Annotated in this window: 58 protein-coding genes and 1 pseudogene (2 of these 59 cut by a window edge); 14 read left to right on the top strand and 45 right to left on the bottom strand. The window is 66.2% G+C overall.

Going from position 1 to position 53,747, the window contains the following annotated elements:
- The 5 genes from ruvB to aspS form a co-directional block, all read right to left on the bottom strand.
- Positions 1-998, bottom strand: the 5' portion of a protein-coding gene (gene ruvB / locus QKY98_RS17720) for a Holliday junction branch migration DNA helicase RuvB (RefSeq protein ID WP_007160334.1). Its footprint begins 55 nt before the window's first position; the window shows 998 of its 1,053 coding nt (coding positions 1-998); the start codon lies at positions 996-998; the stop codon falls past the left edge of the window.
- 4 nt (positions 999-1,002) lie between these two features.
- Entirely contained in the window at positions 1,003-1,605 is a 603-nt protein-coding gene (gene ruvA / locus QKY98_RS17715) for a Holliday junction branch migration protein RuvA (protein ID WP_007160335.1), read from the bottom strand.
- 46 nt (positions 1,606-1,651) lie between these two features.
- Positions 1,652-2,212: a crossover junction endodeoxyribonuclease RuvC gene (gene ruvC, locus QKY98_RS17710; RefSeq protein WP_007160336.1), complete on the bottom strand. Its 561-nt coding sequence runs from the start codon at positions 2,210-2,212 to the stop codon at positions 1,652-1,654.
- Positions 2,212-2,958, bottom strand: coding sequence for a YebC/PmpR family DNA-binding transcriptional regulator (locus QKY98_RS17705; protein WP_284671328.1), 747 nt, complete (start codon positions 2,956-2,958; stop codon positions 2,212-2,214). The genes ruvC and QKY98_RS17705 overlap by 1 nt, the downstream gene beginning before the upstream one ends.
- Before the next feature lie 104 nt (positions 2,959-3,062).
- Positions 3,063-4,838, bottom strand: coding sequence for an aspartate--tRNA ligase (gene aspS, locus QKY98_RS17700; protein ID WP_042133032.1), 1,776 nt, complete (start codon positions 4,836-4,838; stop codon positions 3,063-3,065).
- A 211-nt stretch (positions 4,839-5,049) separates the two neighbouring features.
- Here aspS and QKY98_RS17695 point away from each other — a divergent pair, with 211 nt between their 5' ends.
- The 3 genes and pseudogenes from QKY98_RS17695 to QKY98_RS17685 all read left to right on the top strand — a co-directional run bounded on the left by QKY98_RS17695 (position 5,050) and on the right by QKY98_RS17685 (position 6,331).
- Positions 5,050-5,520, top strand: a complete 471-nt coding sequence (locus QKY98_RS17695; protein WP_007160339.1) for a Dps family protein — start codon at positions 5,050-5,052, stop codon at positions 5,518-5,520.
- 166 nt (positions 5,521-5,686) lie between these two features.
- Positions 5,687-5,995 (top strand): annotated as a pseudogene (locus tag QKY98_RS17690) (cold shock domain-containing protein membrane protein); the annotation flags it as partial.
- 81 nt (positions 5,996-6,076) lie between these two features.
- Complete coding sequence (locus QKY98_RS17685) at positions 6,077-6,331, top strand: cold shock domain-containing protein (protein ID WP_181902067.1); 255 nt, start codon at positions 6,077-6,079, stop codon at positions 6,329-6,331.
- Positions 6,332-6,389: 58 nt separating this feature from the next.
- Here the strand turns inward: QKY98_RS17685 and QKY98_RS17680 are convergent, their stop codons facing one another.
- Positions 6,390-8,480 (bottom strand): LTA synthase family protein, encoded by a 2,091-nt coding sequence (locus tag QKY98_RS17680; RefSeq protein ID WP_144959440.1) that lies wholly within the window; start codon positions 8,478-8,480, stop codon positions 6,390-6,392.
- Positions 8,481-8,797: 317 nt separating this feature from the next.
- Between QKY98_RS17680 and QKY98_RS17675 the strand changes: the two genes are divergently transcribed.
- Genes QKY98_RS17675 through QKY98_RS17650 form a run of 6 tightly spaced genes read left to right on the top strand, consistent with a single transcriptional unit; the run spans position 8,798 to position 15,426 of the window.
- Entirely contained in the window at positions 8,798-9,757 is a 960-nt protein-coding gene (locus QKY98_RS17675; RefSeq protein ID WP_007160342.1) for an AAA family ATPase, read from the top strand.
- Position 9,758: 1 nt separating this feature from the next.
- Positions 9,759-10,697: a DUF58 domain-containing protein gene (locus QKY98_RS17670; RefSeq protein ID WP_007160343.1), complete on the top strand. Its 939-nt coding sequence runs from the start codon at positions 9,759-9,761 to the stop codon at positions 10,695-10,697.
- Positions 10,694-11,188, top strand: a complete 495-nt coding sequence (locus QKY98_RS17665; protein ID WP_007160344.1) for a DUF4381 domain-containing protein — start codon at positions 10,694-10,696, stop codon at positions 11,186-11,188. Before QKY98_RS17670 ends, QKY98_RS17665 begins: the two co-directional genes overlap by 4 nt.
- A complete protein-coding gene (locus tag QKY98_RS17660; protein ID WP_284671327.1) occupies positions 11,181-12,179 on the top strand; it encodes a VWA domain-containing protein in 999 nt (332 codons plus the stop codon). Before QKY98_RS17665 ends, QKY98_RS17660 begins: the two co-directional genes overlap by 8 nt.
- Positions 12,176-13,849, top strand: coding sequence for a tetratricopeptide repeat protein (locus tag QKY98_RS17655; RefSeq protein ID WP_284671326.1), 1,674 nt, complete (start codon positions 12,176-12,178; stop codon positions 13,847-13,849). The genes QKY98_RS17660 and QKY98_RS17655 overlap by 4 nt, the downstream gene beginning before the upstream one ends.
- The gene (locus QKY98_RS17650) at positions 13,846-15,426 is read left to right on the top strand and encodes a BatD family protein (RefSeq protein WP_007160347.1); all 1,581 of its coding nucleotides are present in this window, start codon (positions 13,846-13,848) and stop codon (positions 15,424-15,426) included. The genes QKY98_RS17655 and QKY98_RS17650 overlap by 4 nt, the downstream gene beginning before the upstream one ends.
- On the opposite strand, the gene QKY98_RS17645 is transcribed toward QKY98_RS17650, so the two are convergent.
- Together QKY98_RS17645 and yedA are read right to left on the bottom strand one after the other, a co-directional pair.
- Entirely contained in the window at positions 15,414-16,079 is a 666-nt protein-coding gene (locus QKY98_RS17645) for a YceH family protein (protein ID WP_108581155.1), read from the bottom strand. The genes QKY98_RS17650 and QKY98_RS17645 overlap by 13 nt on opposite strands.
- A gap of 199 nt (positions 16,080-16,278) precedes the next feature.
- Positions 16,279-17,184, bottom strand: a complete 906-nt coding sequence (gene yedA, locus QKY98_RS17640; protein ID WP_284671325.1) for a drug/metabolite exporter YedA — start codon at positions 17,182-17,184, stop codon at positions 16,279-16,281.
- A gap of 149 nt (positions 17,185-17,333) precedes the next feature.
- Here yedA and QKY98_RS17635 point away from each other — a divergent pair, with 149 nt between their 5' ends.
- Complete coding sequence (locus QKY98_RS17635; RefSeq protein ID WP_042133020.1) at positions 17,334-17,771, top strand: Lrp/AsnC family transcriptional regulator; 438 nt, start codon at positions 17,334-17,336, stop codon at positions 17,769-17,771.
- A 60-nt stretch (positions 17,772-17,831) separates the two neighbouring features.
- On the opposite strand, the gene QKY98_RS17630 is transcribed toward QKY98_RS17635, so the two are convergent.
- Positions 17,832-18,617: a DUF2076 domain-containing protein gene (locus tag QKY98_RS17630; protein ID WP_027597958.1), complete on the bottom strand. Its 786-nt coding sequence runs from the start codon at positions 18,615-18,617 to the stop codon at positions 17,832-17,834.
- A 275-nt stretch (positions 18,618-18,892) separates the two neighbouring features.
- Between QKY98_RS17630 and QKY98_RS17625 the strand changes: the two genes are divergently transcribed.
- Together QKY98_RS17625 and QKY98_RS17620 are read left to right on the top strand one after the other, a co-directional pair.
- A complete protein-coding gene (locus QKY98_RS17625) occupies positions 18,893-19,459 on the top strand; it encodes a cysteine hydrolase family protein (protein WP_042133016.1) in 567 nt (188 codons plus the stop codon).
- Positions 19,460-19,489: 30 nt separating this feature from the next.
- Positions 19,490-20,134: a YciC family protein gene (locus QKY98_RS17620; RefSeq protein ID WP_027597960.1), complete on the top strand. Its 645-nt coding sequence runs from the start codon at positions 19,490-19,492 to the stop codon at positions 20,132-20,134.
- A gap of 9 nt (positions 20,135-20,143) precedes the next feature.
- Here the strand turns inward: QKY98_RS17620 and QKY98_RS17615 are convergent, their stop codons facing one another.
- On the bottom strand, positions 20,144-20,683 hold the full coding sequence (locus QKY98_RS17615; RefSeq protein WP_007160354.1) for a DUF2058 domain-containing protein: 540 nt from the start codon (positions 20,681-20,683) through the stop codon (positions 20,144-20,146).
- 170 nt (positions 20,684-20,853) lie between these two features.
- Between QKY98_RS17615 and QKY98_RS17610 the strand changes: the two genes are divergently transcribed.
- Positions 20,854-21,777, top strand: a complete 924-nt coding sequence (locus QKY98_RS17610) for an aspartyl/asparaginyl beta-hydroxylase domain-containing protein (protein ID WP_284671324.1) — start codon at positions 20,854-20,856, stop codon at positions 21,775-21,777.
- A gap of 34 nt (positions 21,778-21,811) precedes the next feature.
- Here QKY98_RS17610 and QKY98_RS17605 read toward each other — a convergent pair whose 3' ends face one another.
- The 14 genes from QKY98_RS17605 to flhA form a co-directional block, all read right to left on the bottom strand.
- On the bottom strand, positions 21,812-22,228 hold the full coding sequence (locus QKY98_RS17605) for a DUF2802 domain-containing protein (RefSeq protein WP_007160356.1): 417 nt from the start codon (positions 22,226-22,228) through the stop codon (positions 21,812-21,814).
- On the bottom strand, positions 22,228-22,707 hold the full coding sequence (locus QKY98_RS17600) for a chemotaxis protein CheW (protein ID WP_007160357.1): 480 nt from the start codon (positions 22,705-22,707) through the stop codon (positions 22,228-22,230). The genes QKY98_RS17605 and QKY98_RS17600 overlap by 1 nt, the downstream gene beginning before the upstream one ends.
- 73 nt (positions 22,708-22,780) lie before the next feature.
- Entirely contained in the window at positions 22,781-23,701 is a 921-nt protein-coding gene (locus tag QKY98_RS17595) for a chemotaxis protein CheW (RefSeq protein WP_027601695.1), read from the bottom strand.
- Positions 23,702-23,758: 57 nt separating this feature from the next.
- A complete protein-coding gene (locus QKY98_RS17590; protein WP_027597964.1) occupies positions 23,759-24,547 on the bottom strand; it encodes a ParA family protein in 789 nt (262 codons plus the stop codon).
- 35 nt (positions 24,548-24,582) lie between these two features.
- On the bottom strand, positions 24,583-25,446 hold the full coding sequence (motD, locus tag QKY98_RS17585; RefSeq protein ID WP_077172427.1) for a flagellar motor protein MotD: 864 nt from the start codon (positions 25,444-25,446) through the stop codon (positions 24,583-24,585).
- Between the two features lie 11 nt (positions 25,447-25,457).
- Positions 25,458-26,198 carry a flagellar motor protein gene (locus QKY98_RS17580; RefSeq protein ID WP_108581215.1) on the bottom strand — a complete coding sequence of 247 codons (741 nt, stop codon included), beginning with the start codon at positions 26,196-26,198 and terminating at the stop codon, positions 25,458-25,460.
- Between the two features lie 34 nt (positions 26,199-26,232).
- Positions 26,233-27,351, bottom strand: coding sequence for a protein-glutamate methylesterase/protein-glutamine glutaminase (locus QKY98_RS17575; protein ID WP_027597966.1), 1,119 nt, complete (start codon positions 27,349-27,351; stop codon positions 26,233-26,235).
- Between the two features lie 82 nt (positions 27,352-27,433).
- Positions 27,434-29,677, bottom strand: coding sequence for a chemotaxis protein CheA (locus QKY98_RS17570; RefSeq protein WP_042133010.1), 2,244 nt, complete (start codon positions 29,675-29,677; stop codon positions 27,434-27,436).
- A 26-nt stretch (positions 29,678-29,703) separates the two neighbouring features.
- A complete protein-coding gene (locus QKY98_RS17565; RefSeq protein WP_007160364.1) occupies positions 29,704-30,492 on the bottom strand; it encodes a protein phosphatase CheZ in 789 nt (262 codons plus the stop codon).
- A gap of 19 nt (positions 30,493-30,511) precedes the next feature.
- Positions 30,512-30,886: a chemotaxis response regulator CheY gene (locus tag QKY98_RS17560; protein ID WP_169853335.1), complete on the bottom strand. Its 375-nt coding sequence runs from the start codon at positions 30,884-30,886 to the stop codon at positions 30,512-30,514.
- A gap of 87 nt (positions 30,887-30,973) precedes the next feature.
- Positions 30,974-31,714, bottom strand: coding sequence for an RNA polymerase sigma factor FliA (fliA, locus tag QKY98_RS17555; RefSeq protein ID WP_027597968.1), 741 nt, complete (start codon positions 31,712-31,714; stop codon positions 30,974-30,976).
- Positions 31,711-32,541 (bottom strand): flagellar synthesis regulator FleN, encoded by an 831-nt coding sequence (fleN, locus tag QKY98_RS17550; protein WP_017642087.1) that lies wholly within the window; start codon positions 32,539-32,541, stop codon positions 31,711-31,713. The genes fliA and fleN overlap by 4 nt, the downstream gene beginning before the upstream one ends.
- A gap of 92 nt (positions 32,542-32,633) precedes the next feature.
- Positions 32,634-33,962, bottom strand: coding sequence for a flagellar biosynthesis GTPase FlhF (flhF, locus tag QKY98_RS17545; RefSeq protein WP_027597969.1), 1,329 nt, complete (start codon positions 33,960-33,962; stop codon positions 32,634-32,636).
- A 10-nt stretch (positions 33,963-33,972) separates the two neighbouring features.
- On the bottom strand, positions 33,973-36,099 hold the full coding sequence (gene flhA, locus QKY98_RS17540) for a flagellar biosynthesis protein FlhA (RefSeq protein ID WP_027601690.1): 2,127 nt from the start codon (positions 36,097-36,099) through the stop codon (positions 33,973-33,975).
- Between the two features lie 225 nt (positions 36,100-36,324).
- Between flhA and sodC the strand changes: the two genes are divergently transcribed.
- A complete protein-coding gene (gene sodC, locus QKY98_RS17535; protein ID WP_007160370.1) occupies positions 36,325-36,852 on the top strand; it encodes a superoxide dismutase family protein in 528 nt (175 codons plus the stop codon).
- Here sodC and flhB read toward each other — a convergent pair.
- The 21 genes from flhB to rfbB all read right to left on the bottom strand — a co-directional run.
- Positions 36,845-37,993 (bottom strand): flagellar biosynthesis protein FlhB, encoded by a 1,149-nt coding sequence (flhB, locus tag QKY98_RS17530; protein WP_007160371.1) that lies wholly within the window; start codon positions 37,991-37,993, stop codon positions 36,845-36,847. The two genes, sodC and flhB, sit on opposite strands and share 8 nt — an antisense overlap.
- A gap of 12 nt (positions 37,994-38,005) precedes the next feature.
- A complete protein-coding gene (gene fliR / locus QKY98_RS17525; RefSeq protein WP_027597971.1) occupies positions 38,006-38,782 on the bottom strand; it encodes a flagellar biosynthetic protein FliR in 777 nt (258 codons plus the stop codon).
- Between the two features lie 3 nt (positions 38,783-38,785).
- Positions 38,786-39,055: a flagellar biosynthesis protein FliQ gene (gene fliQ / locus QKY98_RS17520; RefSeq protein ID WP_027597972.1), complete on the bottom strand. Its 270-nt coding sequence runs from the start codon at positions 39,053-39,055 to the stop codon at positions 38,786-38,788.
- A 28-nt stretch (positions 39,056-39,083) separates the two neighbouring features.
- Positions 39,084-39,881: a flagellar type III secretion system pore protein FliP gene (fliP, locus tag QKY98_RS17515; protein ID WP_007160374.1), complete on the bottom strand. Its 798-nt coding sequence runs from the start codon at positions 39,879-39,881 to the stop codon at positions 39,084-39,086.
- The gene (fliO, locus tag QKY98_RS17510) at positions 39,878-40,291 is read right to left on the bottom strand and encodes a flagellar biosynthetic protein FliO (RefSeq protein WP_027597974.1); all 414 of its coding nucleotides are present in this window, start codon (positions 40,289-40,291) and stop codon (positions 39,878-39,880) included. The genes fliP and fliO overlap by 4 nt, the downstream gene beginning before the upstream one ends.
- A 3-nt stretch (positions 40,292-40,294) precedes the next feature.
- Positions 40,295-40,750 carry a flagellar motor switch protein FliN gene (gene fliN / locus QKY98_RS17505; protein ID WP_007160376.1) on the bottom strand — a complete coding sequence of 152 codons (456 nt, stop codon included), beginning with the start codon at positions 40,748-40,750 and terminating at the stop codon, positions 40,295-40,297.
- Positions 40,751-40,806: 56 nt separating this feature from the next.
- The gene (gene fliM, locus QKY98_RS17500; RefSeq protein WP_007160377.1) at positions 40,807-41,778 is read right to left on the bottom strand and encodes a flagellar motor switch protein FliM; all 972 of its coding nucleotides are present in this window, start codon (positions 41,776-41,778) and stop codon (positions 40,807-40,809) included.
- 8 nt (positions 41,779-41,786) lie between these two features.
- Positions 41,787-42,308, bottom strand: a complete 522-nt coding sequence (gene fliL, locus QKY98_RS17495; protein WP_027597975.1) for a flagellar basal body-associated protein FliL — start codon at positions 42,306-42,308, stop codon at positions 41,787-41,789.
- A gap of 119 nt (positions 42,309-42,427) precedes the next feature.
- Entirely contained in the window at positions 42,428-43,831 is a 1,404-nt protein-coding gene (locus QKY98_RS17490) for a flagellar hook-length control protein FliK (protein WP_169853531.1), read from the bottom strand.
- An 88-nt stretch (positions 43,832-43,919) separates the two neighbouring features.
- Complete coding sequence (locus tag QKY98_RS17485) at positions 43,920-44,276, bottom strand: Hpt domain-containing protein (protein WP_042133002.1); 357 nt, start codon at positions 44,274-44,276, stop codon at positions 43,920-43,922.
- 46 nt (positions 44,277-44,322) lie between these two features.
- Positions 44,323-44,766, bottom strand: coding sequence for a flagellar export protein FliJ (gene fliJ / locus QKY98_RS17480; RefSeq protein ID WP_027597978.1), 444 nt, complete (start codon positions 44,764-44,766; stop codon positions 44,323-44,325).
- Positions 44,767-44,772: 6 nt separating this feature from the next.
- A complete protein-coding gene (fliI, locus tag QKY98_RS17475; protein WP_027601688.1) occupies positions 44,773-46,119 on the bottom strand; it encodes a flagellar protein export ATPase FliI in 1,347 nt (448 codons plus the stop codon).
- Entirely contained in the window at positions 46,109-46,888 is a 780-nt protein-coding gene (fliH, locus tag QKY98_RS17470; RefSeq protein WP_027597980.1) for a flagellar assembly protein FliH, read from the bottom strand. The genes fliI and fliH overlap by 11 nt, the downstream gene beginning before the upstream one ends.
- A 67-nt stretch (positions 46,889-46,955) precedes the next feature.
- Entirely contained in the window at positions 46,956-47,966 is a 1,011-nt protein-coding gene (fliG, locus tag QKY98_RS17465; protein ID WP_007160384.1) for a flagellar motor switch protein FliG, read from the bottom strand.
- Positions 47,953-49,761: a flagellar basal-body MS-ring/collar protein FliF gene (gene fliF / locus QKY98_RS17460; RefSeq protein ID WP_027601686.1), complete on the bottom strand. Its 1,809-nt coding sequence runs from the start codon at positions 49,759-49,761 to the stop codon at positions 47,953-47,955. Before fliF ends, fliG begins: the two co-directional genes overlap by 14 nt.
- A gap of 14 nt (positions 49,762-49,775) precedes the next feature.
- Complete coding sequence (fliE, locus tag QKY98_RS17455) at positions 49,776-50,117, bottom strand: flagellar hook-basal body complex protein FliE (protein ID WP_007160386.1); 342 nt, start codon at positions 50,115-50,117, stop codon at positions 49,776-49,778.
- A gap of 144 nt (positions 50,118-50,261) precedes the next feature.
- Positions 50,262-50,564 (bottom strand): ComEA family DNA-binding protein, encoded by a 303-nt coding sequence (locus QKY98_RS17450; protein WP_042132997.1) that lies wholly within the window; start codon positions 50,562-50,564, stop codon positions 50,262-50,264.
- A gap of 59 nt (positions 50,565-50,623) precedes the next feature.
- On the bottom strand, positions 50,624-51,538 hold the full coding sequence (gene rfbD / locus QKY98_RS17445; RefSeq protein WP_042132995.1) for a dTDP-4-dehydrorhamnose reductase: 915 nt from the start codon (positions 51,536-51,538) through the stop codon (positions 50,624-50,626).
- The gene (rfbC, locus tag QKY98_RS17440; protein WP_007160389.1) at positions 51,535-52,071 is read right to left on the bottom strand and encodes a dTDP-4-dehydrorhamnose 3,5-epimerase; all 537 of its coding nucleotides are present in this window, start codon (positions 52,069-52,071) and stop codon (positions 51,535-51,537) included. The genes rfbD and rfbC overlap by 4 nt, the downstream gene beginning before the upstream one ends.
- On the bottom strand, positions 52,071-52,952 hold the full coding sequence (gene rfbA / locus QKY98_RS17435; protein ID WP_007160390.1) for a glucose-1-phosphate thymidylyltransferase RfbA: 882 nt from the start codon (positions 52,950-52,952) through the stop codon (positions 52,071-52,073). The genes rfbC and rfbA overlap by 1 nt, the downstream gene beginning before the upstream one ends.
- Positions 52,953-53,024: 72 nt before the next feature.
- Positions 53,025-53,747, bottom strand: partial view of a dTDP-glucose 4,6-dehydratase gene (rfbB, locus tag QKY98_RS17430; protein WP_027597984.1) — the 3' portion only. The gene runs 342 nt beyond the window's last position; 723 of the gene's 1,065 nt are visible here — the last part of the coding sequence; its start codon lies beyond the right edge, outside the window; it ends in the stop codon at positions 53,025-53,027.

Raw genomic sequence — 53,747 nt, 5'->3', positions numbered from 1 at the left:
GGCAGGTTGAGTCCGAAGTGCAGATAGGCATGCCGGGTCACCACCCGCCCGCGCGGCGTGCGCATGATATAGCCTTGCTGGATCAAATAGGGTTCCAGCACGTCTTCGATGGTGTGACGCTCTTCGCTGATGGCCGCCGCCAGGCTGTCCACACCCACCGGACCGCCGTCGAACTTGTCGATCATGGTCAGCAGCAGCCGGCGATCCTGGTGATCGAAGCCCTGGGCATCCACGTCCAGCAGGTCGAGGGCGCGACTGGCGATGTCGTGGCTGATATGGCCCTGCCCACGCACCTCGGCGAAGTCGCGCACCCGCCGCAGCAGGCGATTGGCGATCCGCGGCGTGCCCCGTGCGCGGCGGGCGATTTCCATCGCGCCCTCGGCTTCGATGGCGAGGCCGAGGATGCCGGCGGAGCGGGTGACGATGGTGGCCAGGTCCGCGGTGCCGTAGAACTCCAGGCGCTGGACGATCCCGAAGCGGTCGCGCAGCGGATTGGTCAGCATGCCGGCACGGGTGGTCGCGCCGACCAGGGTGAAGGGCGGCAGATCCAGCTTGATGGAGCGCGCCGCCGGCCCTTCGCCGATCATGATGTCGAGCTGGTAGTCCTCCATCGCCGGATAGAGGACCTCCTCGACGATGGGCGAGAGGCGATGGATCTCGTCGATGAAGAGCACATCGCCGGCTTCCAGGTTGGTCAGCAGCGCGGCGAGATCGCCCGGGCGTTCCAGTACCGGACCGGAGGTGCTCTTCAGGGACACCCGCATTTCCTGGGCGATGATGTTGGCCAGGGTGGTCTTGCCCAGACCGGGCGGACCAAAGATCAGGGTGTGGTCGAGGGCCTCGCCCCTGCCCTTGGCCGCCTGGATGAACAGGCCCATCTGGTCGCGCACCACCGGCTGACCGATGTAGTCCGCCAGCCGCACCGGGCGAATGGCGCGATCCTGGACTTCTTCGCGGTCGCGACCGCCGGCCGAGATGAGACGATCGGTTTCTATCATGGGATCAGACCATGCCCTTCAGGGCGCGACGGATGAGTTCCTCGCTGGAAAGGTCTTCCCCTTCCACGGCGGCGACGGCGCGGCTGGCTTCCTGGGGCTTGAAGCCCAGGGCGACCAGGGCGCTGACCGCGTCGGCCTCGGCGCTGGCCGCGACGGCGGCCTGGTTCGGCAGGACCAGGGGGGCGATGGCGGGCAGATTTTCCCAGGCCTTGAATCTGTCCTTGAGCTCGACCAGCAGACGCTCGGCGGTCTTCTTGCCCACCCCGGGCACCTTGACCAGGGCGGCCGTGTCCTGGGCTTGCACACAGCGAACCAATTCATCCACCTCGAGACTGGACATCAACGCCAGGGCCAGCTTGGGGCCGACACCATTGAGTCGGATCAACTCGCGAAACAGCTCTCGCTCGCGTTTTTCCCCGAACCCATAGAGCAGGTGCGCATCTTCCCGTACCACGAGGTGGGTATGCAATGTGACGACTTCGCCCTGGGCCGGCAGCCGATAAAGGGTCGTCATGGGCACTTCGACCTCGTAGCCGACTCCGCCCACGTCGAGCAGGAGATGGGGCGGCTGCTTTTCCGCCAGGGTGCCACGTAGACGACCGATCACTGGGATACCTTCCTAACGTTGGAGCGAGATGAGAGAGCGGATGGCGCTAGAGACGCAGGCGACCGCCACGGCGGCGGGTCGCCAGCAGGCCATGGGGAACCAGGCTCTGCCGGGTGTGGGCATGGCACAGGGCGATGGCCAGGGCGTCGGAGGCGTCGATCTGGGGTTTCTCGGTCAGGCGCAGCAGGTGCATGACCATCAGCATCACCTGCTGCTTGTCCGCCCCACCGTTGCCGACCACGGCCTGCTTGACCTGGCTCGCGGTGTATTCGGAAATCTCCAGACCACCTTCGGCGCCGGCGACGATGGCCGCTCCCCGGGCCTGACCCAGCTTGAGCGCCGAATCGGCGTTGCGCGCCATGAACACCTGCTCGATGCCCATGGTGACCGGTCCGTACTGGGCGATGACGTCGCGCACGCCGCGGTAGACGATCTGCAGCCGCTCCGGCAACGGACCGTTACCGGTCCGGATGCAGCCGGAGGCGACGTACTCGCAGCCGCGTCCGGTGTCGCGCACCACGCCAAAGCCGGTCAGCCGCGAACCCGGGTCGATGCCCAGCACCAGGGTGCCGGGCGCATCGGGCGGCAGGCGCTCGTAGAGGGACATCAGCCGAGCTGCGCCATGACATCCTCGGGGATGTCGGCGTTGGAGTAGACGTTCTGCACGTCGTCCAGGTCTTCGAGCATGTCGATCAGCTTGAGCACCTTCTGCGCGGTTTCCAGATCCAGGGTCGCGGAGGTCGAGGGGATCATGGTCACCTCGGCTTCGTCGGCCTTGTAGCCGGCGGCGGTCAGGGCTTCGTTGACGGCGATGAAGTCGGCAAAGCTGGTGAAGACGTCGATGGAGCCATCGTCGTTGGCGACCACGTCGTCGGCACCCGCTTCCAGGGCGGCTTCCATCAGGGCGTCCTCGTCCAGGCCGGAGGCGTAGCTGATCTGGCCCTTGCGCTCGAACAGATAGGCCACCGAACCGTCGGTGCCCAGGTTGCCACCGCACTTGTTGAAGGCGTGGCGGACTTCGGCCGCAGTGCGGTTGCGGTTGTCGGTCATGGCCTCGACGATGATGGCGACACCGCTCGGGGCGTAGCCTTCATAGGTCAGTTCCTCGACGTTCTCGCCTTCGCCGGCGCCCACGCCCCGGGCGATGGCCCGGTCGATGGTGTCGCGGGTCATGTTGGCGGTCAGCGCCTTGTCCACCGCCAGGCGCAGGCGGGGGTTGTCGGCCGGAACGCCGCCACCCTGGCGCGCGGCCACGGTCAGCTCACGGATGATCTTGGTGAAGATCTTGCCCTTCTTGGCATCCTGACGCTCTTTGCGATGCTTGATGTTGGCCCATTTGGAATGACCGGCCATAAGCTACTCCAATGTCTTGACGAAGACGGCGCCGCGGCGATGACCGCGGCGCACTGAAAAGGGAAACGGCGGGCACCCGTCCGGGCGCCCTCCTCCGATAAGGCTTATTCCGCCTTGGGCTGCTCGCGCAGGCGGATGTGCAGCTCGCGCAACGCCTTGGCGTCGACGGCGCCGGGCGCCTGGGTCATGACGTCGGCGGCGCTCTGGGTCTTCGGGAAGGCGATGACTTCACGAATGGACGAGGCGCCGGTCATCAGCATCACCAGGCGATCCAGGCCGAAGGCCAGGCCGCCATGGGGCGGAGCGCCGAACTTCAGGGCGTCCAGCAGGAAGCCGAACTTCTCTTCCTGTTCCTCAGCGCTGATCCCCAGCACCTCGAACACCGCCTGCTGCATCTTCTTGTCGTGGATGCGGATGGAACCGCCGCCCAGCTCGGTGCCGTTGAGCACCATGTCGTAGGCGCGCGACAGCGCCGCACCCGGGTTGGCCTTGAGCTCGTCCGGGCCGCACTTGGGCGAGGTGAAGGGGTGGTGCATGGCGGTCAGGCTGCCATCGTCGTTTTCCTCGAACATCGGGAAGTCGACCACCCACAGCGGCGCCCACTGGCAGGTCAGCAGATTGAGGTCGTGACCGAGCTTGATGCGCAGCGCGCCCAGGGCCTCGGAAACGATCTTGGTCTTGTCCGCGCCAAAGAACACGATGTCGCCATCCACCGCGCCGACGCGGTCGAGGATGACGTTGATGTTGTCCAGGGGGATGTTCTTGACGATGGGCGACTGCAGGCCCTCGACGCCGGCGGCGCGCTCGTTGACCTTGATGTAGGCCAGGCCCTTGGCACCGTAGATGCCGACGAATTTGGTGTAGTCGTCGATCTGCTTGCGCGGCATGCTCGCCCCGCCCGGTACGCGCAGGGCGGCGACGCGGCACTTGGGATCGTTGGCCGGACCGGCGAAGACCTTGAAGTCGACGTCCTTGAGCTGGTCTTCCACGTCCACCAGTTCCAGCGGGATGCGCAGGTCCGGCTTGTCGGAACCGAAGCGACGCATGGCCTCGGCCAGGGTCATGTGCGGCAGCTCGCCGAACTCGACGTCCAGGACTTCCTTGAACAGGTTGCGCACCATGGTCTCGGTGATGTCCATGATGTCTTTTTCATCGAGGAAGCTGGTCTCGATGTCGATCTGAGTGAATTCCGGCTGGCGGTCGGCCCGCAGGTCTTCGTCGCGGAAGCACTTGGCGATCTGGTAGTAGCGATCGAAGCCGGCGACCATCAGCAACTGCTTGAACAGCTGGGGCGACTGCGGCAGGGCGAAGAAGCTGCCGGGGTGGGTGCGGCTGGGCACCAGGTAGTCGCGGGCACCCTCGGGAGTGGCCCGGGTCAGGATCGGGGTTTCCACGTCGAGGAAACCGTTCTCGTCCAGGTAGCGGCGGATGCTGGAGGTGATGCGCGAACGCAGCTTCAGCTTCTCGGCCATCTCCGGACGGCGCAGATCGATGAAGCGATAGCGCAGGCGGGTCTCTTCGCCGACATCGGTGTATTCGTTGAGCGGGAACGGCGGGGTTTCCGCCTCGTTGAGCACTTCCAGCTCGTAGCCCAGCACCTCGATGGCGCCGGAGGCCATGTTGGCGTTGCGCGCGCCTTCGGGACGCAGGCGCACCTTGCCGGTGAGCTTGACGACATACTCGCTGCGCACGCGGTCGGCCTTGGCGAAGGTTTCGGCGCGATCCGGATCGAACACCACCTGGGCCAGGCCTTCGCGATCGCGGATGTCGAGGAAGATGACCCCGCCGTGGTCACGGCGGCGGTGGACCCAACCGCAGAGGGTGATTTCCTGGCCGTCCAGGCTCTCGTTCAACTGGCCGCAATAGTGGCTGCGCATCATGGTCGTGGTTTCGCTTCTCTAGAACAGGCTGAATGCGTGGAGGCGCCGGGCCGGCAAGACCGGGCGCTCGACTGAACGGGAGATTCTATATCATCCGTCACGATTTTACCGTAGCCGGGCACGCAGCTCGACGTGCGAACACTGGCTAAACGGCCAGCGGTTCTGTGATAGCCTCGGAGCCCTTCGCAACCGACGCACAGGAGCCGTCAGCATGGAAATCAACATCGGAATCGCCGAACAGGATCGTGCCCAGATCGCCGAGGGCCTGTCGCGCCTCCTGGCCGACACCTACACCCTGTATCTGAAGACCCACAACTTCCACTGGAACGTGACCGGGCCGATGTTCAACACCCTGCACCTGATGTTCGAGACCCAGTACACCGAGCTGGCCGTGGCGGTGGACGACATCGCCGAGCGCATCCGCGCCCTGGGCTTCCCGGCGCCGGGTACCTACGCCGCCTATGCCCGCCTGTCGAGCATCAAGGAAGAGGAAGGGGTGCCGGACGCCCAGGACATGATCCGCCTGCTGGTGCAGGGTCAGGAAGCCGTGGTGCGCACCGCGCGGGGCATCTTCCCGTTGCTGGACAAGGTCAGCGACGAGCCCACCGCCGATCTGCTGACCCAGCGCATGCAGACCCACGAGAAGACCGCCTGGATGCTGCGCAGCCTGCTCGCCGCCTAGCTCCGGCTGCCGTCGCGGGCCGCGGCCCGCGACGGTGCCACGATTGAGCGGCCCTCACCTTTTGGGTTAAATAAGGACGCGCTTTTCGCGCCGGGTCACTCCGCTGTCGGGCACCGCTCCGGCAGTTTCGGCAGACCCGTGTTCTCTATCCCAAGGTGATTTCACATTGAACACGTTATCTACTGTCCATGTCGTGGTGGGCGCTGCCGCGCTCCTGTTATCGGCAATTCCCGGACTGCAGTCCGACACCTCGTCCTTCGATCAACCCGAGTCCATCCATCTGGCCCTGCTGGGTCTTGCCACCCTCCTCTTCACGCCTTTCTCCCGCAGCCGCAGCAGCGGTGCCCAGAAACTCGCCAGCGCCCTGCTGGTGATCGCCGTGGTGGCCCAGACCTTTATCCTGCTGGCGCCCCTCGAGCAGATCGGCGGCCTGCCGGCCGAATTGCTGCCGCTGGGGCTGACCCTGGTCGCCGCCCTGGCCAGCCTGCCGGAAAAGTTTCGTGCCCCGGCGGGCAACGCCGCGGTGGCCGACAGCGAGGTTCGTCCGCGTCAGGCCATGCGTCCCGCCCCTGCCGCCGCCGCTCCGGCCCGTCCGCTGGCCGATGACCGCGAGCGCGGCACGGTGAAGTGGTTCAACACCTCCAAGGGCTTCGGCTTCATCTCCCGCGACACCGGCGACGACATCTTCGTGCACTTCCGCGCGATCCGTGGCGAAGGTCATCGGGTGCTGATGGAAGGCCAGCGCGTGGAATTCTCGGTGATCCAGCGCGACAAGGGCCTGCAGGCCGAAGACGTGGTCATCGCGGCCTGATCGCTGCCGGCAAAAAAGAAAGGCCGCCCTCGGGCGGCCTTTTTCATGGGCGACGAGACTACTGCCGCTGAGCCTCGGCGGCCTTGCTGTCAGTCATGCCGGTGGTATTACCCAGCAGGCTGGCGGTCGCGGTCTGGATGAAGGCCTCCAGGCGCTTCTGCAGCTCGGGCGCGCTGGCGTCGCCCTTGAGCACCTCGCCACCGGCCTGGGTGCCCAGGTGATAGCGATAGAGCACGGCGTCGCGGTCGCGCGGCTTGACCAGGATGCGATCGCCCGTGACCAGGGCCACGGTCTGGTCGCTGCCCGACGGCTTGATCACCGCCACGCCCGGATCGCCCTGGGGCAAACCCAGCAGATCACGGCCCCAGCACTGGTGCTGGGTCGGCTTGCCGAAGCGGGCCAGCACCGTGGGCACCACGTCGATCTGGCTACCCACGGTGTCACGACGGGCGCCAAAGGTTTCCTGCACGCCCGGACCGATCAGCAGGAGCGGTACGTTGAAGCGCGACAGGTCCATCTCGGTGATCTGCTCGTTGTTGCCGAAGCCGTGGTCACCGACGATGACGAACAGGGTGTCCTGGTACCAGGGCTCGTTCTTGACCTTGGCGAAGAACTGACCCAGCGACCAGTCGGCGTAGCGCATGGCGGTGAGGTGTTCGTCGAGCGAGCCGTGACCGGTGACCGGGGTGACCGGCAGGTCCTTGGGCAGCGCATAGGGGGTGTGGTTGGACAGGGTCTGCAGCAGCGCATAGAAGGGCTTGCCGTCCGGCGCCTTGGCCAGCTTGTCCAACTCCTGCACCGAGCGGTCGAACATGTCCTGGTCGGAAACGCCCCAGGTCGGATCCATGAACACCGGATTCACGAAGTCCTCGCGGCCGACGAAGCGGGTCATGCCCTGGTTGCTGAAGAAGCCGGACTGGTTGTCCCACTGGAAGTTGCCGTTGTAGACGTAGACGTCGTCGAAGCCGCGGGTGCTGAGCAGTTGCGGCAGACCGGAGAACTGGTGCGCGCCCTCGGGCATGCGCATCAGGTACTCGAAGGCCGGCAGGTTGGGGAAGCAGGCCATGGTGGCGAACATGCCCTGGTGGGTATGGGTGCCGTTGGAGAAGAAGCGGGTGAACAGCGTGCCCTGCTTGGCCAGGGCGTCGAAGTTCGGGGTGATGCCGTCTTCGTTGCCGAGGGCGCCGATATAGCGACCGGCCATGCTTTCCATGAGGATCACCACGACGTTGCGCACCTTGGGCAACTGGCCGTCGGTGGGCGGGGTGTAGATCCGGCGGATGGCGGCCTTGTCGGCGTCGATCAGCTCGTCACGCGGGGTCAGCAGCAGTTGCCGGGTGACCGCCAGGGCGTCGGCGGCCGGCATGGTGGCCTTCCAGCTGTTGTCGCGATGGTCGGAGAAGCTGTTCTCGGCGGCATTGATCAGGGTCAGGGTGCCGTTCAGACCGAGGTGGTTGGCGAACATGGAATCGGTGGTGTAGGCGTCGCCCCAGCGCAGCGGCGGCCCGGATCTCAGGGTGCCGCGGGCAGCGATGACGGCCACCACCAGGCAGAGCAGAAACACCGCGCCCCGGCGATACCAGGCGGCCGGTCGCGCCGCGGCATACCGGCGGGTGGCTCGCTCCACGCCAAAGAACACCAGGCCCAGCAGCAGGGTCGCCACGGCCCAGGCCAGGAGCAGCCGCAGCACCGGGAAGCCGTTCCAGATCATGCTGGTGACGGTGTGCAGGTCTTCCTGCATGTACTGGAACACCAGGCTGTTCAGGCGCTGGTGGAATTCACGGTAGAAGTTCAGCTCGCCGACGCCCAGCAGCAGGCAGAGGCTGGCGGCCAGGGTGAACCAGCCGGCCTGCAGGCGGCGGGCGGCCATGGCTCTGACGCTGAGCAGGCAGAGCAGCGAGGGCACGCAGATATAGACCACCAGGCGCAGGTCGAAGCGAGCGCCGTTGAAGAAGGCCTCGGCAAAGGTGGCGAAGGGCGAGTCGCCGATCAGATCGGTGTTGTAGCCCAGCAGCGCCAGGCGCAGCAGGGTGAACATGACCATCAGCGCCAGGGCGCAACCCAGCACGAAGCTGAGGTGGCTGCCCAGCGTCGGCAGCGGGCGGATGCCAGCGGCGCGCGGGGTGTGGGGGACTTCCGTTTGCGACATGAAAACACCTTGTCAAAAGCAGCAGGGATTCGCGGCGCGTGGCCAGCGGCTCGGGATCGGCCACGCAGAGGCCTCGGGCGCGGTCGGCAGGCGTGGGAGTTTAACCATCCGGCGCGATCGCGCCAGTCCTGGCCTGCGCGACGTGGGCGAAGCGAGACCTCCGCCGCGCCGACCAGCGCCCAGCCTGAGCAGGAGCTCGTCAAAATTTCGTCAAGGACTGCTCTGGATGCGACGTCAGCGCAGGCATGGGCGGCAGCCGCCGCTTGCAGTAAAATCCAGCACCCTCGACCGCTCCAGCGCCGTATTCAGGATGCCCCATGGCTCACCGTGACGCTCTGCAGGTGCTTCGCACCTACCTCACCAGCCAGATCCTTGGCCAGGAAACCCTGGTGGAGCGCCTGCTCATCGCGGTGCTGGCGGACGGTCACCTGCTGGTGGAAGGCGCCCCCGGGCTGGCCAAGACCAAGGCCATCAAGGACCTGGCGGAAGGCCTGGAAGCGGATTTCCACCGCATCCAGTTCACCCCCGACCTGCTGCCGGCCGACATCACCGGCACCGAGATCTATCGTCCCGACACGGCGACCTTCTCCTTCCAGCAGGGACCGATCTTCCACAACCTGGTGCTGGCCGACGAGATCAACCGGGCGCCGGCCAAGGTGCAATCCGCGCTGCTGGAAGCCATGGCCGAACGCCAGGTGAGCATCGGTCGCACCTCCTATGCCCTGCCCGACCTCTTCCTGGTGATGGCCACCCAGAATCCCATCGAGCAGGAAGGCACCTATCCCCTGCCCGAGGCCCAGCTCGACCGCTTCCTGATGCACGTAAAGATCGGCTACCCCGACGCCTCGGTGGAGCGGCGCATCCTCGCCCAAGCCCGTGGCGAAGCCCTGGACGGCGAGACCTTGCCGACCGAGCGGGTCACCCAGGCGGCCATCAACGCGGCCCGCCGCGAAGTACTCGGGCTGTACATGGCCGACGCCGTGGAGGAATACCTGGTCCAGCTGATCATGGCGACCCGCACCCCGGGGCGCTTCGACCAGGACCTGGCGCACTGGATCACCTACGGCGCCAGTCCGCGCGGCTCCATCGCCCTGGATCGCTGCGCCCGCGCCCACGCCTGGCTGGCCGGGCGGGATTTCGTCAGTCCGGAGGACATCCAGGCGGTGGTCTTCGACGTCCTGCGCCACCGCATCATCCTGTCCTTCGAGGCGGAAGCCGCCGGCATCGACCACGACCGGGTGGTGCAGCGCATCCTCGATCTGGTGGCCGTGGCCTGAGATGGCCGAGCGCAACGGCGTGACCCTGGGCCTGGCCGAGCTCATCGAGATGCGCCACCGGGTGGTCGAGGTGCAGCTGTTTTCCGCCGCCGGACGGCGCAGTCCGCTGATCGGCCTGCACCACTCGCGCCTGCGCGGGCGCGGCGTGGACTTCGACCAGGTGCGCGCCTACCAGCCCGGCGATGACGTGCGCGCCATCGACTGGCGTGTCACCGCCCGCACCCGCGAGCCCCATACCAAGCTGTTCCACGAAGAACGCGAGCGACCGGTCTATCTCCTGCTGGAGCAGAGTCCGCGCACCTTCTTCGGCACCCGCCAGCAATTCAAGTCGGTGCTGGCCGGGCGCCTGGCCGCGCTGATCGGCTGGGCGGTGCTGGAGCACAACGACCGCATCGGCGGCATGATCTTTGGCGGCGAACGCCTGCACGAGGTACGGCCAAGGCGCAGCAAGCAGAATCTGCTGCGTTTCTTCGATCACCTGATCAACGCCAATCGGGCGCTGCAGGATCCGGCCCTGGCCCAGGTGCCACGCATCACCTTCAATCAGGTCCTGCGCCGCGCCCGCGAGGTGCTGCGTCCCGGCAGCCTGGCCCTGGTGATCTGCGACGAGCGCAGTCTGGACGTGGCCACCGAGCAGCACCTCACGCTGCTTTCGCGGCACAGCGACCTGGTCCTGCTGCCGCTTTCCGATCCGCTGGATCACGAATTGCCCCAGGCCGGCCTGCTGCGCTTCACCAGCGGTCCGGCGGAAGTGGAACTGGACACCGACCGCGCCGACGTGCGCCAGGGCTATGCCGAACAGGCCGCGCAGCGCCGCGAGCGCTGGACCGAACTCAGCCTGCGCCTGGGCATTCCGCTGCTGCCGCTGTCCACGGCGGACGATCTGGTCGAGCAATTGCGGCACCTCCTGCGCCAGCACCGTCCGGGGTACACCTCGTGACCCCCGGCCTGCCGAATCTGGAGCCGCTGCGGTTGCCGCCGGAGCCGACCCTCTGGCCACCGGCGCCGGGCTGGTGGCTGTTGCTGCTGGTAGTGGTGGCGCTGGGCTTCTTTCTGCGCCATCGCCATGGCCGGCGGCCGCTGGTCAGCGCGCCCCTCGCCGAGGCGACCACCGAAGAGGATCTGCGCACCACCGCCCTGGCCGAACTGGCCCGCCTGCCGCGCCCCTATGGCGCGCCGGCCGGACCCTGGTTGCAGGCGCTGAACGCCCTGCTCAAGCGCCTCTGCCGCGCCAGCTATCCGGATCAGCTCAGCCAGACCCTGAGCGGCCGCGACTGGCTGGCCTTTCTCGATTCGCGCTGTCCGGCGGCCGGCCTGACGCGCTACATGATCCTGGTCGACGGCGGCTATCGCCCGGATTGCCGGCTGGATGACCGCGCCATCGACGGCCTGCAGGACGCCGTCGCCACCTGGATCCGCAAGCATGTTTGAATTCGCCTGGCCCTGGTTATGGCTGCTGCTGCCACTGCCCTGGGCGCTGCGCATGCTCCTGCCGGCGGCCGACAGCGGCCAGGCGGCCCTGCGGGTGGAATTCCTCGCTGAACTCGAACACCTGGGTGGACGCACTCGCCACACCGGCGGCCTGAGCGGCGCCCGCCGCCTGCTGCCCTTTCTGCTGGGCTGGCTGCTGATCCTGGCCGCCGCGGCGCGTCCGCAATGGGTGGGGCCACCCCAGCCGCTGGACGTGAGCGGGCGCGATCTGCTGCTGGCGGTGGATGTCTCCGGCTCGATGGACACCCCGGACATGCAACTGGGCGACGAGAACGTCAGTCGCCTGAGCCTGGTCAAGCAATTGCTCGGCCGCTTCATCGACAGTCGCCAGGGCGATCGCGTCGGCCTGATCCTGTTCGGTTCCCAGGCCTATCTGCAGGCACCGCTGACCGCCGACCGGCGCACCGTGCATGCGCTCCTGGAAGAAGCCCAGATCGGCCTGGCCGGGCGCAACACCGCGGTGGGCGACGCCGTGGGTCTGGCGGTCAAGCACCTGCGCAAGCGCCCGGACAACAGTCGCACTCTGATTCTGGTCACCGACGGCGCCAGCAACGGCGGCGTGGTGACGCCCGAGGTGGCGGCCAACCTGGCGGCCAGCGAGCGGGTCCGCGTCTATACCCTGGGTATCGGCGCCGACCCGGACACCCTGGGCGCCGGCGCGACGCCCAGCGATCTCGACGAACCCATGCTGCGCCACCTCGCCGAGGTCACCAACGGCGCCTATTTCCGGGTGAGGTCCAGCACCGAGCTGGCCGCCGTGTCGCGCCAGCTCGATCGTCTCGAACCCATCCGCCAGCAACCGGACCAGGCCCGCCCCACCCGCGAACTCTATGCCTGGCCGCTGGCCGGGGCACTGCTGCTCGGCTTGGCCCTGGCGCTTGGCCGCCTGCCGTGGCCGCCGCGCTGGCAGCGTGGAGGCAAGGTCCGATGAGCGACTGGCTGCCGCTGCTCCTGCGTCCCTGGTGGCTGCTGGCCCTGGTGCCGGTCGCCCTGGTGATCGGCTCGCTGCGTCGGCGCCGGCATCGCCACGGGCGCTGGCAGGCGCTGCTGCCCCCGGCGCTGCAACCCTGGCTGCTCAGCGACAGCGATCGCCAGCGCTCGCCCCTCGGGCTGGTGCTGCTGGGGCTGGCCGGGGTGCTGGCCTGTCTGGCCCTGGCCGGTCCCAGCTGGCAGCAGGGCGAAGCGCAGAACTTTCGGCGCAACGATCCGCTGGTGGTGGTCTTGGCGCTGACGCCCGATCTGCTCGCCACCGACGTCACCCCCAATCGCCTGCTGGCCGTGCAGCGCAAGCTGCAGGACCTGCTCAAGGCGCGCCAGGACGGCGAGACCGCCATCGTCGTCTATGCCGGCAGCGCCCATACCCTGGTGCCCCTGACCGACGACCTGCCGACCATGGACAACCTGCTCAAGGCGTTGCGGCCGTCGATCATGCCGGTGCCCGGCCAGCGCGCCGACCTGGGTATCGCCCAGGCCCTGGAGCTGCTCGGCCCGGCGCCCAGCGCCAGCGCCCGGCTGCTGCTCATCGCCAGCGACCTGGACGACCGCGAGCGGCTGGGCCTCGAGCGCCAGCTGCAGGGTCGGCTGCGCCAGCTGGCGATCCTCGGCCCGGGTACGCCCCAGGGTGCCCCGGTGGCCGCCGAGACCGGCAACTACCTGAGCGACGCCGCCGGCGGCATCCGCATCGCCCGCCTGGCCGAAGGCCGCCTGCAGGACGTCGCCCGCGAGCTGGGTGGCCGCTATCAGCGCCTGCAACGTGATGACAGCGACCTGCGTCGCCTCGGTCTGCTGGAGCGACCCGACGATGTGCGGGCCAGCGAGGGTCAGGGACCTTCCGACTGGCGCGACCAGGGTTACCTGCTGCTCCTGCCCCTGCTGGTCCTGGTCGCCTGTGGCGCACGCCGCGGCTGGCTGCTGTGCCTGCCCTTCTGCCTCTTGCTGACGCCGCCTCCGGCGCAGGCTGGCAGCTGGGACGATCTCTGGCTGCGCCGCGACCAGCAGGCCCTGCAGCTGCTGGCCGACGACCAGGCTGGCGCGGCCGCCGACCTCTTTACCGACGAGCGCTGGCGCGGCGTGGCGCTCTATCGCGCCGGCGACTTCAGCGGCGCCGCCGCGGCCTTCGCCCGGGATCCCTCGGCGGACGGCCACTACAATCGCGGCAATGCCCTGGCCATGGCCGGACGCCTGGACGAGGCCCTGCGCGCCTACCGGGCGGCGCTGGTGCTGCGTCCGGATCTCACCCCCGCCCTGCGCAATCGCAACCGCCTCGAACGCCTGCTCGCCCAGCGCGCCGCGGCCCAGGCCGAGGCCGCCGCCCGCAGTCGCCAGGACCAAAGCGCCAGTCAGAGCAGCGCCCAGGCGGACGAGCCGGCCAGCAGCAGTACCCCGCCGTCCACCGCGGCCGCTGCGGCCAGCCCGCAGCAGCAGGCCCAGGCCGGCGCGGACTGGCTCGTCAGTCCGTCCTACGCCGAAGATCCCCTGGCGGAGGAACAGCGTCAGGCGGCCGAACAGTGGCTGCGCGAGATTCCCGACAACCCGGCCGAGCTGCTGCGCCGCAAGTTCTGGTACCAGCAACAACAACGCGAGGAGAACGCGCTGCAATGAAGGCCTATCCCTTGCTGCTGCCCCTCGCGCTGCTCGCGCCCCTGGTGCAGGCGGCGGACCTCAGCGCCCGCCTGGAGCGCACTCAGCTCAGCCAGAACGAGACGCTCGAACTCATTCTCGAGACCACCGATCCCGCGCAGTTCGGCAAGCCCGATCTCGGCCCGCTGGAGCAGGACTTCCGGGTGCTCGGGGTCCGCCAGAACAGCCTGCCGCCCGGCGAGCGGGTGACCACCCGCTGGAACGTCACCCTGCAACCCAAGGCCAGCGGTGCCCTGACCATTCCCGCCCTGACCCTCGACGGCGCCCGCAGCCAGCCGCTGACCGTCACCGTGGAGGCCAGCGCCGCCAAACGCCAGGCCCGTGAGCCGGTCTATCTGGAAGCCTCGGTGGAGCGCACCCGGCTCTATGTGCAGGCGGAAACCATCCTGACCATTCGCCTCTACCACGCCGTGGCGCTCTATGACGATCATGTGCTCACCCCGCCCAATCCCAGCGAGGCCCGGGTGGATCTGCTCGGTACGCCGCAGGTCTACGAGCGTGACGTCGAGGGCGTACGCCATGGCGTGATCGAGTGGCGCTACGCCATCCATCCGTTGCAGAGCGGCACCCTGGTATTGCCGCCCCAGACCTTCAGCGCCACCCTGGCCGGCGGTCTCGACGACAGCTCCAGGGCCGGCCAGCCGATCCAGCTGCGCACGCCGGCCCTGACCCTGGACGTCCTGCCACAGCCCGCCAGCTATCCGCCACAGACGCCCTGGGTGCCGGCGCGCAACCTGACCCTGACGCAGCAATGGAATCCCGCACCGGCAGAGGCTCGCGAAGGCAGTGCCCTGACCCGCACCCTGCAGGTGCGTGCCGAAGGCCTGGCGCCTGGCCAGCTGCCCCCACTGGTGCTGCCCGAGACCGAGGGGGTGAAGCGCTATGCCGAACAGCCGCGGCTGTCCATGCAGACCCAGGCGCGTGGGCTGGTCGGGCAACGCGAAGAGCGTGTCGCCCTGATTCCCACCTCCACGGGGGACAAGGTCCTGCCGCCAGTGGAGGTGGTCTGGTGGAACACCGAGACCGACACCCTCGAACGCGCCACCCTGCCCGCCCAGACCCTGGTGGTCGCCGAGGATCCGACGCTGCAGCCGGTGGCGACCGCCGCGGCCAAGATAAGCGGCAATGACCGTGGCCTCTGGCGCTGGCAGCTGGCCACGGCCTTTTTCGCCCTGACCACCCTGCTCGGCTTCGGCCTCTGGTGGCGTGCCCGCCGGCAGCCGGCGGTCCTGCCGACGGTGCCCGATCTCGACAGCCGCCTGCAGCGCGAAGAGCTGCGCCGCGCCTGCCAGAGCAACGACCCCCACGCGACCCGTCACGCCCTGGACGCCTGGGCGCGACAGCAGCCGGAGACCCTGGCGGCCATGGGCGCGCGCTTCGAACCCCTGGCCGCGGCCCTCGATGACCTCAACGGCGCGCTCTACAGCGAAGCCGGTCAGCGCTGGCAGGGCGAGACGCTGTGGCAGGCGATCAATGCCCTGCCGCCGCTGACGCCCGCGGCCGTGCACGACACCCTGCCGCCGCTCTATCCGCGCTGAGCGCCTTCCTCCAGGCGCGCCAGCCGCTCTTCGAGCGCGGCGAGCCGGGCTTCCAGCGCCTCCAGCCGTCCTTCGCGTCCACCCGCGGGCGCACCGGCTTCGGCGGCGCTACCCAGTTGCGCGACCTGGGCATCGCGTTCCGCGGCGTTGCCGAATAGATGCAGATAGCGCTCTTCGCGCTGGCCGGGTTGCCGCCCCAGACCGGTGGCCAGGCCACGGGCGATCAACCGCTCCAGGTGGTGACGCACCTGCTCGGTGTCGTCGAAGGCATGCATCCGGCCGCTGCGGGCCAGCAATTCCCCCAGGGTCTGGGGTCCGCGCAGGAACAGCAGCGCGCAGAGCACCCACTGGGGTGGCGGAAGCTCCAGGGCCTTGTCCAGCCGCTGTTCCCAGCGATCCGCCCGACTACCCATCACCAGGCGCGCCAGACCGCGTTCTTCCAGGCGCCGCAGCCCCTGTCCCACCTCGCCCGGGGTCAGATTGAGCACCGGCTCGCGACTGGTCTTCTGGTTGCAGGCCAGCACCAGCGCATTGAGGGTCAGGGGATAGCTTTCCGGCGTGGTCAGCTGCTTTTCGATGAGGCTGCCGAGAACGCGGATCTCGTTGGCCTCCAGCGGCTCTTCGGCAAAGGCGGGGGTGACTGCTTGGCTCATGGCGGACTCCGCTTGGATGACGCGCCAGCCTAGCCTGCCCTCCGAGCCTGTTCAACGTCTCGCGAGCTAGAGCCAAGCAAGGCGAAAATGGCTGAGGAAGCGGAGTTTACGAGCGGTAAATGAGCATTCCGACGGGGCTGGCCTTCCAGGCCATTTTCAACGCAGTTTGGCCGACGCGCAGCAGACTTTGATCAGGCTCTCAGCGCCGTCGCCACTGCGGCAGCCCAATCAGCACCACGGCGCCGACGATGACCAGCATGGCCAGCATCTCCGCCGGCCCGATCCGTTCACCGACGAACAGGGTGCCCAGCAGCACCGCCACCACCGGATTGACGTAGGCATAGCTGGTAGCGGCCGCCGGTCGTACCCGCCCCAGCAGATAGAGATAGGCGCTGAAGGCGATCAGGGAACCAAAGACCACCAGATAGCCCAGCGCCAGCCAGCCGCCCAGGGCCGGCCAGTGCTGCAGGCGCTCACCGCTGAGGTAGCTGGCGCCGAGCAGCGCCGCACCGGCCACCAGCATCTCCACGGCGCTGGCCATGGCTCCGCGCGGCAACGGCAGGTAGCGACTCCAGATCGAGCCGAAGGCCCAAGCCGCCGCGGCGAGCAGGATCACCGCCGCACCCAGGGGCGTGGCGCTCATGGTATCGCCCAGGTTGAGCAGGGCTATCCCCAACAGACCTAGGGCGATGCCGGCCCATTCCAGCAGGGTATTGCGCTGTCCCCAGAGCAGGCCGAACAGCAGGGTGAACAGCGGCACCGTGGCGATCGACAAGGCCGCGATGCCGGAGGTCACGCCCCAGTGCTCGGCGAGGGTCACGCCGCCGTTGCCGATACCCAGCAGCAGGATGCCGATCACCGCGGCCGCGGCGGTCTCGCGCGCCGTCGGCCAGGGGGTTCCGCGCAGGCGCAGCCAGCCCAGCAGCAGGCTTCCGGCGATCAGGAACCTCAGCCCCGCCATCAGCAGCGGTGGCCAGTGGGCCACGCCGATGCGGATCACCAGATAGGTGGAACCCCAGACCACATAGAGCGCGAAAAAGGCCGCCAGCAGGGGCAGCCAGCGAGGTAGGCGCGGCACGAGGCAGGGCGAGGCGGAGGTGTCCATGCGCGAGGGATTCCTGAGGAGTCAGGCAGCCATTGTAGGAGCGCACGACGGGACGGCTAAGATACAGTCAGGGGATAAAGGGCCGATCAGGCTTTGATTCAGCAGACTTTAGGAGCAAAGACCTTCGATTCGAAGGCAGGGGAACGGACATGGACCATATCGATCGTCGTCTTATCGATCTGCTGCTGGTGGAGGGCCGCGCCAGCTACGCGGACCTGGGTCGCCGGCTGGGACTCTCCGCGCCAGCCATCGCCGAGCGCATCGCCAAGCTGGAAGACGCCGGGATCATCACCGGCTATGGCGCCCGTATCGATCGCCGCGCCCTGGGCTACGGCACCGAATGCCTGATCTCCCTGCGTCTGCACAGCACCAGTCAGGGTCCGGTATTGAAGAAGCTGGAGGCCCTGCCCCAGCTGCTCGCCTGCCACCGGGTCACGGGTGAAGACTGCCTGATGCTGCGCGTCGCCGTGCGCGACATGGGCGAACTGGAAAGCCTCATCGATCAGCTGAACCAGTTCGGCATGAGCCGTACCGTGGTGGTGCTGTCGACGCCCTTCGAGCGCCCCCTGCCGCTCCTGCCGGGCTGACGGCGCGCAGAAAAAAGCCCCGGCGCCTCACGGCACCAGGGCTGGCGGAGCGACGCCCCGTCAGATGAAGGAGTCGTCGTCGCCACTGTCGTCGAAGAAGCCGCCACCGCCGCCGGTATCGCCATAGTCGGCGGCGTCCTGGAAGCCCCCGTTATCCTGATAGCCACCGGCGTCCTGGAATCCGCCGCCATTGTCGTAGCTGGCATTGTCCGCCCAGCCTCCCTGGGAGCCGGCATCGGCCAGGCCCTGGTCGGCAGCCGGGGTCTCATTGATGACGTTGACGATCTCCTCGGGTTGCGAATGGTGGAACAGGCCCGAAATCGCCTGAGCCGCCAGCACGCCACCGGCTACCCCGGCCGCCGTCTGCAGCGCACCGCCCATGAAACCGCCCATGCGCGAGGGCGCGGCCTGGGGTGCGCCATAGCCGGGCGCGGGCTGGGCATAGCCGGGATTGGGCTGGGCATACCCCGGATTGGCAGGCCGCGACGCCGCCGGACCCGGATCATTCCAGCCACGCGACGGCGCCGCGTTGGCCGCTGCCTGACCGCCCGCTGGCTGGCTGCTACCGCCACCGAAGAGGCTGGACAGGAAGCCACCGCTGCTTGGGCGATTCTGCTGGACCTGGGCCATCTGGCTTTCCAGTTCCCGGACGCGCTGGTCCAGCCGCTTGATGGCGGCTTCCTGGATCAGCATCGCCTGGGCCATGTAATAGGGCGCCGCGGGCTGCTCGCGCAGGCGCTGCTGGATCAGCGCCTCGGCTTCCCGGTCACGGGGCGCGGTCTGGGCTTCCGTGGTTTTGAGACGGTCGAACAGACCTTCGATCAGCTGGCTTTCTTCGCGTTGCATGATGACCCTCCCGCAGACGGTCTACTGGCGGCCTTCCCCGGGGAACGGCCTGGATGTCGAAAGGCGCAAGGCTGCGCACTGTTATGCCAGATAAAGGCGCAGCGGTGGCTTTTCAAGTTGCGTTCGCACGGCATTCAGCACAGGTTCAGCCAGAGGTCCACTGGCGCCCTTCCCATCTGAAGAGCCGCCCTGCCAGGGAGTTCCGGCTGGGCGTCCAGGACTGGACAACCGGCCGGCGCTGCGGGAGTCTGAGTCTTTGCCCGCGAGGCCTGCGCATGCCGCCCCTGCTCATCCTGATCGACCAGCAACAGGGCATCCGCGCCCCGCACCTGGGCCCACGCAACCACCCCGAAGCCGAGCAGCGCCTGGCCGAGCTGCTGGCGGCCTGGCGCCAGGCCCACGCGCCCCTGCTGCATGTCCGGCACCTGTCGCGCGATCCGCGTTCGGTGTTCTGGCCAGGGCAGCCCGGCGTGGAATTCCAGCCGGCCCTGGCGCCCCTGCCCGGCGAGCCGGTGTTCGACAAGCAGGTCCCCGACGCCTTCGCCAACAGCGGGCTGGAGCGCTGGCTGCATCAGCGCGGCATCGCGTCGCTGCTGATCTGCGGCGTGGCCAGCGAGAATTCGGTGGAGTCCACGGCCCGCAGCGCCGGCAATCTGGACTTCACCACCTGGGTCGCCGAAGACGCCTGCTACACCTTTGCCAAAACCGACTTCGCCGGGCGGCCCCGCAGTGCCGAGGAGGTCCATGCGATGGCCATGGCCAACCTGCACGGCGAGTACGCCACCGTCACCTCCACCGCGGCCATGCTCGAACGCCTGCGAGCGAGCGGGTCGCCCTGCTAGACTGCCCCCCTGCCCGTCTGGAAGCGTTGCATGAACCCTGTCGATATCCTGCGCGACTCGCTGTCCTTCTTTGCCCGCAATCTGCGCCCCCTGGCCGTCCTCACCCTGCCCTGGCTGCTGCTCGAAGCCCTGCTGCGCTATCAGGTGCTGGAGCGCTTCGGCGCCAACGGCGGCCTGTGGGACATGCTGGTCAGTCTGCTCTGCTATCCGCTCTACACCGCCGCACTGCTGATCTTTCTGGAGGCGCGCACCCAGGGCAACACCCCGCGCCTGAGCGGCGTATGGGGCGCCGCCCTGCTGCTCTGGCCGCGCTTCGCCGTCCTCGCCGCCGTGACCTCGGGGCTGGTGATGCTGGGATTTTCGCTGTTGATCGTGCCGGGCTTTCTGATCATGGCCAAGCTGGCCTTTGCCGAGAACCTGCTGGTCCTGGAGGGACGGGCGCCGCTGGACGCCCTGCGCGGCAGCTTCCGGCTGAGCCGCGGGCATTTCTTCACCCTGCTGGCGTGCATCCTGGCCACGGTCCTGCCGGCCTGGCTGCTCGACGCCTGGATCACCCGGCATTTCGCCGAGGCCGCGGTGCCGGAGATCGTGCTGCAGACCCTGTCGGGCTTCCTGCAGCTGATCCCCAGCATCGCCGTCTACCGCATCTACATGCTGGTCAGGCAGAAGGCCTGACCAGGCCACTCACCACATCAGGTCGTCCGGCACCTGGTAGGCCGCGTAGGGATCGTCCGGATCCGGCTCGCCGCTCTGCACGTTGAGCAGCACCACCCGCTTGGGATCGCGCTCCTGGATGCGTTCGGCGGTAGCCCGGGGCACCACCTCGTAGCGGCCTTCGTAGCGCACGATGGCCAGACTGCCCTTGCTGAGCTTGTCTCTCATCATGACGTTGACCGACAGGCGCTTGACCTTCTTGTCGTCGACGAAGTTGTAGTAGTCCTCGGTGGTCAGCTTGGGCAGGCGACTGGTTTCGATCAGCTGCTTGATCTGCGCCTGCTCGGCCTTGCGCTTCTTCTTCTCTTCCTGAGCGCGATTGAGCTCCTGGTCCTTGGCCAGTTTTTCCGCCTGGGCCTGCTGGACGGCCAGCTCCTGGGAGCGATCCTTTTCCGCCTGCCCGCGATGCTCCATGCGGTTCTGCTTCTGCTTCTGCTTGACGGCCTGCTTGGCCTGCTTTTCATTGACCAATCCGGCTTTCAGCAGCTGGTCGCGTAGGGACATGCTCATCGATACGACTCGTCTAGATCATCCAAGGGGGCGCAGCTCGGAAGCGGCCGCGCGCCAGGGTGTCCATCCTGCGCAGCCGACGAACCGAGTGCAAGCCTTTCTCTGGGGTGAAATAATGCGGTCATGACCTATCCGCCCCTGGTTCGGGCGCTGCCGATCACAATTCGCCCATGATTACCTTAGCGATCGTCCTGCTCTTCGTCGCCAGCGTGCTTTTCGTTCACCTTCGCGGACGCGCTCGCCTGCCCTTCCTGCGTCAGCTGGTCAACCACTCGGCGGTGTTCGCGCCGTACAACGCCCTGATGTACCTGTTCTCCAGCGTGCCGTCCAAGCCCTATCTGGATCGCAGCCGCTTTCCCGAGCTGGATGTGCTCAAGGACAACTGGCAGGAGATCCGCGTCGAAGCCCTGCGACTGTTCGACGAGGGCTACATCCGCGCGGCGGAAAAGGACAATGACGCCGGCTTCGGTTCCTTCTTCAAGAAGGGCTGGAAGCGCTTCTACCTGACCTGGTACGGCGAGCCGCTGCCCTCCGCCCAGACCCTCTGCCCGCGCACCGTGGAGCTGGTGCGGCAGATCCCCAACGTCAAGGGCGCCATGTTCGCCCTGCTGCCGGGCGGCAGCCAGCTGAATCCCCATCGCGATCCCTTCGGCGGCTCGCTGCGCTACCACCTGGGTCTGGCCACGCCCAACTCGGATGCCTGCCGCATCTATGTCGACGGCCAGCCCTATGCCTGGCGCGACGGCGAGGACGTGATGTTCGACGAGACCTATGTGCACTGGGTGAAGAACGAGACCGACCAGACCCGGGTCATCCTCTTCTGCGACGTCGAGCGGCCGCTGCGCAATCGCCTGCTGACCCGCGTCAACCAGGCGGTCAGCCGCTTCCTGGGCAGCGCCACGGCGCCGCAGAACGTCGAAGGCGAACGCGTCGGCGGCATCAACCAGGCCTATGCCTTCAGCAAGAGATTCGGGGATCGTATCGGTGGCGGCGTGAAGAAATTCAAGCGGCGCCATCCCAAGGCCTATCGCATTGCCAAGCCAGTGCTGGCGGTGCTGGTGGTGATCGCGCTCTACCGCTGGATCGTCAGCTGAGGCGGCGATCCCGCGCAGGCGGCGTCAGCGGCTCCTAGCCGGAACGCTGCTGGCGCTGTCGGTGCAGCCGGGCCACCAGCTCGGCTTCGGCCTGGGACAGACCACAGGCCTGGGTGAGATCGTCGGCGCTGGCGCCCAGTCCCACCAGGCGCGCAGCCTGGGAAAACGACAGACTGGTAGGGTCGCTCTGCTCGATCTGGGTCAACCGATCGGGCAAGGGCGCCACCACCTTGGCCAGTCCCTGCACCTGTTCACCCATGCGTACCTGTCCGGCCTGGTAGGTTTCCAGGCGCTTGAGCAGGATCTGCATGCGCTTGTCGACCAGGGCCTCCCGCTCGGCCAGCTTGGCCGCCTGCTGCTGCTGGCGTTGCCAGAGCAGCCAGCAGCAACCGCCGAGGCCGGCACAGGCCAGCCCCAGGGCGACGCTGAGCAGGATCAGCCCGACGAGCATCAGATGCTTTCCAGCTCCGACCACTCTTCTTCGGTCATCAGCTTGTCGAGCTCGACCAGGATCAGCAGCTCGCCGTTCTTGTTGCACACACCCTGGATGAACTTGGCGGATTCGTCATTGCCGACGTTCGGTGCGGTCTCGATCTCCGACTGCCGCAGGTAGACCACCTCGGCCACGCTGTCGACCAGGATGCCAACGACCTGCTTGTCGGCCTCGATGATGACGATACGGGTGTTGTCGGTGACCTCGGTGGGCAGCAGACCGAAGCGCTGACGGGTGTCGATCACCGTCACCACGTTGCCACGCAAGTTGATGATGCCCAGCACATAGCTCGGCGCACCCGGGACCGGAGCGATTTCGGTGTAGCGCAGGACTTCCTGGACCTGCATCACGTTGATGCCGTAGGTCTCGTTATCCAGGCGGAAGGTGACCCATTGCAGGACCGGATCTTCGGAACCCTGTGCGGACGTTTTTTTCATGTTCCCTAGCCTCGTCAAATACCGCACGTGCGGCGAAGCGGGCGAACCCGCCGGTTAGTTGCAGCGGGCAGCCCTAGCGACGGCCACCCACCACCTGTTCAGCGAGCGCCGCCACATCCAGCAGCGCACACATCTGATCGATCACCGTACCGGCCAGCCACGGCCGGGTAGCGCGCTGGTTCCGCCATTTGACCTCGGCGGGATCCAGACGTACCGAATGGCTGACGCCGTGCACGGCCAGGCCCCAATCCAGACCTTGCAGCGATATCACGAATTTCAGCCCCTCGCGATAGTCGTCACGGTAACGCTCGGGCATCACCCAGCGCGCCGCGTCGAGCACACGCAGATTACCTGCCTGGCAGGGTAGCAGGCCCAGGAACCAGTCTGGCTGACCGAACAGCGGCGTCAACTCTTCGTCGGCCAGCGGATAGATGGAACCCAGGCACACCAGGGGCGCGGCCAGGGTCAGGCCGGCGACGTCGAACAGCAGGCATTCGAAGGGCTCTTCACCCCACTCCGGGCGACCGTCGAGATGCACGGCGCTGGGCGGTACGCCAGCCGCTGCCACCGGCTGCGTCACCGGGGTACCCACGGCGATGCCTTCCACCGCCGGACGGGCCGGCTCGGCGACCGGTGCCAGTTCGGGGACGCGCCAGTCCAGTTCGATATCGGTTTCGGGCGCGAGCAGCGGCTGGGGTGCAGGCAGCAGGACCTCGGGCAGGACGCGCTCGGCCAGGGCGACCGCGGGACGCCGGGCGGCCAGCGGCACGACCCGCGGCTGCCGTGCGGCATCCCGCTCGAGTTCTTCGCGTACCGCGGCGGCGAATTCGTCTTCGCTCACGCTGGCGATCGGCGCGGCCGGCACCACCACCGGCGCCACGACAGGCGTGGCTTCGGCAGTCGGCAGTTCCAGGAACGCGTCCAGCAGCAGGGCATCGAGATAGCCCTGGAGGACACGCTGAGGACGATTGTCGAGGGACGTCGGTTGGCTCATGGCGATCTACGTGAGTGAGTTGTCCAGCCTATCGGCCGGCGGAGTGGAAAACTTGAATCAGGCGACCTGGCTGCTGGGCGCACCGTCGAGCAGATGCCGCAGCAACGCCCGATAGGCGATGACGCCGCGGCTGTTCAGCTCGTAGCGCGACGGCACCTGGCCGGAGCGACTGGCATCGCGCAGCCGGGTATCGATGGGGATGAAGGCCTGCCACAGCTGGGCCGGATAGGTGTTGCGCAGGACCTTGAGCGTACCGATGGAGGCCTGGGTGCGGCGGTCGAACAGGGTCGGCACTATGGTGTAGGGCAGCGCCTGCTTGCGCGAACGGTTGATCATGGTCAGGGTGTTGACCATGCGTTCGAGCCCCTTGAGCGCGAGGAATTCGGTCTGGGTGGGAATCACCAGATGCTGGCTGGCCGCCAGGGCATTGACCATGAGGACGCCGAGCAGCGGCGGACTGTCGATCAGCACGTGATCGAAGTCGTTCCACAGCTGCGCCAGGCTCTTGGAGATCACCAGCCCCAGGCCGCTCTGGCCAGGCGACTGCCGCTCCAGGGTGGCCAGGGCCGTGCTGGATGGCAGCATGGACAGCTGCGGATGGCTGGTGGGCAGCAGCAGCCGCTGCGGCAGCCCTTCCGGAACCTGACCCCCGTGCTGGAACAGGTCGAACACGCTGTGTTCGAGGCTGTCCGGATCCTGACCGAAATAGCTGGTCAGGGAACCGTGGGGATCGAGATCCACCAGCAGGACGCGCTTGCCCTCATCGCCGAGCAACCCGGCGAGGGCAACGGTGGTGGTGGTCTTGCCCACCCCACCCTTCTGATTGGCGACAGCCCAGACTCTCATGTGCAGACTTCCTCCCGACGACACGACCAGCCGGGTCAAGGTGCCGGCGTAGGGGCCGGCGACGAAGATTTGACAGGCGCCACCCCGGGCGCCCGTTCTCCAGGCGATGCTGCAGATTGTGTGCCAGTCGACGGATTTTGCAAGGTACTCTGCGGCCGGAACAGATCGAGATTGCGCGAGATCAGCAGCACCACCCGCCGATTGCGGGCGCGGTTGACGTCACTGGTGTTGTCGACCACCGGCTGATAGGCGCCATAGCCCACCACGGCCAGGCGTTGCGGCGCGATACCATTGCCGATCAGCAGGCGCACGATACTGGCGGCCCGGGCTGCCGACAGCTCCCAGTTGGTGGGATACAACGCCGTGCTGATCGGCCGGTCGTCCGTGTAGCCCTGGACCTGAATCGGATTCTTGAAGGGTGCCAGAATCTTGGCCACCTTCTCCATGAGGCCGAAGGCGGGATTGCTCGGCAGGGAATCGCCGCTGGCAAACAGCAGGTTGGAGCTGAGCTCGATTTCCAGCCACATCTCACTGGCCTTGATGTTCAGCTGATCGCCCGCGATGAGATCGCCGAAGGTGGCCCGCACACTGTCGGCGATCTGCTGCAGCGGATCGCTGGGGGTACCCTTGGCCGGCTGGGCGGCGCTGGCATCCATCACCGTCGGCGTCACGCCGGCGGGACGCTGGTCGCCGAGGGGGATGGGTTTGAGCGAACGCTCCGGCTGGCTGAAGATGCCCGACAGGCTGTCCGAGAGCACCTTGTATTTGCTTTCGTTCAGCGAGGAAATGGAATACATGACCACGAAGAAGGCGAACAGCAGGGTGATGAAGTCCGCGTAGGAGACCAGCCAGCGTTCGTGGTTCTCGTGCTCTTCGGGACGGCGGCGGCGACGAGGCATGCGGCGTCCTCCTAGTCCAGAAAACCTTGCAGCTTCATTTCGATGGAGCGGGGATTTTCGCCCTCGCCGATGGACATCAGCCCTTCCAGCAGCATTTCCCGGTAGCGGGACTGTTGCTGCGCCAGCGCCTTGAGCTTGTTGCCGACGGGCAGCAACAGCAGGTTGGCGAAGCCGACACCATAGATCGTGGCCACGAAGGCCACGGCGATGCCGCTGCCCAGTTGCGAGGGATCGGCAAGATTCTGCATGACGTGGATCAGGCCCATCACCGCGCCGATGATGCCCACCGTGGGCGCATAGCCGCCCATGGCCTCATAGACCTTGGCGGCGGCGATGTCGCGGTCTTCCTGGCCGTAGAGGTCCACCTCGAGGATGCTGCGCAGGGCTTCGGGCTCGGTGCCATCCACCAGCAGCTGCAGGCCCTTGGCGGCATAGGGATCGGCTTCGCGGGCGACCAGGGGCTCGAGCCCCAGAAGACCTTCCTTGCGCGCCACGTTGCTCCAGTTGACCACCTTGCGGATACCGCCGGTGAGGTCCAGCCGCGGCGGCATGAATATCCAGGCCAGCATGGTCAGGGCGCGCCGCAGCACCGGCAGGCGGGTCTGCAGCAGGACGGCACCCAGGGTGCCGCCGACCACGATCAATGCCGCCGGGCCATTGGCCAAGGCGGTAAAGGAGCCGCCCTCCAGCAGGTTGCCGCCCATGATGGCGGTAAAGGCCAGCAGGATGCCGATAAGACTGAGAACATCCACGCTCAATGCCCTTCTGGCCGGAGAACGCCTGCCGTCACGAACAGGCCTCGGTCAGGTGTCTGCCGATGTCGTCCAGGCCATAGATGGCGTCGGCCAGATTGGCCTTGGCGATGGCCATGGGCATGCCGTAGATGACGCAACTGGCTTCGTCCTGGGCCCACACCTGGCTGCCGACCTGCTTGAGCATCCGGGCGCCTTCGCGGCCGTCGGCGCCCATGCCGGTCAGGACCACCGCCAGCACCTTGTCGGCATAGGCCTTGGCCGCGGAGCCAAAGGTCACGTCGACGCAGGGCTTGTAGTTGAGGCGTTCGTCACCGGGCAGGATCTTCACCATGCCGCGGCCATCCACCATCATCTGCTTGCCACCCGGTGCCAGCAGGGCCAGGCCCGGACGCAACTGGTCACCGTCCTCGGCTTCCTTGACGCTGATGCGGCAAAGCTTGTCCAGGCGCTCGGCGAAGGCCTTGGTGAAGGCGGCAGGCATGTGCTGGATCAGCACCAGAGGCGCCGGGAAGTTGGCTGGCAGCTGGGTGAGCACCCGCTGCAGAGCCACCGGCCCGCCAGTGGAAGTGCCGATGGCTACCAGGCGATAGTGCTTGCGCTTGGGCGGCGGCGAAGCCGGGGCGGCGGGTGCATGACCCGCTGCAGCGCCGCTAGGCGCAGCCGGACGCGCTGCCGGGCGAGCCGTGGCCGGCGCCGCAGCGGCGCTTGCGGGCGCTGCCGGCGCGACGCTGGGCGCTACGGCGAAGCGCCGATTGGACCGGGCGATATGATGGATCTTCTCGCACAGCAGCTTCTGCACGCTGGCCGGATTGCGCGAGATGTCCTCGAAATTCTTGGGCAGGTAGTCGACCGCGCCGGCATCCAGGGCGTCCAGGGTGACCCGGGCGCCTTCATGGGTGAGCGAGGAGAACATCAGCACCGGGGTCGGGCACTTCTGCATGATGTGGCGGACCGCGGTGATGCCGTCCATCATCGGCATCTCGTAGTCCATGGTGATGACATCGGGTCGCAGCGCCAGGGCCTGGTCGACCCCTTCGCGCCCGTTGCTGGCCGTGCCCACCACCGAGATGTTGGGATCGGCCGCCAGGATCTCCTTGAGCCGACGCCGGAAGAAGCCGGAATCGTCCACCACCAGTACTTTTACCGGCATACGTTGAAACTCCTAACCTTGGGCGGCGCAGGCCACCCGATGGCGCCGGGCACGGGCCCGACGCCGCTCGTACCCGACCGACTCAGAGCCCGCGACGGGCGTAGCGCTTGAGCATGCTGGGCACATCGAGGATGAGCGCGATGCGGCCGTCGCCGGTGATGGTCGCCCCGGACATGCCGGGCGTTCCCTGCAGCATCTTGCCCAGTGGCTTGATGACCACCTCTTCCTGGCCCACCAGTTGATCGACCACGAAGCCGATGCGCTGGGTGCCCACCGAGAGGATCACCACATGCCCCTCCCCCTGCTCCACATGGGCCGCATTGGGCACCAGCCAGCGCTTGAGGTAGAACAGCGGCAGCGCCTTGTCGCGCACCACCACCACTTCCTGGCCATCCACCACGTTGGTGCGGGACAGGTCGAGGTGGAAGATCTCGTTGACGTTGACCAGCGGGAAGGCGAAGGCCTGGTTGCCCAGCATCACCATCAGCGTCGGCATGATCGCCAGGGTCAGGGGGACCTTGATGACGATCTTGGAGCCCTGGCCCTTGGTCGAGAAGACGTTCAGCGTGCCGTTGAGCTGGCTGATCTTGGTCTTGACCACGTCCATGCCCACACCGCGACCGGAGATGTCGGAGATCTCGGCCTTGGTCGAGAAACCCGGGGCGAAGATCAGGTTGAAGCACTCGGTCTCGGTCAGGCGATCGGCCGCGTCGCGGTCGAGCAGACCTTTTTCCACGGCCTTGTTGCGCAGCAGATCCGCATCCATGCCCTTGCCGTCATCGGAGATCGACAGGAGGATATGGTCACCTTCCTGCTCGGCGGAGAGCACTACGCGCCCCGCGCGGGACTTGCCGTTCTCTTCACGCTCGGCCGGTCCTTCGATGCCGTGGTCGACCGCATTGCGCACCAGGTGCACCAGCGGATCGGCCAGGGCCTCGACCAGGTTCTTGTCCAGGTCGGTTTCTTCGCCGACCAGTTCCAGGTTGATCTCTTTCTTCAGGCTGCGCGCCAGATCGCGGACCAGACGCGGGAAGCGACCAAAGACCTTCTTGATCGGCTGCATCCGGGTCTTCATGACCGAAGTCTGCAGATCGGCGGTGACCACGTCGAGGTTGGACACGGCCTTGGCCATGGCTTCGTCGCCGCTGTTCAGGCCCAGGCGTACCAGGCGGTTACGCACCAGCACCAGTTCGCCGACCATGTTCATGATCTCGTCCAGCCGCGCGGTGTCGACCCGCACGGTGGTCTCCGCCTCGCTGGTGGGACGCTCGGCAGGCGCGGCGGCTGCCGGCTTGGGCACCGCGGCCTCGGCCACCGGCGCCGGCTTCGGCGCAGGTGCGGGAGCCGCCGGCTGAGGTGCGGCCACCGGTGCCGGCGCAGCGGCCACCGGAGCGGCTACCGCTTCCGCGGCTGCCGCGGGACCACTGAACTTGCCCTTGCCATGCAATTCGTCGAGCAGGGATTCGAATTCGTCGTCGGTGATCTCGTCACCGCTCGCCGCGGCTGCCGGAGCCGCTGCGGCCGGGGCTGCAGCGACGGGTGCCGCGGCTTCGCTGGCGACGAACTTGCCCTTGCCGTGCAATTCGTCGAGCAGGGCCTCGAATTCATCGTCGGTGATGTCGTCGCCACCGGGCGCGGCCGCGGCAGGGGCCGCAGCGGCAACCGGCGCAGCGGCCGGCGCCTCCTGGAACTTGCCCTTGCCATGCAGCTGGTCGAGCAGGGCTTCGAATTCGTCATCGGTGATGTCGTCGCCACCGGCGGCTGCCGGCGTTTCCGCTGCCGCGCTCGGCTCGCTGCCCAGGGCATCGAGCAGATTCTGGAAATCGGCATCGCTCAATTCCGGCTCGGCCGCCGCAGCGGCGACCGGAGCCGGTTCCGCGACCACTGCCGGAGCGGCAGCCACGGGCGCAACCGGAGCCGGCGCCGGCGCACTGCCGGCGGGCTCGGCCAGGCGGGCCAGGGCCGCCAGCAATTCGGGCGAGGCCGGGGTCGGCTCTTCGCGTTCACGGACCTGACCGAACATCTCGTTGACGGAATCCAGTGCCTGCAGCACCACATCCATCAGTTCGGCATCCACGCGGCGTTCACCCTTGCGCAGGATGTCGAAAACGTTTTCCGCGATATGGCAGCACTCGACCAGGGTATGGAGCTGCAGGAAACCGGCACCGCCCTTTACGGTATGGAAGCCACGGAAAATGGCGTTCAGCAGATCCATGTCATCCGGGCGGCTTTCCAGCTCGACCAATTGTTCGGACAACTGTTCGAGAATCTCGCCGGCCTCTACCAGGAAATCCTGGAGGATCTCTTCATCGGCGTCGAAGCTCATTCCTGCACTCCCCAAGAGGGTCTGGGTCAAAAGCCCAGACTGGATAGAAGATCGTCGACGTCGACCTGAGCGGCCACGACGTCTTCACGCTTATCGGCATGAATCTGCGGACCTTCACCCTTCATCGTCTTTTCTTTTCGATTCTGTTCGATCAGCGCGGTGTGATCGTGACTGAAGCCGGTATAGCGATCGACCTGGCTGGCCATCATCACCAGCTTGACGAGGTCTTTCTCGATCTGCCCGACGAGATTGACCACGCGCTTGATCACCTGACCGGTAAGGTCCTGGTAGTCCTGCGCCAGGAGGATGTCGTTGAGCTTGGCCGACAGTTGCTCGGCGCTGCTCTCGCTGTGACTGAGGAAGGCGTCGACGCGCTTGGCCAGCTCGCGGAATTCGTCCGCGCCCATTTCCCGGCGCATGAACTTCTTCCAGTCGGCATGCACGGCGCGGGCTTCGTCGCCGAAGTTGCCTACCAGCGGGGCGCTCTCCTCCACCAGATCCATGGTCCGGTTGGCGGCGTTCTCGGTCATCTTCACCACGTAGGAGAGACGATCGGTGGCATCGCTGATCTGGGAGACCTCTTCGCCGGCCATGCCGCGCGGATCGATCTCGAAGTTGACGATGGCGTTGTGCAACTCGCGGGTCAGCTTGCCGACTTCCTGGTAGAGACCCCGATCGCGCAACTGGTTGAGTTCATTGATGACGTGCACGGCCTGGGTGAAATCGCCGCTTTCCAGGCATTTCACCAGCTCTTGGGCGTGCTGTTTGAGATTCGACTCGAAGTCGCTGAAGCTGTTGGAGCCAAGCTGATCCATAACGTCCCCGCGGCTTTCTTCAGCCGTTCACCCGCTCGAAGATCTTGTCGATCTTTTCTTTCAGCACCTGGGCGGTGAAAGGCTTGACCACATAGCCGTTCACGCCGGCCTGAGCGGCTTCGATGATCTGCTCGCGCTTGGCTTCGGCGGTCACCATCAGCACTGGCAGGGTCTTCAGGCGCGCATCGGCGCGCACCTGGCGCAGCAGGTCGATGCCGGTCATGCCGGGCATGTTCCAGTCGGTGACGAGAAAATCGAAGTTGCCGCTCTGCAACATCGGCAGCGCGGTGTTGCCGTCGTCCGCTTCGGCGGTATTGGTGAATCCCAGATCGCGCAGCAAATTCTTGATGATGCGTCTCATCGTGGAAAAATCGTCCACGATGAGGATTTTCATGTTCTTGTCCAAGTCGACCTCCGTCCTAATCCGCACACACGCCGCAAGGCGCGTCTAAGCAATCGTAGTAGCCTGAGTACCAGCCGGTTAACGCGAACGCCATTCCGCCAGCCGCGCCCGCAGGCGTGCCGCGCATTGACTGTGAAGTTGGCAGACGCGTGACTCGCTCACGCCCAGCACCTCGCCGATTTCCTTGAGGTTGAGTTCCTCGTCGTAATACAGCGAGAGCACCAGACGTTCACGCTCCGGAAGATTGGCGATGGCGTCGGCCAGGGCCTTGCGGAAGCGCTCGTCCTCCAGACCGCGACCGGGTTCGAGTTCATGCGAACCGCTCTCCTCGAGCCCATGCTCACCACCCTCCATGAGGTCGTCGAAACTGAACAGGCGACTCCCCATGGTGTCGCCAAGGATGCCGTAGTACTCATCCAGACTCAATTTAAGTTCGGCCGCGACTTCGGAATCTTTAGCGTCGCGACCGGTGCGCGCTTCCACCGCGCGAATGGCGTCGGTGACCATGCGCGTGTTGCGGTGCACCGAGCGTGGTGCCCAATCGCCCTTGCGGACCTCGTCGAGCATGGCGCCGCGGATGCGGATGCCGGCGTAGGTCTCGAAGCTGGCGCCCTTGCCGGCGTCATATTTGCGCGAGGCCTCCAGCAGGCCGATCATGCCGGCCTGCATCAGGTCCTCGACCTGCACACTGGCCGGCAGTCGCGCCAGGAGGTGGTAGGCGATGCGTTTCACCAACGGCGCATAGCGGTTGATGAGTTGCTCCTGCTGGGTACGTTCCGAGGTTTTGCTGTACATGCGAAGCCCGCTGGATGCTGTCATGCGTGGGTACCGATGGCTGGTTGCACAAGGCGCTCGACAAAGAACTCGAGATGGCCGCGCGGATTGGCGGGCAACGGCCAGCCATCGACTTTCTGAGCTACCGCACGAAAGGCCAGCGAGGCCTTGGCACGCGGAAAGGCTTCGAACACGGGGCGCTGTTTCTGCACGGCTTTGCGCACCGCCTCGTCGAACGGAATGGCGCCCACATACTGGAGGGCGACATCCAGGAATCTGTCGGTCACCTTGGTCAGCTTAGCAAAGAGATTGCGACCTTCCTGGGGCGTCAGCGCCATGTTCGCCAGGACCCGGAAACGGGTGACGCCATGGTCGCGATTGAGCAGCTTGATCAGGGCGTAGGCATCGGTGATGGAGGTGGGCTCGTCGCACACCACCACCAGGACTTCCTGAGCGGCGCGAACGAAGCTGACCACCTGGTCGCCGATGCCGGCCGCGGTATCGACGATGAGCACGTCGAGGTTTTCGCTGATGTCGCTGAAGGCCTGGATCAGACCGGCGTGCTGGGCCGGCGTCAGATTGACCATCGCCTGGGTGCCCGAGGCCGCCGGGACGATGCGGATGCCGCCCGGGCCGTGCAGCAGCACGTCGCGCAGCTCGCACTCGCCGGAGATGACGTCGGCCAGGGTGCGCTTGGGCGACAGGCCGAGCAGAACGTCGATGTTGGCAAGGCCCAGGTCGGCGTCGAGCAGCATGACGCGCCGCCCGATATCGGCCAGGGCCAAGGCCAGGTTGACCGACACGTTGGTCTTGCCGACACCGCCTTTACCGCCCGTGACCGCTATGACTTGGACGGGATGCATGCTACCCATTGCCTGATACCTTTGATTGAAATCCGTCACACTTTAGACCAAGTGCATTTGGCGTGCCCAGGCATGCGATGCACCACTACCGTTCGTCTGCGCTAACCGGCGCGGCGGGCATTGCTCTGATACAGGCCGGCAAGCATGCCCGCCATGGTTTCTTCGCTCGGTTCCTCGGGGGCCTGCAGGCTCACCGCGCGGCTCACCAGCTGGTGGCTGCGGGCCGGATGCAGGTCGTCCGGGATGCGCGGGCCGTCGGCGATGTAGGCCACCGGCAGGCGCTGGCTGATGGCCAGACCCAGGGCTTCGCCGAGACTGGCGGCTTCGTCCAGCTTGGTCAGCACGCAGCCGCTCAGGCCGCAGCGCCGATAGCTGTGGTAGGCCGCCTTGAGCACCTGGCTCTGGCTGGTGACACCCAATACCAGATAGTTGCGAATTTTCAGCTGGCGGTTGGCCAGGGCTTCGAGCTGCACCTTGAGCGCCGGATCATTGGCGGGCATGCCCGCGGTGTCGATCAGCACCAGGCGCTTGCGTGCCAGGGGTGCCAGCGCCTGGGCCAGGGACTGGCCCGGGTCGACCAGGGTCACCGGCACGTCGAGGATACGGCCGAGGGTCTTGATCTGCTCCTGGGCACCGATGCGGAAGCTGTCCATGCTGACCAGCGCCAGACTCTGGGGACCGTACTTGAGCACGTAGCTGGCGGCGAGCTTGGCCAGGGTGGTGGTCTTGCCCATTCCGGCCGGACCGACGAAGGCGACGACACCGCCCTCCTCCAGAATCTTGGCGTCGGTGGTCTTGGCCAGCTGGGCGAAGTTGGCCAGCAGCATGCGCCAGGCATGGCGCGGGTCCTGGATCTTGGCGACGCTGTCGAGCAGGTGGCGGGCCAGATCGGCCGGCAGACCCATGCGCTGCAGACGACGCCAGAGGCCGGCCTGCTGCGGACGGGTGGACTGCACCTGGGTCCAGGCCATGGAGCCGAGCTGGACTTCCAGCAGTTCACGCAGACCGCTGAGCTCGCTGCGCATGGCTTCCAGGGCGCGACGGTCTTCCGGCGCGGCGCTGGCGGCAGGGGCGGCAGCGGCCGGCTGGGGCGCACGCGGCGGGGCGATCACCGGCTCGCGACGGCTGTCGGCGGCGCTGATGGCGCCGAGCAGCTGCTTGTCCTTGGGTGCGGCCGAGGGCACGCCCGGCGCGCGGATGCTGAGGTCGGCATGGGCCTGGGCGATCTTCGCATGGGTCTTGCGCAACTCCGCCTGCAGCTCCGCGTTGGGCGCGGCCGGTGCCGGAGCCTGGTAGTCCAGCGCCGCGGTCAGCTCGACACCACCGGCGACCCGGCGGTTGCTGAGGATGGCGGCATCCGGGCCCAGCTCGTCGCGTACCAGCTTCATGGCTTGACGCATATCGGCGGCGAAGAAACGTTTGACTTGCATGATCTAGACCTCAGCCATTCTGGCCAACGGTAGCGACGATGGTGACCTGCTTGTTGTCCGGAATTTCCTGGTAGGCCAGTACACTCATGTTCGGCGCCGCCATCCGCGCGAAGCGGGACATCATCCCGCGGATCGCACCGGCTACCAGCAGCACCACTGGCTTACCCATCATTTCCTGACGCTGCGCTGCCTCGATGAGGGAACGCTGCAGTTTTTCAGCCATGCCAGGCTCGAGGAACATGCCGTCCTCGGCGCCTTGACCGGCCTTCTGCATACTACTTAGCAACATCTGTTCCAACCTTGGCTCAAGGGTGATAACAGGCAGCTCAGGCTCCATTCCAACGATGTTCTGGACGATTGCGCGGGACAAGGCGACCCGTACGGCACCGGCGATGGCGGCGGGATCTTGACTCCGCGGACCGACGTTGGCGATGGCTTCGGCGATGGTACGGATGTCGCGGACCGGGACCTGCTCCTGCAGCAGTTGCTGGAGGATCTTGAGCAGGGTCGACAGGGAGACGATGCCGGGCACCAGCTCCTCGGCCAGCTTGGGCGAACTCTTGGCCAGTACCTGCAGCAGTTGCTGGACCTCCTCGTGGCCGATCAGCTCGTGGGCGTGCTTGAAGAGCACCTGGTTGAGGTGGGTGGCGACCACGGTGCTGGCATCGACCACGGTGTAGCCGAGGGACTGGGCCTGGTCGCGCTGGGTGACGTCGATCCAGACCGCCTCCAGACCGAATGCCGGATCCTTGGCGGCGACGCCGTTGAGGGAGCCATAGACCTGACCGGGGTTGATGGCCAGTTCGCGATCGGGATAGATCTCGGCTTCGGCCACGCTGACGCCCATAAGAGTCAGACGATAGGCGTTGGGCAGCAGGTCCAGGTTGTCGCGGATGTGTACCGACGGCATGAGGAAACCGAGGTCCTGGGACAGCTTCTTGCGCACGCCCTTGATCCGCGCCAGCAACTGGCCACCCTGGTTGCGATCGACCATGGGGATCAGCCGGTACCCGACTTCCAGACCGACCATGTCCACCGGGGTGACGTCGTCCCAGCCCAGCTCCTTGGCCTCGGCCGGACGCTGCACGGGAGCCAGGTCCTGCTGCTTCTTGGCTTCGACCTCGGCGGTCTGCTTCGCCTGGCGCTGACGCTTGTAGATCAGCCAGGCACCGGCAGCGGCGGCGCCACCCAGGCCGAGGAACGGCAGGTGCGGCATGCCCGGCACCAGGCCCATGGCGATGATGATGAAAGCCGAGACCGCCAGCGCCTTGGGCGAGGCGAACATCTGACGATTGACCTGCTGACCCATGTCTTCGGCAGAGGACACCCGGGTGACCATGATGGCTGCGGCGACCGACAGCAGCAGCGAGGGAACCTGGGCGACCAGGCCGTCACCGATGGTCAGCAGGGCGTAGATGCGCGCCGCTTCGCCGAACGGCAGACCGTGCTGGGCCATGCCGATGGCCATGCCGCCGATGAGGTTGATGAAGAGGATCAGCAGACCGGCGACGGCGTCACCACGGACAAACTTGCTGGCACCGTCCATGGAACCGTAGAAGTCGGCTTCCTGGCCCACTTCGGTCCGACGCTTCTTGGCTTCGGCCTGGTCGATGATGCCGGCGTTCAGGTCGGCGTCGATGGCCATCTGCTTGCCGGGCATGGCGTCCAGAGTGAAACGCGCCGACACCTCGGAGATGCGGCCGGCACCCTTGGTCACCACCACGAAGTTGATGATCATGAGGATGGCGAACACCACCGCACCGACCACGTAGTTGCCGCCGACCACCACCTCGCCGAAGGCCTGGATGACCTTGCCCGCGGCGTCGTGACCGTCCTGGCCGTGCAACAGCACCACGCGGCTCGAGGCCACGTTCAGCGCCAGGCGCAGCAGGGTCGACACCAGCAGGATGGTCGGGAAGACCGCGAAATCCAGCGGCCGCAGGGCGTAGACGCTGACCAGCAGGACCACGATCGACAGGGCGATGTTGAAGGTGAACAGCACGTCCAGCAGGAACGGCGGCATCGGCAGGGTCATCATGGCGAGCATCGCCAGGACGGCCAGCGGCACGCCCAGGTTGCCGCGAGCCAGACCGCGCATGTTGCCCATCATCATGGATTTGTCGACTTTCACACCCATTCCTCGCTTGCCGGTGCCGTCGTCACGGAAAGTTGACGCAGCGCACTGTTCGCAGGGGCTTGAGCAAGCTCCGGGCCAACTGCTCAAGACCTTGAATCAGCGAGGTTTTCCGAGAGGTGATACAGGACTGGTTACGGATCGCCGGACTCGTCGGCTGAACCGTGGGCGGAGGCCATGAGTCTGTCTAGGGACCCGCGCTAGCGCGCCTATCCGAGGAACATCACCATGAAAATCTGGACCGCGACCCTGTTGGCCACCTGCCTGGTCGGCACCGCCCAGGCAGCCGAATCCCTGACGATCCCGCTGAACAAGGTCACGACCGACGGTGTGGGCGAAAGTGTCGGCAGCGTGCAGGTGACCCGCTCCAAGTACGGTCTGGTCTTCACGCCGGATCTCAAGGGCCTGGAGCCCGGTATCCATGGCTTCCACGTTCACACTAAGCCCAACTGCGGCGCGGCCGAGGTGAACGGCACCCTGACCGCGGGCGGCGCGGCGGGCGGCCATCTGGATCCGCGCAACACCGGCAAGCATAGCGCGCCCTGGTCGGACGACGGCCACCTGGGCGAATTGCCGGCGCTCTACGTGACCGCCGACGGCCAGGCCACCCAGCCGGTGCTGGCGCCCCGCCTGAAGCGCCTGGAAGAGCTCAAGGGCCATGCGTTGATGGTGCATGCCGGTGGCGACAACTACGCCGACCAGCCCAAGCCGCTGGGCGGTGGCGGCGCACGCGTCGCCTGCGGCGTCATCAAGTAGGCGCCTTCCCCTCCTCATCCCGCCGCAGATCCGGCGGGATGGGCAGATCGGACAGCTTGGGCTTGCGCCCGCGTCCGGCCCGGAATTGCCTGAGCTGATAGACATAGGCCAGGACCTGAGCCACGGCCACATAGAGTCCGGCCGGAATCTCCTGATCCACCTCGGTGGAGAAATACACCGCGCGCGCCAGCCCTGGCGATTCCAGCAGCGAGACCTGGTGTTCCTGGGCGATCTCGCGGATCTTCAGCGCGGTGAAATCGCTGCCCTTGGCCACCAGCACCGGCGCCCCGCCCTTGGCCGCGTCGTACTTGAGCGCCACGGCGAAGTGGGTCGGGTTGGTGATGACCACATCGGCATTGGGCACTTCGGCCATCATCCGACGCTGGGCCATCTGCCGCTGCATCTGGCGGATCTTGCCCTTGACCTCGGGCTTGCCCTCGGCGTCCTTGTATTCGTCCTTGATCTCCTGCTTGGTCATCATCAGCTTCTTGCGATTGCTGAAGATCTGGAAGGGCACGTCCACCGCGGCGATGATCAGCAGCCCCAGGGCCAGCAGCAGGGTGGCATGCCCCACCACCTGCATGCTGTGCAGGAGCGCCTGCTCGGTCGGCAGCTTGGCGATCTGCAACAGGGCCGTGCGCTCGCTCATCAGCACCAGCACCGACACGCCGAGGATGATGAAGAACTTGCCCAGGGCCTTGAGCAATTCCACCAGGGAATTCTTGGAAAACATCCGGGCGATGCCGGACATGGGATTCATCCGGCTCGGCTTGGGCGCCAGCATCTTGCCGGAAAAGAGGAAGCCACCCAGGGCGATGTGGCCAACGATGGCGGCGATCACCACCAAGGCGATCATCGGCAGCATCCCGATCATCGCCGCCTTGCCAGAGGCCAGCAGAAAGGTGCCCATGAAGCGTTCGTCCATGACCTCTTCGCGCCGCAGGGAGAAATTGCTGCGCATTACCTCCAGCAGCTTGCCGCCCAGGAAGGCGCCGTACATCAGCAGGCCGCCGACCCCCGAAAGCATGACCGCCACCGTGCCGAGTTCGCGTGATCGCGGGAGCTGCCCCTCCTCCCGGGAATCACGCTTGCGTTTCTCTGTGGGGTCTTCTGTACGGTCTTCGCCATCGGATTCAGCCATGCGGCATATCTCCTAGCGGGCTCGGGCGAGTTCGCGCAGCCATTGCAGCGCCTCGCTGGCGAGACTTTCATAGTGGGAGAGGATGTCGGCGGTGCCGAGCCAGACGATGACCATGCCCAGCACCACGATCAGCGGCATGCCGACGGAAAAGATGTTCAGCTGCGGCGCGGCGCGGGTCATGATGCCAAAGGCGATGTTGACTACCAGCAGCGCGGTGATGGCCGGCAGCACCAGCAGGATGCCGGCGCCCATGACCCAGCCCAGCCGCCCGGCGACCTGCCAGAAGTGCTCGACGCTCAGGGTATCGCCCACCGGCAGGGTAACGAAGCTTTCGGCGAGGATCTCGAACACCACCAGATGGCCGTTCATGGCCAGGAACAGCAGCGTCACCAGCATGGTGAAGAACTGGCCCATGACCGGGGCCGAGGCGCCGTTGACCGGGTCGATCATGGAGGCGAAGCTCAGACCCGCCTGGGTCGAGATGATCTGCCCCGCCACCACGAAGACATGGAAGAACAGCTGCAGGCTGAACCCCATCACCGCGCCGATGAGGATCTGTTCGACGATCAGCGGCAGCGCCTGGGGACTGATGGCATCCACCTGTGGCATCGGCGGCAGGGTCGGCACCAGCACCAGGCTCAGGGCCAGGGCCAAATACATCCGCACCCGCACCGGGACCAGGGTGGTGCCGATGATCGGCATGGTCATCAGCAGCGCGGCGATGCGGAACAGCGGAAACAGGAAGCTGCCGACCCAGCCGCCGATCTGGGCGTCGCTGAGGGCGAGCATGGGCTAGCCAATCAGCCGCGGGATGTTGGCGACCGAGGTCTGGATGAATTCCATCAGTTGCCGGACCATCCAGGGTCCCAGCACGATCAGCGTCAACAGGGTGACGATCAGCCGCGGCAGAAAGCTCAGGGTCTGTTCGTTGATCTGGGTCGCCGCCTGGAAGACCGCCACGATCAGACCGACGATCAGACTCGGCACCACCAGCACCGCCACCAGCAGCGCGGTAAGCCAGAGACCCTGGCGGAACAGATCGACGGCGACTTCAGGGGTCATTTCGCTTCTCCACGCAAAGGGGGCACCGCTAGACGGTGCCGAAGCTGCTGGCCAGGGTACCCATGATCAGCGCCCAGCCATCCACCAGCACGAACAGCATCAGCTTGAACGGCAGGGAGATGATCATCGGCGACAGCATCATCATGCCCATGGCCATCAGCACGCTGGCGATCACCAGGTCGATGACCAGGAAGGGAATGAAGATCATGAAGCCGATCTGGAAGGCGGTCTTGAGCTCGGAGGTGACGAAGGCCGGCACCAGGATCGACAAGGGCGCCTGGTCGGCGCTGGGGATATCGGTGCGCTTGGACAGCCGCATGAACAGGTCCAGGTCCGATTGCCGGGTCTGCCCCAGCATGAAGTCCTTCATCGGCACCTGCGCCCGGGCGATGGCGTCCTGGGCGCTGAGTTGTTCGTTCAGATAGGGCTGCACGGCGGTGGTGTTGATGCGATCGAACACCGGCGCCATGATGAACAGCGAGAGAAACAGCGCCATGCCCACCAGCACCTGGTTGGACGGCGTGGTCTGCAGGCCCAGCGCCTGGCGCAGGATGGCGAAGACGATGACGATGCGGGTGAAGCTGGTCATCAGCATGACGAACGCCGGGATGAAGCTCAGCGCCGTCATGATCAGCAGGATCTGCAGGCTGACCGAATATTCCTGCTGCCCCTGGCCGTTGGTGCTCAAGGTGATGGCCGGGATCGACAGCGGATTGGCCTGTCCGGCCTGCTGCGCCAGCGCCAGGGGCGCGAACAGCAGCACGGCCAGGCCCAGCAGCCAGCCCAGGGTGCGCCCGAGGTTGGCCGGGAGACGCGAAGAGATCATGGTTTCGCCTTGGGATCGCGGCTGATGAGTTCCAGCAGGCGCTGGGCGAATTCCGGCGCCGGCGCCTCGGTCTCGCCCGGTCGCACCGGCTCGCGCAGGCTGTGCAGCGGCGTGATCCGTCCGCCGGCGACACCGATCAGCAACTGCTCCTGGCCGACCTGAACCAGCACCAGCCGCTCGCGCGGGCCCAGGTGCTGGGTGGAGATGACCTTGATCACCTGCTGGCCGCGCGGACCCTGCTGCTGCACCCGGCGCACCAGCCAGGCCAGGCCGAGAATCAGCGCGATCACCAACAGCAGACCGAGCAGCAACTGGCCGACCTGCGCCCCCACATCCAGCCCCGGCGAGGTGGCTTCGGCGGCACGCGCGGTCAGGGGCAGGAGACCCAGCGGCAGGAGCAGACTCTTCATTGATCACCGCAGCTTCTTGATACGTTCCGTGGGGCTGATGACGTCGGTCAGGCGGATCCCGAACTTCTCGTTCACCACCACCACTTCACCATGGGCGATCAGCGTACCATTCACCAGCACGTCCAGCGGCTCGCCAGCCAGACGGTCGAGCTCGATGACCGAGCCCTGGTTGAGTTGCAGCAGGTTGCGGATGGAGATGTCGGTGTGGCCGACCTCCATGGAGATGGTCACCGGGATGTCCAGGATCACATCCAGGTTGGGCCCTTCCATGCCGCTCACTGCCAACCCCCCACTGCTCTGACCAAATTCTTCCACCGGCGCCTTGGGCGGCTTGGGGGCTTCGACCTGGGTACCCTGGGCCATCAGGGCGTCGATGTCGTCCTGACTGGCGTCACCGGCTTCGGCCAGGGCCGCGGCCCACTCGTCCGCCAGGGCTTGTTCTTCGGGGTTGTCTGCCATCGTCTGGGTCTCGTGCTACGCCGGGCCCGGGCCCGGACGGAAAAAACGGTTGTCGCTCAGCGGCCGCGGCTGACTGGTTCGAGAATCTGCAGGGCCAGGTTGCCCTTGCGCGCGCCCATCTTGACCTTGAAGGTGGGCATGCCATTGGCACGCATGAGCATCTCCTCGGGCATTTCCACCGGAATCACATCACCGGGCTGCATGTTGAGGATATCGCGGAGTTTGAGTTGGCGCCGGACAACCGTCGCCTCCAGGGGCACGCGCACATCGAGCAGGTCCTCGCGCAAGGCCTTGACCCAGCGTTCGTCCTGGTCGTCCACGTCCGACTGGAAGCCGGCGTCGAGCATCTCGCGGATCGGCTCGATCATCGAATAGGGCATGGTCACGTGCAATTCGCCGCCGCCGCCATCCAGTTCGATGTTGAAGGTGCTCACCACCACCACTTCGCTGGGGCTGACGATGTTGGCCAGGGCCGGGTTGACCTCGGAGTTCATGTACTCGAACTGGCAGTCGAGCATGGCGCCCCAGGCTTCCTTGAGATCGATGAAGCACTGGTCGAGCACCATGCGCACCACGCGCAACTCGGTGGGGGTGAATTCACGACCTTCGATCTTGGCGTGACGCCCGTCGCCGCCAAAGAAGTTATCCACCAGCTTGAATACCAGACGGGCATCGAGGATGAACAGCGCGGTACCGCGCAGCGGCTTCATCTTGACCATGTTGAGGCTGGTGGGCACGTACAGCGAGTGGATGTACTCGCCGAACTTGGTGACCTGCACCCCACCCACGGAGACGTCCGCCGAGCGCCGCAGCAGGTTGAACATGCTGACCCGGGTATAGCGGGCGAAGCGTTCGTTGATCATTTCCAGGGTCGGCATGCGTCCGCGGACGATGCGATCCTGGCTGGTGAGGTCATAGCCCTTGATGGTGCCCGGCTCGGCATCGGTCTCGGTCTCGACGATGCCATCGTCGACCCCGTGCAGCAGGGCATCGATTTCATCCTGAGAGAGCAGATCTTGCACGGCCATGGCGTTACCTATTGCAGGACGAGATTGGTGAACAATACCTGTTCGATGGCAGTCTGGCCGGTCAGTTTCTTCGCCAGTTCCTGAACCTTGCTGGTGGCCTGCTGGCGCAGCATCTCCTTGCCTACCGGCGTCAGCAGGCTATTGAAGTCCTGCCCGGAAAACAGCATCACCAGCTGGTTGCGGACCTGCGGCAGTTGCGCCTTGAGCGCATCCATCTGCGCCTGGTCGCGCCCCATCAGGGTCACCGTGACCTGCATGTAGCGCTGGCGACCGTCGGCGTTGTAGTTGACCACGAAGGCCGGCACCAGCGCCTGGTAGACCGCGGCCAGATGCACCGGTGCCGCCGGAGCGGCCGGCGCGGCGTGCTCGGGCTCGGCGCTTTTCTTGCCGAGCAGGAACCAGGTCGCACCCACCGAAGCGCCTATGACCAGCAGCAGGGCCACGACGATGATGATGATGAGTTTGAGCTTTCCCTTGCCCTTGCCTTCCGCGGCTGCGCCCTCTGCCGCGGGCGCCTGCTTCTTCGCCATAAGTGTTCGACCGAATCCTGTGCGGCTCGTCACCCCTGTTGGGTGACGCAGCTAACCTATTGATACGAAGGGGATATAGCAGGTGCGGCCCAGGCTGTCACCTGGGAGCCGTTGGCCTGTCAGGCGTAGTAGTCGACCAGACTGCGCGCGGCGAGGGTCGCCGAGCCGCGGGTTTCGGCGACATTCGCCACCGCTTCGTCCGCGCCATCCCCTGCGACACCCCCGCGACTCCGGCGCGAGCTCTCGTGCTGAGCGCCCTGCTGGGACTGCTGCCAGGCCTGGCCGGACGACTGATCGGAGACGTTGACGTTGGCCAGGTTCATGCCCTGCTGGGCGAAGAGCTCCCGCAGGCGCTGGCTGCCGTTGTCCAGCGCCTCGCGCACGTCGGCGTGGGGACTGGCGAAGGTGACCTGGGTCTGGTCCTGGGTCATGTCGATGCGCACCTCCAGTTTGCCCAGTTGCGCCGGCTCCATCTGAATGTCGGCGGTCTTGAGATTCTGGCTGGACATCCACATGACCTTGTCGACCACCGCCTCGCTGAAGTTGCCGGCCTGGGGATTGAGCGGCTGGCCCGGTACGGCAGCGGTGACCGGACGAGCGGTCTGCGCCGGACTGCTGAGCGCCTGCGACAGGGCGGTGAGCTTGTCGGCGAAGGCATCGGTCTTGCTCGGGGCCGCCGCGTCCTGACCATCGCCCTTGTCCAGGGTCGCGGCCAGGGCCGCACTGGCTGCCTGATCCGCCGCCTGGGCGGGCGTGCCATCTGCCGGCAACAGCCCTTGCAGCTGGGTGGCCGCCAGGTTGTTGGCGTTGCTGGTGAGCTTGGCGGCGTCACCCTGGGCCTGGGGCACCTGGCCCAGCAGCTGTGCCAGACCATCGTCGGTCGTCTGCTGCTCGCCGGGCTTGGCCGGGGTGGCCGTGGCGCCCGCGCCGATACCCGGGGTGGTCGTCTGGGCTACGGTTGCCACGGCAGCGCCCAGCAGCGCCGCCGGATCCAGGGCCTGGGCAGTGGCGGTGGCTGCGGCGTCCGCGGCCGTCCCGGTGGGCAGCTGAGGCGTTGCCACAGGCGTGGCTACCGGCTGCGGGAACTGGCCGGTCATGCCGAACATGAACAGCGGATCCAGAACCGCGTCCACCGGCGCCTTGGCGTCTTCGCCCTGGGCCACCGGCAAGGTCTTGCCGCTGTCGTCGGCGGTGGTTGCCGACGGCGCGTCGCTCTTGGCGGTGCTGTCGGCCTCGGGCTTGGCGTCCGCCGTGCGGTCGTCATCGCCCGCGCGTTTCACCCGGTCATCCCCATCACGGGCACGCCCGGATTCGCTCTTGCGCGCCTGGCTGGGGGCCTTGCTGTCGCTGGTGTCACGCGGCTTTTCGCTGCGCACCGGCTCACGCGGCTGCTCCTGGGCAAAGACATCGGCGAAGCGCTCCTGCGCGGCCGGGCGATCCTGGGAAGGGGTCTTGGCCGCCGCCCGGCCGGTGCTGGCTGGCGAGGTGGCGGTGTTCAGAAGGAAATCGGGCACGACGGCCATGGAGGACTCCGAAGGACGGGTTTTCGGACGGGTTTTCGGATCACTAGCAAGTTGCGCGCCAGCCCTAAACGCCAGCGCTTTGACGAGGTCAGCCCGCGTAGCGTTGCCGCTCGACCTTGAACAGGATGCGGACGATGGCGAATTCGCGCTCCATGGCGGATACCCCCATGGCCAGCTCGGCGGTGGTCGCCCGACGCCGCGCGCCCTCCTCCACGGCTCGGCACAGCTCCGCCAGCGGTGCGGCCCCCATGTTGCCGGCACTGCCCTTGAAGCTGTGCGCCAGCTGGCGGACCTGTTCGGCATCGCCGCCGATCACGCTGCGCTTGAGTTCGGCGATACGTTCTTCGCAATCCACCAGAAAGGTTTCGATGAGGTCGACGTACTCCTCCTCCATGCAGTCGCGCAGGGCGGCGAGCGTTTCCGGATCGATATGGGAGGAAAACATCGGCATTCTCACTGGCTAAGACAAGGGACGAGGGGCAAGGCCCGGCCTAGATATAGGTCGAGCGCGCCCGCTGGGCGTATTCGTCCATCTGTTTCTGTTCGCGCTTGTCCTCGACCAGGCGCTGCTCCTGGCGATAGCGCTCGACCAGCTTGCGCAGGCCTTCGAGGCGCGCATAGTGCTCCTGCCACTGGGTGCGGGCCTTGGCCACCACATCGCGGTGCCACTGGGCGTTGCGCTCCTGCTGGCCGATAGCCTCTTCCAGCTGGCTGAGAAAGCGCTGATAGCCGATCAGCCACTGGCCGGTGACGCCGCGGCTGCCATTGGCCACCAGGCGCTGCTGGTAATCCTCGCGATAGCGCTGCAATTCGCCGAGCTTGAACTCGGCCTGGGCCAGTTGCTGCTGGCACTGCCCCAGGCGCTGGGCCGCGTCACGCTCGTCGCGCTCGCTCATCTCCACCACGGGGCCCAGACGTTCGGCTCTGCCTTTCATGATCTATCAGCCTCCCAACACAGCTTGGAGATTGGCGGCACTCTGCTCCAGAGATTCGCTCTCGCGCAGCCCCTGGCGCAGGAAGTGCTGCATGGGGGCGTAGCGAGCGATCGCCAGATCGGTTTCGGCATTTCCGCCGGGCACATAGGCACCGACGCTGAGCAGGTCCTTGGCCTGCTGATAGAGCGACCAGAGCTGCTTGACGCGCTGGGCGTTGCGCAGGTGCTCCGGGCTGACCACCTGGGGCATGACCCGGCTGATGGACGCCTCGATGTCGATCGCCGGATAGTGGCCTTCCTCGGCCAGGCGCCGCGACAGCACGAAGTGACCATCCAGCACGCCCCGCGCCGAGTCGGCGATGGGATCCTGCTGATCGTCGCCTTCCGAGAGCACAGTATAAAACGCCGTGATCGAACCCCCACCTTTTTCTGCATTGCCGGCCCGCTCCACCAGCCGCGGCAGCTTGGCGAACACCGACGGCGGATAGCCCTTGGTCGCCGGCGGCTCGCCGATGGCCAGGGCGATCTCCCGCTGCGCCTGGGCATAGCGGGTCAGGGAATCCATCAGCAGGAGCACGTTCTTGCCCTTGTCGCGAAAGTATTCGGCGATGCGGGTGCAGTACATGGCCGCACGCAGGCGCAGCAAAGGCGCATCGTCCGCCGGCGAGGCCACGACCACCGCCCGCTTGATGCCCTCCTCGCCCAGGATGTGCTCGATGAATTCCTTCACCTCGCGGCCCCGTTCGCCGATCAGCCCGACCACGATGATCTCGGCCTTGGTCAGCCGGGTCATCATGCCGAGCAGCACGCTCTTGCCCACGCCGGTACCGGCGAACAGACCGAGACGCTGGCCGCGACCCACCGTCAACAAACCGTTGATGCTGCGGATGCCGACGTCCAGGGGCTCGCTGATGGGCTCGCGCTTGAGCGGGTTGATGGTGGGGCCGTCCATCGGCACCCAGTCTTCGGCACGCATGCGGCCCTTGCCGTCCAGGGCATTGCCCAGGCCATCCAGCACGCGACCGAGCATGGACATGCCCATGGGCAGACGGCCGGTATCCGGCACCGGCACCACCCGGGCGCCGGGCGCGATACCGGCGAGGCTGCCCACCGGCATGAGAAAGGTCTTGTTGCCGTTGAAGCCCATCACCTCGGCCTCGACTTCCACCGGCTGGTAGCCACCGCCATTGATCAGCCGGCAGCGGCTGCCGACGGCGGCACGCAGGCCCTCGGCCTCCAGGGTCAGGCCGACCATGCGCAGCAGGCGGCCCTCGATCACCGGCTGCTGTTCGACCCGGATGGCTTCATCGTAACCGCCGAGGCGGCGTTCGAAACTCAGACGCTCAAGACGCATGGGGGGCATCCTCGATGTCGATGTGCAGATCGGCTTCCTGGGGCTGGGTCGCCTGGTGACGCTGCTGTTCGGCCAGCTGCGTCAGTGCCTGGGTCAGACGGGTCTCGATGCTGGCATCGATGACGCTGCTCTCGGTCTCGATCCGGCAGCCGCCAGGCATCAGGGTCTCGTCCTCGAGGATGCGCCATTTCTCCTCGTGGCGGTCACGCAGGGCCTTCATCAGCTCGAAGTCCTGGGGGCTGACCTGGATGCGGATGTTCTCGGCCCCCATGGGCAGCAGCTTCAGCGCCGTGCGCACCACCTGACCCAGTTGACTGGAGTCTAGCGTGAGTTCGCGCTGGATGACTTCGCGGGTGATGTGCCGGACCAGTTGCACCATCCCGGCTTCCAGGGCCTGGTCCTGTTCGCCGATGGGATCGAGCAGATGGCTCATCAGGGTTTCCAGGCTGGCCAGCCGGGCGGTCAGCGCCGCCTCGGCTTCCTGGCGCGCCTTGAGCTGACCGGCGTGGTAGCCGTCGCGCTCGCCGGTGACGAAGCCTTCGTTGTAGGCCTCCTGGCGGATCGCCTCCAGCTCTTCGAGGGTGATCGGCTGGACCTCTTCGACCGGCACCTCTTCGATCTGCGGCTCCGGCTGGGGCTCGGGCTCTGCCGCCGCGGGCGCAGGGATCTCCTCGGGCTCGTCGAAACTGTCGAAGGCCGGCAGTCGCCAGACATCGAAGGCTTCCAGATCCCGCGCCCTGATCAGTTCGCTCGCCGCTTCTTTGCTCATTACCTGTCCGTCAGAAAACCGCTACTGAGCAGACATTAGCAAAGCACAGGCCAACCCCGGCAAGCCGTCAGACCATTTCCTCCCCACCCTTGCCGCCCAGAACGATCTCGCCGGCATCGGCCATGCGACGAGCCACGGCGAGGACCTCCTTCTGCGCGCCCTCCACCTCGGACAGTCGCACCGGCCCCTTGGCTTCCAGGTCGTCGCGCAGCAGCTCGGCCGCGCGCTTGGACATGTTGCGGAAGAACTTCTCCTTGATGCCGTCGTCGGCGCCCTTGAGCGCCAGCACCAGCACATCGGAAGACACCTCGCGCAGGAGCGCCTGGATGCCGCGGTCGTCGACGTCGGCCAGGTTGTCGAAGACGAACATCAGGTCCTCGATCTGCCCCGACAGATCCTGGTCCGCGTCGCGGATCGCATCCATCAGCGGGCCTTCGACCGAGCTGTCCAGGTAGTTCATGATGTCGGCGGCGCGCTTGACGCCGCCTAGGGCGGTACGGGTGGTGCTGGCGCTGCCGGAGAACTGCTTCTCCAGGATCAGGTTCAGCTCCTTGAGCGCCGCCGGTTGCACGGTGTTCAGCGAGGAAACGCGCAGGACGATGTCCAGGCGCACCTTGTGATCGAAGTGACCGAGCACCTCGGCCGCCTGGTCCGGGTCCAGATAGGCCACCACGATGGCCTGGATCTGCGGGTGTTCGTAGCGGATCACGTCCGCCACCGCCCGCGGCTCCATCCACTTCAGGCTGTCCAGGCCGCTGGTGTTGCCGCCCAGCAGGATGCGGTCGATCAGGCCGCTGGCCTTGTCCTCGCCCAGGGCCTGGGTGAGCATCTTGCGGATGTAGCCGTCGGCGCCCACGCCCAGGCTGGTCTGGTCGCCCACTACCTCGATGAAGTCGCCCAGTACCCGCTCGACCTGCTCGCGGTTGACGTTGCGCATCTGCGCCATGGCGGTACCGACCTTCTGTACCTCCTTGGGTCCCATGTGGCGCAGGATCTGCGCGGCATCGGCCTCACCCAGCGACAGGAGGAAGATCGCGGCCTTCTCGACCTTGGAAAGTTGCGCGTCATTCGTCGCCATTGATCCAATCCTTCACTACCTGGGCGACACGGCCCGGATCATCGTTGACCAGCTGCTTGATGGCGGTCAGTTGAGCGTCATAACCCTCGCTGGGGCTGGGCAGCAACAGCGGCGCAGGACCGGCCAGGCTCACCTTGTCGTCGGCCAGATCGTCCGACAGCCCATCCAGACCGCCGGCACCCAGGGCACCGGCACCACCGGCAGCGGCCAGGGCAGCGGCGTCCTTGGTGTTGCCGCCGGACAGGTTCTTCAGCACCGGACGCAGCACCCCAAAGACTAGCACCAGGATGAAGAGGACGCCGAGGGCCTGCTTGACCACACCCCAGAACCAGGGCTGCTGGTAGAAGGGAATGCTCTCGATCTCTTCCTGCTGCACCGGGGCGAAGGGCGCATTGATCACGCTCACGCTGTCGCCACGGCTGGCGTCGAAGCCCACGGCATCCTGCACCAGACGGGTGAAGCGAGCCAGGTCTTCGGTGGTCCAGGGCTGGTGGCTGACCTTGCCGGCGGCATCGACCTTGACCTGGTCGTCCAGTACCACGGCGACGGAAAGCCGACGCAGACGACCCTGCTGCTGACGGGTGTAGCTGATGCTGCGGTCCAGTTCGTAGTTGCGGGTGTTCTGCTCACGCTTGTCGGTCGGGTACGGCAGGGTCGCCGGCAGGCTGGTCTTGCTGTCGTAGATGAACTGGTCATTGGCGTCGCGCAGCGGCTGGCCGGGAGCGATGTAGTTCGCACCGCCACCCTGGGCACCGGCCTTTTCCGGGGTCGAGGACGGACCGGGCGGCTGGTTGGACAGGGCCCCCGGCACGCCCTGGGCGCCGCCGCCGGAAGTCTGACGCTGTTCGCTGTTCTGTTGCTCGCTCCGCAGCGCCGGCTGATCCGGGTTGAACTGCTCGGAGGTCGACTCCACGGCATTGAAGTCCACGTCGGCGGCCACCTCGGCCTTGAAGCGGCCATTGCCCACCACCGGTTGCATGATGTTCTGCACGCGCTGGGTCAGGGAGCCTTCCATCTTGCGGGTGTAGTCCAGTTGCTTGCCGGCGATCGACAGCTCGGAAAGATTCTGCTGGTCGGACAGCAGCTGACCCTTCTGGTCGACGATGGTGACCTGGGACTTGTCCAGTTCCGGCACGCTGGTGGCGACCAGGTTGATGATGGCCATGACCTGACCGGCATCCAGGGTACGGCCAGGGTACATCTCTACCAGTACCGAGGCGCTCGGCTTGCGCTCGTCACGAACGAACACCGAACTCTTCGGGATCGCCAGGTGCACCCGGGCGCCCTTGATGTTGTTGAGGCTGGAAATGGTCCGGGCCAGTTCGCCTTCCAGGCTGCGACGGTAGTTGGCCGCTTCCATGAACTGGCTGGTGCCCAGCGGCTGCTCCTTGTCCAGCAGCTCGAAGCCGACGTTGCCATCGGAGGCGGTGATGCCGGCCGCGGCCATCTTCATGCGCGCCCGGCCGAGGTCATCGGACTTGACCAGCAGGGCACCGGAATTCGGATCGACCTTGTAGCCGATGTCGGCCGCGCCCAGGGCCTGCAGCACCTGGTTGGCGTCGAGACCGTTCATGCTGGTGTACAGCGGCCGATAGTCCGGCTGCTGGGTCCAGAGCACCACGGCGAAACCCAGGGCGACGCTGGCGGCCAGGCCGATCAGCAGCCCCATCTGCCGCAGCAGCGGCATGTCGGACAGGTTGTCGAGAAAGCTGAGACCCAGCAGCGACTTCTTGGGCTTGTCTTCAGCCGCAGGTTGGGTCGTCGGGACGGGTGCGTTGGTAAGAGCGTCAGCCATTTTCTAGACCGTCCTCAAATCGACATTTGCATGATGTCTTGGTACGCCTGCACGAACTTGTTGCGTACCTGGGTCAAGGCCTGCACGGAGACGCTGGCCTTCTGCGAAGCGATCATGACTTGAGTGAGGTCGACGCCGCCCTGACCCAGCTCGAAGGCCTTGGCCAGCTCGCCGGCGGTCTGCTGGGTTTCGTTGACGGAGCCCACGGCCTTGCTGAGCATGTCGGCGAAGCTCGGACCCTGGACCTGTTCCGCGCCGGCAGCCGGAGCTACGACGGCTTTCGACCGGGCCATGGCTTCGGTCTGCATGGAACGCATTTCCAGCATCAACCGATTGAACTCGACACCTTGAACCATTTGCTCTGCTCCTCTGGCACGGGAAATTGACGCCGTACCCACTCGTGTCAGAGATAGAGCAATGCCTGTGCCAGATCCTAAAAATCCAGCGAAAACAATGGCTTGGTAAAAAGGTGCCGAGAACCGACTAAAGTTTGCCGAAAATCAGTCGACGCTGAGGCGGTCGCGGTTGCGCTGCAGCAGGGCCTTGCCGATCCCCTTGACCTCGAGCAGCTCGTCCACCGAGGCAAAGGCGCCATGGGCTTGGCGATGGTCGACGATCGCCTGGGCCTTGACGGCCCCTATCCCCCGCAGCCCTTGCAGCGCGGTGGCGTCGGCGACATTGATGTTCAGGGGCGCCAGGCTGGCTGTCGAGGCTGGCTTGGTTGCAGCCCCCGGGCCGGACTCGCAGGCATTGGCCCAGGAGCCGAACAGAGCGAGCAAGGTGACTATCCAGACGAATCTCATAGAGGAACCTCCGTGTTCCGCTGTTTGATTCGCAGAGCTTAACGCAACGGGTCAGGCGGTCAACTCACCAGCGAGCCCGCCTGGGCACGCTCGGTCCGCAGCGCCAGCAGGGTCTGGCGAACGCCCTGGCGCCAGTCGCTGGGCGGGATGCCGAAGCGCTGCTCCAGCGCGCTGGAATCCAGCATGGAATAGGCCGGACGCTTGGCCAGGGTCGGAAATTCGGAGGTGGCGATGCCGGTGATGAGCGGCGCCCGCTCCAGCATGCCCAGCTCCTGGCCGGCGTCGATGATGTAGCGCGCGAAGTCGCACCAGCTCAGGCCGCTGTCACCGCCGAAGTGATAGAGGCCGTAGGCGGTCTGCTCAGGCTGAGCATGAGCCTGGGCGGCGATCTGCAGCAGGGCGTCGGCAATATGGCCAGCGTAGGTCGGGCAACCCACCTGATCACTCACCACCCGCAGTTCGTCGCGATCGGCAGCGAGCCGCAGCATGGTCTTGAGGAAGTTGTTGCAGTGTTCGCTGAACACCCAGGCGGTTCTCAGCACCACCGAGCGCGGGCAGGCGGAGAGCACACGGTTCTCCCCTTCCAGCTTGGTCATGCCGTAGACCCCGGACGGGCTGACCGGATCCTCGACCTGATAGGGTTCGGTGGCGGTGCCGTCGAACACGTAGTCGGTGGACAGGTGCAGCAGCGCGATGCCGGCGGCGCCGCAGGCCTGGGCAAGCACCGCAGGGCCTTCGATATTGCCGCGGGCAGCGATCTCCGGCTCCTGCTCGGCCTTGTCGACCGCCGTGTAGGCGGCCGCGTTGATCACGACGTCGGGAGCGAATCGCTCGAGATGGCTGGTTACCGAGCCTTCGTCAGCGATATCCAGAGTGGCACGTCCATGGGCCTCCCATGCCAGTTCTGAACGCTGAAGACGATCGGTCAGACAACGTCCGACCTGACCGTTCGCTCCGGTAACCAGTATCTTCATCTATACAGCTCCGCCAATCGAAGGCCTTGTGCATCTTTGGCGGACAGGATGGGATCCGTAACCCGCCAGTCGATATTCAGATCCGGATCATTCCAGATCAAAGACCCTTCATCAGAGGGATCGTAATAATCTGTGCACTTGTATTCAAAATCAGCGGTTTCCGACAGCACCACGAAGCCGTGGGCCAGACCCGGCGGTATCCAGAGCTGACGCTTGTTGTCTTCCGAGAGGATCTCGGCGACCACGTTGCCGAAGGTGGGCGAACCGCGACGGATGTCGACGGCCACGTCCAGCACCTCGCCACGCACGACACGCACCAGCTTGCCTTGCGGCTTGCTGCGCTGGAAGTGCAGGCCACGCAGCACGTTGCGGGCGGAACGCGAGTGGTTGTCCTGCACGAACGCCAGGGTGATCCCCGCCTGCTCGGCATAGCGCTCCGCCTGGAAGGATTCCAGGAAGAAGCCGCGGTCGTCACCGAAGACCTTGGGTTCGATCAGCTTGACGTCCGGGATCGCGGTTTCGAAGACCTGCATCAGTCCTGCTCCTTGCACAGACGCGCCAGGTACTGGCCATAACCGGTCTTGCTCAGGGCTTCGGCCTGCAGCGCCATCTGCTCGCAGGTGATCCAGCCTTTCTGGAAGGCGATCTCTTCGAGGCAGGCGACCTTCAGCCCCTGACGCTTCTCGATGGTCTGAACGAAGTGGCCGGCTTCCAGCAGGGCGTCATGGGTACCGGTATCCAGCCAGGCGAAACCACGGCCCAGCAGGGAGACGTTCAGCGAGCCGCGGCGCAGGTACTCGTTGTTGACGTCGGTGATTTCCAGCTCGCCGCGGGGCGACGGCTTGATGTTGGCGGCGATATCCAGCACGTCGTTGTCGTAGAAATACAGACCGGTGACGGCGTAGTTGGACTTCGGCTTCTTGGGCTTCTCTTCGATGCTCAGGGCCTTGCCCTGCTCGTCGAACTCGACCACACCGAAACGCTCGGGGTCGGCGACGTAGTAGCCGAACACGGTGGCGCCCTTCTCCACGCTCGCGGCCTTCAGCAGCGTCTCGCTGAAGCGCTGGCCGTAGAAGATGTTGTCGCCGAGGACCAGGCAGACGTTGTCATCGCCAACGAATTCGCGACCGATGATGAAGGCCTGGGCCAGGCCGTCCGGGCTGGGCTGCTCGGCATAGCTCAGCTGCATGCCGAAGTGGCTGCCGTCGCCGAGCATGCGCTGGAAGCCCGGCAGGTCGGCGGGCGTCGAGATGATCAGCACTTCCTGGATACCGGCCAGCATCAGCACGGACAGCGGATAGTAGATCATGGGTTTGTCGTAGATCGGCAGCGACTGCTTGGACACGCCCAGGGTAATGGGGTGCAAACGGGTACCGGAGCCACCGGCCAGCAGAATTCCCTTGTATTTGCTCATGGCAATCGTCCTCTGAAAATTGACTGTTGCTGTCGGTCGGACACGCCCACGGGCGTGTCCGCGATAGGATCGTTAAACGGCTTCGCCGAGACGCTCGAGGCGGTAGGCGCCGGACAGCACCCGCTGCCACCACTCGCGATTGTTCAGGTACCAGGTGACGGTCTTGCGCATGCCGGTCTCGAAGGTCTCCGCCGGCGTCCAGCCTAGCTCGCGGCCGATCTTGCTGGCATCGATGGCGTATCTCATGTCGTGACCGGGACGATCCTTGACGAAGGTGATCAGGTCGCGATAGCGCTCGACGCCCTCGGGCTTCTGCGGCGCCAGCTCTTCGAGCAGGTCGCAGATGGTCTCGACGACCTGCAGGTTGCGCTTCTCGTTGTGGCCGCCGATGTTGTAGGTCTCACCGACCTCGCCCTGGGTCACCACGGTGTAGAGGGCGCGGGCATGGTCTTCGACGAACAGCCAGTCACGCACCTGGGAGCCGTCGCCATAGATCGGCAGCGGCTTGCCATGGATGGCATTGAGAATGACGTGGGGGATCAGCTTCTCGGGGAAGTGATAGGGGCCGTAGTTGTTCGAGCAGTTGGTCACCAGAACCGGCAGGCCGTAGGTCCGGCCCCAGGCGCGCACCAGATGGTCGCTGCCGGCCTTGCTGGCCGAATAGGGCGAGCTCGGGGAATAGGGGGTGGTCTCGGTGAAGAGGTCGTCGGTGCCGTGCAGGTCGCCGTATACCTCGTCGGTGGAGATGTGGTGGAACCGGAAGGCCGCCTTGGCTTCCGGCGCCAGCTCGTTCCA

Origin of the sequence: Pseudomonas sp. HR1, assembly GCF_030175875.1 — a bacterium.
GTDB lineage: Bacteria > Pseudomonadota > Gammaproteobacteria > Pseudomonadales > Pseudomonadaceae > Chryseomonas > Chryseomonas oryzihabitans.
This window is presented reverse-complemented; position numbering and strand designations above follow the sequence as displayed.

What these genes read in the sequence shown, in the direction of transcription:
- ruvC (WP_007160336.1), bottom strand. Translation starts at nt 2,212, where the DNA reads ATGTCCCTCTACGAGCGCCTGCCGCCCGATGCGCCCGGCACCCTGGTG.
- QKY98_RS17705 (WP_284671328.1), bottom strand. Translation starts at nt 2,958, where the DNA reads ATGGCCGGTCATTCCAAATGGGCCAACATCAAGCATCGCAAAGAGCGT.
- aspS (WP_042133032.1), bottom strand. Translation starts at nt 4,838, where the DNA reads ATGATGCGCAGCCACTATTGCGGCCAGTTGAACGAGAGCCTGGACGGC.
- QKY98_RS17695 (WP_007160339.1), top strand. Translation starts at nt 5,050, where the DNA reads ATGGAAATCAACATCGGAATCGCCGAACAGGATCGTGCCCAGATCGCC.
- QKY98_RS17685 (WP_181902067.1), top strand. Translation starts at nt 6,077, where the DNA reads ATGCGTCCCGCCCCTGCCGCCGCCGCTCCGGCCCGTCCGCTGGCCGAT.
- QKY98_RS17680 (WP_144959440.1), bottom strand. Translation starts at nt 8,480, where the DNA reads ATGTCGCAAACGGAAGTCCCCCACACCCCGCGCGCCGCTGGCATCCGC.
- QKY98_RS17675 (WP_007160342.1), top strand. Translation starts at nt 8,798, where the DNA reads ATGGCTCACCGTGACGCTCTGCAGGTGCTTCGCACCTACCTCACCAGC.
- QKY98_RS17670 (WP_007160343.1), top strand. Translation starts at nt 9,759, where the DNA reads ATGGCCGAGCGCAACGGCGTGACCCTGGGCCTGGCCGAGCTCATCGAG.
- QKY98_RS17660 (WP_284671327.1), top strand. Translation starts at nt 11,181, where the DNA reads ATGTTTGAATTCGCCTGGCCCTGGTTATGGCTGCTGCTGCCACTGCCC.
- QKY98_RS17655 (WP_284671326.1), top strand. Translation starts at nt 12,176, where the DNA reads ATGAGCGACTGGCTGCCGCTGCTCCTGCGTCCCTGGTGGCTGCTGGCC.
- QKY98_RS17650 (WP_007160347.1), top strand. Translation starts at nt 13,846, where the DNA reads ATGAAGGCCTATCCCTTGCTGCTGCCCCTCGCGCTGCTCGCGCCCCTG.
- QKY98_RS17645 (WP_108581155.1), bottom strand. Translation starts at nt 16,079, where the DNA reads ATGAGCCAAGCAGTCACCCCCGCCTTTGCCGAAGAGCCGCTGGAGGCC.
- yedA (WP_284671325.1), bottom strand. Translation starts at nt 17,184, where the DNA reads ATGGACACCTCCGCCTCGCCCTGCCTCGTGCCGCGCCTACCTCGCTGG.
- QKY98_RS17635 (WP_042133020.1), top strand. Translation starts at nt 17,334, where the DNA reads ATGGACCATATCGATCGTCGTCTTATCGATCTGCTGCTGGTGGAGGGC.
- QKY98_RS17630 (WP_027597958.1), bottom strand. Translation starts at nt 18,617, where the DNA reads ATGCAACGCGAAGAAAGCCAGCTGATCGAAGGTCTGTTCGACCGTCTC.
- QKY98_RS17625 (WP_042133016.1), top strand. Translation starts at nt 18,893, where the DNA reads ATGCCGCCCCTGCTCATCCTGATCGACCAGCAACAGGGCATCCGCGCC.
- QKY98_RS17620 (WP_027597960.1), top strand. Translation starts at nt 19,490, where the DNA reads ATGAACCCTGTCGATATCCTGCGCGACTCGCTGTCCTTCTTTGCCCGC.
- QKY98_RS17615 (WP_007160354.1), bottom strand. Translation starts at nt 20,683, where the DNA reads ATGAGCATGTCCCTACGCGACCAGCTGCTGAAAGCCGGATTGGTCAAT.
- QKY98_RS17610 (WP_284671324.1), top strand. Translation starts at nt 20,854, where the DNA reads ATGATTACCTTAGCGATCGTCCTGCTCTTCGTCGCCAGCGTGCTTTTC.
- QKY98_RS17605 (WP_007160356.1), bottom strand. Translation starts at nt 22,228, where the DNA reads ATGCTCGTCGGGCTGATCCTGCTCAGCGTCGCCCTGGGGCTGGCCTGT.
- QKY98_RS17600 (WP_007160357.1), bottom strand. Translation starts at nt 22,707, where the DNA reads ATGAAAAAAACGTCCGCACAGGGTTCCGAAGATCCGGTCCTGCAATGG.
- QKY98_RS17595 (WP_027601695.1), bottom strand. Translation starts at nt 23,701, where the DNA reads ATGAGCCAACCGACGTCCCTCGACAATCGTCCTCAGCGTGTCCTCCAG.
- QKY98_RS17590 (WP_027597964.1), bottom strand. Translation starts at nt 24,547, where the DNA reads ATGAGAGTCTGGGCTGTCGCCAATCAGAAGGGTGGGGTGGGCAAGACC.
- motD (WP_077172427.1), bottom strand. Translation starts at nt 25,446, where the DNA reads ATGCCTCGTCGCCGCCGCCGTCCCGAAGAGCACGAGAACCACGAACGC.
- QKY98_RS17575 (WP_027597966.1), bottom strand. Translation starts at nt 27,351, where the DNA reads ATGCCGGTAAAAGTACTGGTGGTGGACGATTCCGGCTTCTTCCGGCGT.
- QKY98_RS17570 (WP_042133010.1), bottom strand. Translation starts at nt 29,677, where the DNA reads ATGAGCTTCGACGCCGATGAAGAGATCCTCCAGGATTTCCTGGTAGAG.
- QKY98_RS17565 (WP_007160364.1), bottom strand. Translation starts at nt 30,492, where the DNA reads ATGGATCAGCTTGGCTCCAACAGCTTCAGCGACTTCGAGTCGAATCTC.
- QKY98_RS17560 (WP_169853335.1), bottom strand. Translation starts at nt 30,886, where the DNA reads ATGAAAATCCTCATCGTGGACGATTTTTCCACGATGAGACGCATCATC.
- fliA (WP_027597968.1), bottom strand. Translation starts at nt 31,714, where the DNA reads ATGACAGCATCCAGCGGGCTTCGCATGTACAGCAAAACCTCGGAACGT.
- fleN (WP_017642087.1), bottom strand. Translation starts at nt 32,541, where the DNA reads ATGGGTAGCATGCATCCCGTCCAAGTCATAGCGGTCACGGGCGGTAAA.
- flhF (WP_027597969.1), bottom strand. Translation starts at nt 33,962, where the DNA reads ATGCAAGTCAAACGTTTCTTCGCCGCCGATATGCGTCAAGCCATGAAG.
- flhA (WP_027601690.1), bottom strand. Translation starts at nt 36,099, where the DNA reads ATGGGTGTGAAAGTCGACAAATCCATGATGATGGGCAACATGCGCGGT.
- sodC (WP_007160370.1), top strand. Translation starts at nt 36,325, where the DNA reads ATGAAAATCTGGACCGCGACCCTGTTGGCCACCTGCCTGGTCGGCACC.
- flhB (WP_007160371.1), bottom strand. Translation starts at nt 37,993, where the DNA reads ATGGCTGAATCCGATGGCGAAGACCGTACAGAAGACCCCACAGAGAAA.
- fliR (WP_027597971.1), bottom strand. Translation starts at nt 38,782, where the DNA reads ATGCTCGCCCTCAGCGACGCCCAGATCGGCGGCTGGGTCGGCAGCTTC.
- fliQ (WP_027597972.1), bottom strand. Translation starts at nt 39,055, where the DNA reads ATGACCCCTGAAGTCGCCGTCGATCTGTTCCGCCAGGGTCTCTGGCTT.
- fliP (WP_007160374.1), bottom strand. Translation starts at nt 39,881, where the DNA reads ATGATCTCTTCGCGTCTCCCGGCCAACCTCGGGCGCACCCTGGGCTGG.
- fliO (WP_027597974.1), bottom strand. Translation starts at nt 40,291, where the DNA reads ATGAAGAGTCTGCTCCTGCCGCTGGGTCTCCTGCCCCTGACCGCGCGT.
- fliN (WP_007160376.1), bottom strand. Translation starts at nt 40,750, where the DNA reads ATGGCAGACAACCCCGAAGAACAAGCCCTGGCGGACGAGTGGGCCGCG.
- fliM (WP_007160377.1), bottom strand. Translation starts at nt 41,778, where the DNA reads ATGGCCGTGCAAGATCTGCTCTCTCAGGATGAAATCGATGCCCTGCTG.
- fliL (WP_027597975.1), bottom strand. Translation starts at nt 42,308, where the DNA reads ATGGCGAAGAAGCAGGCGCCCGCGGCAGAGGGCGCAGCCGCGGAAGGC.
- QKY98_RS17490 (WP_169853531.1), bottom strand. Translation starts at nt 43,831, where the DNA reads ATGGCCGTCGTGCCCGATTTCCTTCTGAACACCGCCACCTCGCCAGCC.
- QKY98_RS17485 (WP_042133002.1), bottom strand. Translation starts at nt 44,276, where the DNA reads ATGTTTTCCTCCCATATCGATCCGGAAACGCTCGCCGCCCTGCGCGAC.
- fliJ (WP_027597978.1), bottom strand. Translation starts at nt 44,766, where the DNA reads ATGAAAGGCAGAGCCGAACGTCTGGGCCCCGTGGTGGAGATGAGCGAG.
- fliI (WP_027601688.1), bottom strand. Translation starts at nt 46,119, where the DNA reads ATGCGTCTTGAGCGTCTGAGTTTCGAACGCCGCCTCGGCGGTTACGAT.
- fliH (WP_027597980.1), bottom strand. Translation starts at nt 46,888, where the DNA reads ATGAGCAAAGAAGCGGCGAGCGAACTGATCAGGGCGCGGGATCTGGAA.
- fliG (WP_007160384.1), bottom strand. Translation starts at nt 47,966, where the DNA reads ATGGCGACGAATGACGCGCAACTTTCCAAGGTCGAGAAGGCCGCGATC.
- fliF (WP_027601686.1), bottom strand. Translation starts at nt 49,761, where the DNA reads ATGGCTGACGCTCTTACCAACGCACCCGTCCCGACGACCCAACCTGCG.
- fliE (WP_007160386.1), bottom strand. Translation starts at nt 50,117, where the DNA reads ATGGTTCAAGGTGTCGAGTTCAATCGGTTGATGCTGGAAATGCGTTCC.
- QKY98_RS17450 (WP_042132997.1), bottom strand. Translation starts at nt 50,564, where the DNA reads ATGAGATTCGTCTGGATAGTCACCTTGCTCGCTCTGTTCGGCTCCTGG.
- rfbD (WP_042132995.1), bottom strand. Translation starts at nt 51,538, where the DNA reads ATGAAGATACTGGTTACCGGAGCGAACGGTCAGGTCGGACGTTGTCTG.
- rfbC (WP_007160389.1), bottom strand. Translation starts at nt 52,071, where the DNA reads ATGCAGGTCTTCGAAACCGCGATCCCGGACGTCAAGCTGATCGAACCC.
- rfbA (WP_007160390.1), bottom strand. Translation starts at nt 52,952, where the DNA reads ATGAGCAAATACAAGGGAATTCTGCTGGCCGGTGGCTCCGGTACCCGT.